The sequence below is a fragment of the Corynebacterium sp. HMSC073H12 genome, assembly GCF_001837775.1.
Taxonomy (GTDB): Bacteria; Actinomycetota; Actinomycetes; order Mycobacteriales; family Mycobacteriaceae; genus Corynebacterium; species Corynebacterium amycolatum.
The window spans coordinates 322820-363903 of sequence record NZ_KV834023.1 but is presented as its reverse complement, the minus strand read 5'-3'; the positions used below and the strand labels follow the sequence as shown (position 1 = coordinate 363903).

At 60.5% G+C, this 41084-nt stretch carries 29 protein-coding genes and 1 tRNA gene; 16 read left to right on the top strand and 14 right to left on the bottom strand.

Annotation, left to right across the window (positions count from 1 at the left end; genetic code table 11):
- Positions 1–219 precede the first annotated feature (219 nt).
- From HMPREF2708_RS01620 to HMPREF2708_RS01590, 7 genes are all read left to right on the top strand, one after another.
- The gene (locus HMPREF2708_RS01620) at positions 220–1623 is read left to right on the top strand and encodes a CpaE-like family protein (RefSeq protein ID WP_246840292.1); all 1404 of its coding nucleotides are present in this window, start codon (positions 220–222) and stop codon (positions 1621–1623) included.
- Complete coding sequence (locus HMPREF2708_RS01615; protein ID WP_083321832.1) at positions 1616–2773, top strand: TadA family conjugal transfer-associated ATPase; 1158 nt, start codon at positions 1616–1618, stop codon at positions 2771–2773. The genes HMPREF2708_RS01620 and HMPREF2708_RS01615 overlap by 8 nt, the downstream gene beginning before the upstream one ends.
- A gap of 61 nt (positions 2774–2834) precedes the next feature.
- Entirely contained in the window at positions 2835–3707 is an 873-nt protein-coding gene (locus HMPREF2708_RS01610; RefSeq protein WP_246840291.1) for a type II secretion system F family protein, read from the top strand.
- On the top strand, positions 3704–4357 hold the full coding sequence (locus HMPREF2708_RS01605; protein WP_005511368.1) for a type II secretion system F family protein: 654 nt from the start codon (positions 3704–3706) through the stop codon (positions 4355–4357). Before HMPREF2708_RS01610 ends, HMPREF2708_RS01605 begins: the two co-directional genes overlap by 4 nt.
- A 206-nt stretch (positions 4358–4563) precedes the next feature.
- Positions 4564–4836, top strand: a complete 273-nt coding sequence (locus HMPREF2708_RS01600; protein WP_005511372.1) for a DUF4244 domain-containing protein — start codon at positions 4564–4566, stop codon at positions 4834–4836.
- Complete coding sequence (locus HMPREF2708_RS01595; protein ID WP_050773635.1) at positions 4829–5182, top strand: TadE family type IV pilus minor pilin; 354 nt, start codon at positions 4829–4831, stop codon at positions 5180–5182. Before HMPREF2708_RS01600 ends, HMPREF2708_RS01595 begins: the two co-directional genes overlap by 8 nt.
- Complete coding sequence (locus HMPREF2708_RS01590; protein WP_070831389.1) at positions 5179–5544, top strand: Rv3654c family TadE-like protein; 366 nt, start codon at positions 5179–5181, stop codon at positions 5542–5544. The genes HMPREF2708_RS01595 and HMPREF2708_RS01590 overlap by 4 nt, the downstream gene beginning before the upstream one ends.
- On the opposite strand, the gene HMPREF2708_RS01585 is transcribed toward HMPREF2708_RS01590, so the two are convergent.
- Positions 5528–7864, bottom strand: coding sequence for a DEAD/DEAH box helicase (locus HMPREF2708_RS01585; protein ID WP_070831477.1), 2337 nt, complete (start codon positions 7862–7864; stop codon positions 5528–5530). The two genes, HMPREF2708_RS01590 and HMPREF2708_RS01585, sit on opposite strands and share 17 nt — an antisense overlap.
- A 316-nt stretch (positions 7865–8180) precedes the next feature.
- On the opposite strand from HMPREF2708_RS01585, the gene HMPREF2708_RS01580 reads away from it, so the two are divergent.
- Together HMPREF2708_RS01580 and topA are read left to right on the top strand one after the other, a co-directional pair.
- On the top strand, positions 8181–8384 hold the full coding sequence (locus HMPREF2708_RS01580; RefSeq protein ID WP_005511370.1) for a cold-shock protein: 204 nt from the start codon (positions 8181–8183) through the stop codon (positions 8382–8384).
- Between the two features lie 798 nt (positions 8385–9182).
- On the top strand, positions 9183–12155 hold the full coding sequence (topA, locus tag HMPREF2708_RS01575) for a type I DNA topoisomerase (protein WP_070831384.1): 2973 nt from the start codon (positions 9183–9185) through the stop codon (positions 12153–12155).
- A 64-nt stretch (positions 12156–12219) separates the two neighbouring features.
- On the opposite strand, the gene HMPREF2708_RS01570 is transcribed toward topA, so the two are convergent.
- A complete protein-coding gene (locus HMPREF2708_RS01570; protein WP_246840290.1) occupies positions 12220–13542 on the bottom strand; it encodes a DUF418 domain-containing protein in 1323 nt (440 codons plus the stop codon).
- A gap of 65 nt (positions 13543–13607) precedes the next feature.
- Positions 13608–15134, bottom strand: coding sequence for an adenylate/guanylate cyclase domain-containing protein (locus HMPREF2708_RS01565; RefSeq protein ID WP_180950665.1), 1527 nt, complete (start codon positions 15132–15134; stop codon positions 13608–13610).
- Between the two features lie 82 nt (positions 15135–15216).
- Between HMPREF2708_RS01565 and HMPREF2708_RS01560 the strand changes: the two genes are divergently transcribed.
- From HMPREF2708_RS01560 to HMPREF2708_RS01550, 3 genes are all read left to right on the top strand, one after another.
- Positions 15217–16572, top strand: coding sequence for a DNA polymerase III subunit delta' (locus tag HMPREF2708_RS01560; RefSeq protein ID WP_070831381.1), 1356 nt, complete (start codon positions 15217–15219; stop codon positions 16570–16572).
- Between the two features lie 134 nt (positions 16573–16706).
- A tRNA-Thr gene (locus HMPREF2708_RS01555) sits at positions 16707–16779 on the top strand.
- 212 nt (positions 16780–16991) lie between these two features.
- Entirely contained in the window at positions 16992–17963 is a 972-nt protein-coding gene (locus tag HMPREF2708_RS01550; protein ID WP_070831378.1) for an N-acetylmuramoyl-L-alanine amidase, read from the top strand.
- Between the two features lie 93 nt (positions 17964–18056).
- Here the strand turns inward: HMPREF2708_RS01550 and HMPREF2708_RS01545 are convergent, their stop codons facing one another.
- On the bottom strand, positions 18057–20108 hold the full coding sequence (locus HMPREF2708_RS01545) for an acyl-CoA dehydrogenase family protein (RefSeq protein WP_070831374.1): 2052 nt from the start codon (positions 20106–20108) through the stop codon (positions 18057–18059).
- 216 nt (positions 20109–20324) lie between these two features.
- Positions 20325–21668 (bottom strand): MFS transporter, encoded by a 1344-nt coding sequence (locus HMPREF2708_RS01540; protein WP_049192966.1) that lies wholly within the window; start codon positions 21666–21668, stop codon positions 20325–20327.
- An 813-nt stretch (positions 21669–22481) separates the two neighbouring features.
- On the opposite strand from HMPREF2708_RS01540, the gene HMPREF2708_RS01535 reads away from it, so the two are divergent.
- Both HMPREF2708_RS01535 and HMPREF2708_RS01530 read left to right on the top strand, forming a co-directional pair.
- Positions 22482–23771, top strand: coding sequence for an MFS transporter (locus tag HMPREF2708_RS01535; protein ID WP_070831371.1), 1290 nt, complete (start codon positions 22482–22484; stop codon positions 23769–23771).
- A gap of 129 nt (positions 23772–23900) precedes the next feature.
- Entirely contained in the window at positions 23901–24866 is a 966-nt protein-coding gene (locus HMPREF2708_RS01530) for a GDP-mannose 4,6-dehydratase (protein ID WP_070831470.1), read from the top strand.
- A gap of 62 nt (positions 24867–24928) precedes the next feature.
- Here the strand turns inward: HMPREF2708_RS01530 and HMPREF2708_RS01525 are convergent, their stop codons facing one another.
- The 7 genes from HMPREF2708_RS01525 to HMPREF2708_RS01495 all read right to left on the bottom strand — a co-directional run bounded on the left by HMPREF2708_RS01525 (position 24929) and on the right by HMPREF2708_RS01495 (position 33020).
- Positions 24929–25924 (bottom strand): DsbA family protein, encoded by a 996-nt coding sequence (locus HMPREF2708_RS01525; protein WP_070831368.1) that lies wholly within the window; start codon positions 25922–25924, stop codon positions 24929–24931.
- A 49-nt stretch (positions 25925–25973) separates the two neighbouring features.
- Complete coding sequence (locus HMPREF2708_RS01520) at positions 25974–26396, bottom strand: DUF2304 domain-containing protein (RefSeq protein ID WP_049192968.1); 423 nt, start codon at positions 26394–26396, stop codon at positions 25974–25976.
- Complete coding sequence (locus HMPREF2708_RS01515; protein WP_048732520.1) at positions 26393–27085, bottom strand: glycosyltransferase family 2 protein; 693 nt, start codon at positions 27083–27085, stop codon at positions 26393–26395. The genes HMPREF2708_RS01520 and HMPREF2708_RS01515 overlap by 4 nt, the downstream gene beginning before the upstream one ends.
- Before the next feature lie 23 nt (positions 27086–27108).
- On the bottom strand, positions 27109–27930 hold the full coding sequence (locus HMPREF2708_RS01510) for a glycosyltransferase (RefSeq protein ID WP_070831365.1): 822 nt from the start codon (positions 27928–27930) through the stop codon (positions 27109–27111).
- A gap of 76 nt (positions 27931–28006) precedes the next feature.
- Complete coding sequence (locus HMPREF2708_RS01505) at positions 28007–29356, bottom strand: lipopolysaccharide biosynthesis protein (RefSeq protein ID WP_070831362.1); 1350 nt, start codon at positions 29354–29356, stop codon at positions 28007–28009.
- A gap of 18 nt (positions 29357–29374) precedes the next feature.
- Positions 29375–30835 (bottom strand): M1 family metallopeptidase, encoded by a 1461-nt coding sequence (locus tag HMPREF2708_RS01500; protein WP_070831359.1) that lies wholly within the window; start codon positions 30833–30835, stop codon positions 29375–29377.
- Positions 30836–30845: 10 nt separating this feature from the next.
- A complete protein-coding gene (locus HMPREF2708_RS01495) occupies positions 30846–33020 on the bottom strand; it encodes a prolyl oligopeptidase family serine peptidase (protein WP_083321829.1) in 2175 nt (724 codons plus the stop codon).
- An 82-nt stretch (positions 33021–33102) separates the two neighbouring features.
- On the opposite strand from HMPREF2708_RS01495, the gene lpdA reads away from it, so the two are divergent.
- The gene (lpdA, locus tag HMPREF2708_RS01490; RefSeq protein WP_070831356.1) at positions 33103–34518 is read left to right on the top strand and encodes a dihydrolipoyl dehydrogenase; all 1416 of its coding nucleotides are present in this window, start codon (positions 33103–33105) and stop codon (positions 34516–34518) included.
- Between the two features lie 213 nt (positions 34519–34731).
- Here the strand turns inward: lpdA and ramB are convergent, their stop codons facing one another.
- Both ramB and aceA read right to left on the bottom strand, forming a co-directional pair.
- Entirely contained in the window at positions 34732–36156 is a 1425-nt protein-coding gene (gene ramB, locus HMPREF2708_RS01485; RefSeq protein WP_070831464.1) for an acetate metabolism transcriptional regulator RamB, read from the bottom strand.
- Between the two features lie 214 nt (positions 36157–36370).
- The gene (aceA, locus tag HMPREF2708_RS01480) at positions 36371–37663 is read right to left on the bottom strand and encodes an isocitrate lyase (RefSeq protein ID WP_005511364.1); all 1293 of its coding nucleotides are present in this window, start codon (positions 37661–37663) and stop codon (positions 36371–36373) included.
- A 1016-nt stretch (positions 37664–38679) separates the two neighbouring features.
- Between aceA and HMPREF2708_RS01475 the strand changes: the two genes are divergently transcribed.
- Positions 38680–40890 (top strand): malate synthase G, encoded by a 2211-nt coding sequence (locus HMPREF2708_RS01475; protein WP_070831353.1) that lies wholly within the window; start codon positions 38680–38682, stop codon positions 40888–40890.
- The last annotated feature ends 194 nt before the right edge of the window (positions 40891–41084 follow it).

Below are 41084 nucleotides of genomic sequence, written 5' to 3'. Positions count from 1 at the left end.
GTGGTGATGCATTCACCGCATGAACCTACCGGCTTTTTTCGTGCCATTTTTGACATAAACGCAGTCACTAACTTGCATTGGCCAGGCCGCGCAGCAGTCATAAGACTAGGGCAACGTAGCGTTCGGCAGTTATCCACAGTCTGAAAATTATCCACAGACAGCGAGGTTTTGGCCCCTTGCGAGCCTCATTGAATCCGCCTTTTAGTGCACGCTATGGCCATGGCAATCAAGAAACTGTCCATGGCTCCGCGAACCGAGGCTTCAGCAAATCCAGTAGTCAACGCTGTCGATGATGAAGCGCTGCGTGAAGAGGTTGCACTCATAGTCGCTGCTACCGGTCGTGACTGTGTGCAAGAGACCGTGCCACCTGTGGCTGCAGCGCCAGTGGCCGCACAAGCATTGGCATCGTCGCTAGCATCACCACCAGTATCAGCCACAGCGTCAGTGTCCGCGTCGACCGGAGCGGGAGTTTCATCGGCCCTGTGGCGTCGGGCACCAGCGGTGTTCGTTGATGCGTCGGCAGCCCGAAGATTAGCCGGGCGGCCTCATTGTGAGGGAGCAATCTTTCTGGTCCGCAGTGATACTGAGGCGGAAGATACGCAGGTGGAGAAGGTTTTAGCTCCTGTTTACAGCGCTAGTTTGCCCGCGGATAACGTCGATATTGTCGAACTGCTCGGCCGAGCCGAGGTACGTCCGGATGGTCCGAGGCTCTCCGATTTCCAACACGGCTCGAGCCTCCTGAACCACCAACACACCCCAGCGTCACCTGCGAGCGCAGACGTGATTACAGCACCAGGTACAGAACCCGTACTGAACGTGCCAGCAACTACAACCGATTCCACGGCAACGTGCCTGATGTTGGTTCCTGCGGTCGGCGGTGCCGGTGCTTCCATTACGGCGGCAGCGAGTGCATTGGTTCTTTCCCGTGAAAAGCCCATCTGCTTGGTGGACGCAGATGCGCTGGCGGGAGGTATTGATCTGGTGCTCGGGATGGAAACGGAACCGGGACTGAGGTGGCAAGACTTCTCGGCTGCTGATGGCCGTCTCGACGGGGCGGCACTCTACGAAGCACTGCCATCCTGCCCGCGATCACCCGCGCTGAAAGTGTTGACGTGGACCCGCAGTCGCACGCCCGAGACGGCTTACAACCACGCCTCGGCGGCCACCAAATTCGACAGTGCCGACAGACCCGGCAGAACCGACAGACCCGACGATGTTCGACACATTGCCAGCACCATTAGTTGCCTTATTCATGCCGGAATTACGGTCATCGTGGACTGCCCGAAGCAAGTGGAGTACGTCACCACTCTCGGCGCGCTTGCCGATGACACCGTCATCATCCTGCCCACCTCTGTCCGAGCTATCGCAGCCGGTGGACACCTGGCCAGCATCTGTGCACAGGCAGGATTCACGCCAAGTCTTGCGGTTCGGCACCAGCAGCACCGTGATATCAGTGTCGAAGAGGTTGAGTACGCGCTCGATCTGCCCATTGTTGGTGAGATTGAGTACTGCAAGAAAGTAGCTCACGAGATAGATGTGGGCGGGCTCGCTGGGGCCGTCGGCAAGCTGACGCGGGGATTGGAAGCGATGTTTGCCCTTGTCGGCGGTGGTGGCGATGGATGATGTCAGGCTGTTGGCGGCGGTGCGGACGGCGCTTGCGGAGCGGCCTGGGGTGGCATCGCATAGCGAGGTCGCCGACATCATTCGCGCGGAGACCGCGGGGGTTGTCTCCGATGTGAAGGTGTTGGAGATTCTGCGCACAATTCGTGAGGAAACAGTGGGCGCGGGCGTGTTGGATGCGCTGTTGCGCCGCCCGGGTGTCAGCGATGTGCTGGTCACCGCGCCCGGCGAGGTCTGGGTCGATGCCGGCAACGGACTGGAGCAGGCCGAGATTTCCTTCGCGGACGAGGGCGAGGTGCGCGCGTATGCGGTGCGGCTCGCGTCGCGGTGCGGACGAAGGCTTGACGACGCGCAACCTTGGGCCGACGGCCATATTCCTGGTGGTGTCGGCGGCTGTGGTGTGCGAGTTCATGCGGTGCTTTCACCACCGTCAGCGACCGGCACTCAGATTAGCCTGCGGGTGCTGCGTCCGGCTCGTCGCGGGCTTGCGGAGTTGTGCGATGTCGGGCTGTTTCCACCGGAGATTCTGCCGGCGTTGCGGGGAATCGTGGCGGGACAGCTGTCGTTTATTGTCGCCGGAGGTACGGGTGCGGGAAAGACGACGCTATTGGCGGCGATGCTCTCAGAAGTTAATCCTGATCAGCGCATTGTGTGCATCGAGGACACTCCGGAGTTGCAACCGCAGCATCCGCATGTGGTGAAGCTGGTGACCAGAGCCGCCAACTTGGAGGGGGCCGGTGCGATTGGGCAGCAGGAGTTGCTGAAACAGGCGTTGCGCATGCGTCCCGACCGCATTGTCGTCGGTGAGATTCGTGGTGCCGAGGTGGTGGATCTGCTGGCTGCGTTGAACACGGGGCATCGCGGTGGGGCGGGGACAATTCACGCCAACCGGATTGGGGATGTCGTCGCGCGCTTTGAGGCTTTGGGGCTGATCGGTGGCCTTGGTCGCGCCGGGCTGCACGCGCAGTTGGTCTCTGCGGTGCAGGTGGTGTTGGTGGTCGAACGCGCTGATGTTCGCCGGCTGGCGCAGATCGGGCTGCTGCGCGGTAACCCACCGGAGGTGGTGGAGGTTTGGACTGCTCGGGACGGGCCGGGGCCGGGGTGGGAAACGTTGCAGAAGTTGCTGGTCGGCAGGGAACAGTCGGTGGAATAACCCGGGGGAAAAGTCAGGGGATTAGACGGGGAGATTAACAGCTATGGGGGAGGGATTTAGCGTGACCGTACTCATTGGGGGCGCGGCTGCGGCAGTCGCTATCTGGCCGGACAGCTCGGCGGCGGTGCGCTCGCGAGCGCTGGCAGGCCGTGCCCGTGAGGTGTCCTGTGGACTGAAGTGGTTGCAGCGCATGATTGGACTTGGGGCTGGTTCCACGGGGTCGAGCGCCGCAAGCACTGGCAGTGCGAATAGAGCTGCAGGGCTATCGATTCTCATCGTTGCAGGCCCGGCACTCGTGTTGCTGTGGCTCGCCGGGATTCCAGGTGTCATAGCCGGGCTATTGCTGGGCCGCACCGCAGGAGCCGTAGTGCGAGCTGTGGGGGAGAGGCGCTGTGAACGTCGGGAAGCGGACAGCGCTGCGGTAGCGCTGGAAACCTTGACCGCGCAGTTGCGCGCAGGTGCGGCGGCCTCAAGAGCGCTCAACGCGGCAGCAGCGGAATTGCGCAGGGCAGAGGACATGACTGTGTTGGCCGATCATCTTGCGCACGCGGCGCACCGCGCGAACTTCGCCGACCCGTGGGAGACCGAAGAGTCTTCGGAGCAACTGCGTCGGATTGGGCGTATGTGGACGGTGGCGCAGCAACATGGTCTAAGCTTGGCCGGGTTACTGGACTGTGCGCGGGGTGATCTGCAGGCTCGTCAGGCACATCGCTCACAGACGTCGGCCGCGCTGGCGGGACCACGCATGACGATTGCCATTTTGGCTTCGCTCCCAGTCTTCGGGCTGATTATGGGGCAAGCTTTCGGAGCGTCCCCCTTCGAGTTCCTCAGTCGCGGTATCGGAGGAATTGTGCTGGTCATCGGTGTCGGGCTGGTGTGCGCGGGCATCGAATGGGCTGTCGCCATCATCAATCGTGCGGAGGCCGGACAATGATTGCCGCCGCACTTCTCATCGCCGCCTACCTCTGCTTGCCGACATTCAATCCCGTCCGCAGCCGACTGCCCGAATTGGTAGCCGAGTCGGATGCTCGTACGCGAGGAAGCGTGCGCCGGCAGGTGACCAGTCGGGTGGCGCAGATTGCCGCACAGGTGAGGGAACGTGTGCGAACTGTCATTGGCGGTGAGCGCATCAGCCCAGCTGTGCTGCTCGATGCCGCGGCGGCCCTCGACATCATTGGTGCTTGTTTGAGCTCCGGTATGCCATTGTCCCAGGCCATGGAAGCAGCCGCCGATGGCGCAAACCCTGAGCTGGCCGAGCCACTTCGACAGTGTTCCGCCAGGTTAGCTGTGGGCGCGCACTCCGCTTGGGACAGCCTTGCTGCCACGCCCGCGCTCGAGCCTCTGGCGACGGCTGGGCGCCGCGCAAGCGAATCCGGCACCGTTCTGGCGCAGGCATTGGAAGACACCGCTGCCACGTACCGCAGTCAAGCGCACGATGCGGCGCAAGCCGTCGCTGAAAAGGCTGGTGTCCTCATTGCCGGGCCGCTGGCGTTGTGCTTTCTACCCGCGTTTGTGGTGCTGGGATTGGTGCCCACAATCGCCGGGCTTGCCGACGAAATGTTTGCAGGACTGATGCCGTCATGAAGCTCGGACAGTTCTGCGCCCAGCTTCGCGCGCTGGCACGCGCCGGATGCAGTGCTGGTTGCGCTTTCGGTTGCGTTCTCGCTTGTGCACGCGGGCCACCTGCCACGCTGCAATCCACCATGCGTCAGCGCGGGGCAACGCGCGTCAATGCACATCACACTTCACAACTGACCTGTCACTCGACATCCACATAGGGGGAAACATTCATGACCACTCAAAACTCCAACCGTCCAACCAATGTTCCAACCAATCTTCCAACCAATCCGCTGACCGCTGCACAGTCCCAGCTGCGCTCGTATTTGCACAAGCGTCTGCACGCTCTGGCAACTGAGGAAAACGGCATGTCAACCGTGGAATATGCTTTGGGAACGATCGCGGCCGCCGCTTTCGGGGCCCTGCTTTACACCGTCGTGACCGGCGGGGATATCACCCAGGCGCTCACCGACATCATCGAAAGGGCGCTCAACACCGATGTCTAGCCGCATCCGCTCTACGCTTCATCGCCTGTGCGTCGGCGACGAAGGCCAAACCACGGTAGAAACCGCTTTCGGTCTCGCGGCACTGGTCACGGTCATGGTCACGGCCCTGTCAGGGCTGGTCACCATCGCAATGTACCTAGGGCTTACCGACGCAGCCGGAGCCATCGCACGGGCTGAGGCGCGGGGCGATGCGGAGACAGTAGCCGAGCTCCGCGCCGACGCGGATGGACAGGTCGCGATATCGGAAACCTCCGGTACCGTGCGCGTGACCATTCGGCGCTCAGCGGGGCCATTTTCGCTGGAAGCGCGCGCGGTCGCACTGCGGGAAAGAGTGGCATCGTCATGAGAAACGTGACAGCCCGCCTTCTTCGCGAAGAAGAAGGTTCCACCACAGTCGCAGCCGCACTGTTCATCGCCGCTTTCGTCGTTCTGACTTTGGTTGGAGTTACAACCGGGGTGAGGGTGGTGCAGGCTCGGCAGGCAGCGGTAGCAGCGGATCTGGCCGCGGTGGCCGGCGCCGTGGCTGCGCAAGAGAGCGACGACGCCTGCAAAGCTGCGGGGTCAATCGCAAAAGCTAACCACGCACGCCTTGTGGCTTGCGAGATTGATGGGGAGGACGTGCAGGTCAGCGTCCAACGAAAGGAGAGAAAAGCAACGTCCAGAGCAGGGCCGGAAGCGGTGGAGGATGCTGCTACTGGCCGTCGTTAAGTGCGCGAGAGACCCCACTGAGCACCTTGATTGCGCCGGCCTTGTCCAACGGATCGTTGCCATTGCCGCACTTGGGCGACTGGATGCACGATGGGCAGCCAGATTCGCACTCGCAGGCGGCGACGGCATCGCGGGTCGCGCGAACCCACTGAGCGAAGGCCTCGTAGCCGCGGTCGGCAAACCCCGCACCACCAGGGTGCCCGTCGTAAACAAAAACGGTGGGCTGCTGGGTATCGGCGTGCATGACCGTGGAAACACCGCCGATATCCCAGCGGTCGCAGGTGGCAATCAGCGGCAGCATGCCGATAGCCGCGTGCTCGGCTGCGTGGAGAGCCCCCGGCGCGATGTCGGAGCCCACACCCCACGAGCGCAGGGTGGACTCGGGCATTGTGTAAGCCACGGCGCGCGTGACCAAACGCTGCGGAGGGTAGTCAAGTTCAACACTGTCGAGAATCTCGCCGGTATCCAGACGACGAAGATAGGAGGTGACCTGGTGAAAGACCTCGACCTGGCAGGAAGCGACCTGTAAGCCCTGGTAGTGGCGCATATCGTCAACGTCCAGAATGCGGATGGTGGTGTCCATGCGCGAGCTGGTGGAATAGCGCGGCTGCTCGGGGTGGACCAGGGCGACGAGGCTGTCGAAGTCCAGCTGGTCGACAAGATAGGACTCACCGCGGTGCAAGTAGACGGCACCGTCGTGGACCTGCTGCATCGCACGGCCTAGATCGATGGTGCCAAGCAGCCGACCATCGGTCTGGTCGACGATGGCCACTTCCTGACCATCACCGCCACGAACGTTCACGGCATCGTGGGCAGTGGCAATGCGCGGCCCCTCATCGCGGTCGGTCGGGTAGTAGACGGGTTCTTGTCCTTCCCAGGTGCGCTTGCGCAACCAGCCCGCTGACACCATGTCTTCGGCTACGGGCAGGGTTCCCCACGCCTGAAGCTGGCTGGTGGTGACGGGTTTCTCCACAGCCGCGCAGTAGAGGTGTGACCACACCACATGCGGGTTACGGGGATCGAAGACGGTCTTCTCCACCGGCCGGCCCAACAGTGCCGAAGGGTTGTGGACCAAGTAAGTGTCCATGGGATCATCGCGAGCCACCAACACCACCAGCGCGCCCTGTCCACGACGGCCCGCGCGGCCGGCTTGCTGCCAGAATGAAGCGACCGTGCCCGGGAAACCGGCCTGCACCACCGCGTCAAGGCCACCGACGTCAATGCCCAGCTCCAGCGCATTGGTGGTGGCCACACCAAGCAGGGTGCCGTCATCGAGCATGCGCTCGATGTCGCGGCGTTCTTCGGCCAGGTAGCCGGCGCGGTAAGACTCGATGCGCTCGGCGATATCGCTGCGGCGGCGCTTCTCCAGGCGCTCGCGCACGCCGAGCGCTACCTTCTCGGCACTGCTCCGCGAACGGGTGAAGGTCAGGGTGCGGGCGCCCTCGACAAGCAGGTCGGCCATGATATCTGCGGCCTCGGTCGGGGCGGGGCGGCGCACGGGTGCGCCGTTCTCGCCTTGGAGATCAGGGAGCAGGCCGGGTTCCCACAGGGCGATAGTCCGCTCACCGACCGGGGCGCCGTCTTCGGTGACGGCCTCGACAGGCTCGCCGATGAGGCGACGAGCCTGGTCAGCAGGGTCGTTGGTAGTCGCAGAGGCAAAAATCACGGTCGGCGAGGCACCATATTCCCGGGATAGCCGCAGGAGGCGACGCAGAATTTGGGAGACGTTGGCGCCGAACACGCCTCGATAGGCATGGCATTCGTCGACAACGATATAGCGCAGGTTGCGCAGCATCCGCGTCCACCGAACATGATTGCCGAGGACCGAAACATGCAGCATATCGGGGTTGGTAAACACCCAACGGGCGTGGTCGCGGATGGCGCGCCGGGCGTCTTGCGGGGTGTCGCCGTCGTAAAGCGAAATCAGCGAGCTCAGCGACACCGGTGCCATCGCGCGTGCAGTGTCCAGCTGATCGGCGCCCAGCGCCTTGGTCGGGGAGAGGTACAGCGCGGTGGCCGCGGGGGTGGCGGACAGTTCTGTGAGCACGGGCAGCAGATAGCCGAGCGATTTACCCGACGCCGTGCCCGTCGCGACGACGCAGTGCACGCCCTCGCGGGCGAGGTTCGCGGTTGCTGCCTGATGGGTCCACAGGTTCTCAATTCCGCGATCTACCAGCACTTCTTTCAGCCAATCCGGCACCCACTCAGGCCAAGGTGCGGTCACGCCAGCGCGTGCAGGAAGATCCGCAATGTGCGTCACCGTCGCCCGCGGATGCGCACGAATAACCGGCCCCAGCAGCTCCCGCCCAAACGACTCCACCGACACCACCCTTTCCTGTAAACGCGCACTTCATATGCTTGACGACGCTTCCTGCCAGCCACATTTTCGCTATTCGACAACCCAGTTTCTCCGAACCCCGAACACGGGTTTACGGGGGTGGCAAGAAGCTGTTCCTAATCGGCGCTCGCGCCCCAAACGTGGCAGACTTTTTGAGTGTATCGCCCGCCAAAGGGCACCCAGCAAAAGCCCGTGCGAGGCGGAAAGGGTGTTCTGGCCGTGTTTACCCCATTGTGTGTGGCCGGATGTGCGTGGCGAATACTTGTTTTATCGAATCCTGAAGTTGGGAAGTTTTGTAATGGCACAGGGTACTGTGAAGTGGTTCAACTCGGAGAAGGGCTTCGGGTTTATCGCCCCAGCTGACGGTGGCAACGACGTGTTCGTTCACTACTCCGAGATCCAGGGCACTGGTTTCAAGACGCTGGAAGAGAACCAGGCAGTCGAGTTCGAGATTGGTGAGGGTCAGAAGGGCCCGCAGGCTCTGGACGTGAAGCCTCTGTAAGGCTTAGTAGTTCGGGGCTGAGTTCGGTTCTGAACTGGGCTTTTATTCAGTTTGGCTCGCGGAATGTTTGGCTTTTCAAGGTCCATGTTGTGTTCATGGGGTGAGCCTTGATTCTCCCACGTGGAAAGTAATTTCTGCGTGGGATTTTTGTGTTTCTGGGGCCCGGAGTGCGCGGCAATCGCGGGGTAATAGACAAAAGTGTGTCTGCTCAGCGTGTTGACCGGCGCGTCGGCGGGTGGGCGCCTTCGATACTTACCTCAATGCGAGTTACTGACCGCGTTTATGTCAGCGACGGCGGGTCGATCCGAGTTACTGACTGCGTTTATGTCAAAAATGGCCCGAAAAATGGCCTGAAAGTGTCATAGACTCGCACAGTTTCACATTTGCAGCCCGCAATCACGCGCCCGCTGCGCCCGCTGCGGTCTGTCATGGCCAGTCACTGGGATGGTCATGGCCAGCCGCAGAGCAGTCGTCGGGTCTGCCATCGGGGTCCCCCCCCACAGCAGCCCCTTCAGTCACACCCAAAATCCGCCCGATACTTGAGGATTCCACGCGACAAACTAGATTGTGTGTACGGTATTCCTTATATTCTTCATATTCTTTCCAGATAATCTTCCGGGAGAACGCGGCCGGGAACTGATTTGAACTGATTGGAACCGGTTGGAACCGATTGGAACCGATCGCGGGCTTCTCACAGCTGAAGCCCGGCCAGAGTCCGGCCAGGAACCCCAAGATTTAAACGAAAACCAGAACCTAAACAGTCAAAAACATTCAACGTTGCAGGATAGAAAAACTTCTATGGCGAATTCAGACGGCCTCAAGCGCCTTGTAATTGTCGAGTCGGCGACGAAAGCTCGCAAGATTCAGCCGTATCTCGGCGATGATTACATCGTGGAGGCGTCGGTGGGCCACATTCGCGACTTGCCCCGTGGCGCAGCCGACGTTCCGGCTCGTTACAAGAAGGAGCCCTGGGCTCGTCTGGGTGTGAACGTCGACAACGGATTCGCTCCGTTGTATGTCGTCAGCGCTGATAAGAAGAAGAAAGTCGCCGACCTGAAGGCCAAGCTCAAGGAAGTCGACGAGCTCTATCTCGCAACTGACCCTGACCGTGAGGGCGAGGCTATTGCCTGGCACTTGCTGGAGGTTCTGAAGCCCAAGGTGCCGGTGCGTCGCATGGTGTTCCATGAGATCACCAAGCAGGCCATCTTGGAAGCCGCCGCCAACACCCGTGAGCTGGACCAGAACCTGGTCGACGCCCAGGAAGGTCGCCGTATCCTCGACCGTCTCTACGGCTACGAGGTCTCCCCGGTGCTGTGGAAGAAGGTCATGCCGCGCCTGTCGGCAGGCCGTGTGCAGTCGGTGGCAACGCGTGTCATCGTCGAGCGTGAGCGCGAGCGCATGGCGTTTATCTCCGCTGAGTACTGGGATGTCGCCGCCACTCTGGACACCGGCTCGACTTCTGCTGACGCCAACCAGCCGAAGGAATTCGTTGCAACCCTGACCAGCGTTGATGGTCAGCGCGTAGCGCAGGGCCGAGACTTCGATGACCGTGGCCAGCTGAAGAAGTCCGATGGCATCCGGGTCGTCGATAAGCAGCTCGCCGAAACCCTGGCGGCGGACCTCGTGGGCTCTGAGCTCAAGGTCGCGTCGGTGGAGGAGAAGCCGTACACGCGCCGTCCGTACCCGCCGTTCATGACTTCTACGCTGCAGCAGGAGGCGGGCCGCAAGCTGCATTACACCTCTGAGCGCACGATGCGTGTGGCGCAGCGTCTGTACGAAAACGGTCACATTACCTACATGCGTACCGACTCCACGACGCTGTCCAAGGCCGGTATTGACGCCGCGCGTAAGCAGGCGCTGGAGCTCTACGGCTCGGAGTACGTCGCCGATGCGCCGCGCCAATATTCGCGCAAGGTGAAGAACTCGCAGGAAGCTCACGAGGCAATTCGTCCGGCTGGTGAGACATTCGCTACGCCGGGGCAGCTGGCGGGATCGTTGGATGCCGAGGAGTTCAAGCTCTACGAACTGATTTGGCAGCGCACGGTCGCCTCGCAGATGGCCGACGCACGCGGCACGTCCATGAAGGTCACCATCGCTGGCGCCACCGATACTCACGCCGTCGAGTTCGCCTCCACTGGACGCACGATTCGCTTCCCGGGCTTCCTCAAGGCATACGTTGAGGTCTCCGCGCTTTCCGACGGCCGCAAGGTCGCCGACAACGCTGAGAAGCGTCTGCCACAGTTGACGGAAGGCCAGGGCCTGACGGCCACGGACTTCAGTGCCGACAGCCACTCCACCAACCCGCCTGCGCGCTTCACCGAGGCCAGCTTGGTGAAGAAGATGGAGGACCTGGGAATTGGTCGTCCGTCGACATACGCGTCGATTATCAAGACCATTCAGGATCGCGGTTACGTCTACTCCCGCGGCAACGCTCTGGTGCCCTCGTGGGTGGCCTTTGCCGTGGTGGGGCTGATGGAGGAAGCGTTCTCCGATCTGGTCAACTACGACTTCACCTCCGAGCTGGAGGATGAGCTCGACGGCATTGCTGCGGGCAATAAGGATCGCACGACCTGGCTGACCGGTTTCTACTTCGGCGATGACAAGGATCACCGCCACAAGGGAGCCGACGCCATTGCGACCCATGGTGGCCTGAAGAACATCATCGACGTGAACTTGGAATCGATTGATGCTCGGAAGGTCAATTCGCTCCACCTTCTCGACGATGCCGAGGGTAACCCAATCATCGTTCGCGTTGGCCGCTATGGGCCGTACCTGGAGCGCACGCGCCCGGGTGCCGGTGAAAACGGTGCCGACGAGGTGCAGCGCGCCAACATCCCGGAGGCCATGACTCCGGACGAGCTGGATCTGGCTGCTGCCGAGAAGCTGCTGGCGATGCCGCAGGGCGGCCGTGAGCTGGGCATTAACCCGGCCAATGGTCGCATGATTGTTGCTCGCGATGGCCGCTACGGACCGTATGTCACCGAGCTGGTCACCGATGAAGAGCGCGAAGGTGTCGTAGCCAAGGCTGAGGAGATCATCGCAGCTGAGCGCGCCGAAGAGGACGCTCAGCGCGCTGCCGAGGGCAAGCGAAAGAAGAACTGGGAAACCAAGACCGCTGCCAAGCAGAAGGAAAAGCGCACCGCGGAAATCATCGAGGAAACTCTGAAGCCGAAGACGGCCTCGCTGTTTTCCTCCATGGAGCCGTCGACCGTCACGCTGGAAGAGGCTCTGAAGCTGATGAGCCTGCCGCGTGAGGTCGGTGTCGACCCGGTCGATAACGAGGTTATTACTGCTCAGAATGGCCGTTACGGTCCGTACCTGAAGAAGGGCACGGACTCGCGTTCACTGGCTAACGAAGAGCAGATTTTCACCGTGACATTAGACGAGGCGCGTCGTATCTACGCTGAGCCGAAGCGCCGCGGTCGCGCTGCTGCGAAGCCGCCGCTGAAGCAGCTGGGCGACAACGATGTCTCCGGTCGCCCGATGTCGGTGAAGGATGGCCGCTTCGGTCCGTACGTCACCGATGGCGTCACCAATGCTTCGCTGCGCAAGGGGGATACGCCTGAGACTCTGACCGATGCCCGCGCCTGCGAGCTGCTGTCTGAGCGCCGCGCGAAGGAAGCCGCAAACGGTGGTGCCAAGAAGGCGGCGAAGAAGTCGACTCGCAAGACCACGAAGAAGGCTGCGAAGAAGACCTCAAAAAAGACCGCTAAGAAGACGGTCAAGCGCACCACCAAGCGAGTGGTGAAGGCAACGCGTAAGGGCAAGTAGCGCATTGACCGTTAGCCGCGGCAGAGGCTAACTGGGTGCAGAGCACTTAAGCTGCCGCCGCGCCTTAAGCGCCCGCCGCGTCCGCCGCACCCGGCGCACCCGCTGAGACCAGTGCCCCTTGCGGAGCTGGCTTGGGGCCACCGAACCCGGCCAACTCCGCACGCATCGTCGGCCCGTACGACAGCCGGCGATGCACCTTCTCAAACGGTCCCTGCATCCCGCGTCGCTCCATTGCCCACGCGGCCAACAGGGTCACCAACCAGACGCCTACAGCGATGAGTGTTTGCACGAACGCGCCCATGTCTCGCGGGATGTCCAGCATAAACGGGTACACCAGCACAAAGAAGATCACCGACTGCATCAGGTAGCCCGTCATCGAACGCTTGCCGAGCGCCACAATCGGCACCAGCCAACCAGGCACAGCGGCGCCCTCGTTCAGGCGTCGCTGGAGCGGCTGCAGCGCCAACGCCAGCCCGGCTAGGATGCCAGGACCGGCGAACACTCCGGCAAAACTGTTGATTGTTAGGTAGATCATGTGCTGTTCGGACGGAAGAACATCAATCGCGGTCAGCCCCATAGGGATACCGACACCGAAGGCGACAATCACTGCCACCACGAGCCACCGAATAAGCAGGGGGCGGTGCGCGTCGACGTCGTCAAGCACGCCCTTGCGAGCCCACACGAAGCCGATCATCATCACCGGCAGGTAGATGAACAGCTGTAGCGGCAGAGTAGTGATGCTCATTGTCAGGGCCTCGAGATTCGCGGCGAGCATATCCGGATAGCTCGTTTCGATTGCGCCGCCGTGGACTAACTCGCTGATTTCTGCGCCGACCAAATCATCGTCGGGGACTACGAACGCGACCGCCAGAAACAGCAGGCTCAATACCGCATTAATTGTCAACGCAATCCACGCGAGGATCGTCAGCACTTTGTTGCTAAGCCCCATAAGCAGCCCCAGGATGATGCCGCAGATGCCGTAGAGAAACATGATGTCGCCAAAGAACAGAAACAGCATGTGCGCGATGCCGAACAGCCCCAGGAACGCATAACGCTTTACGACGACCACTCGCGCCCGCGACCGTGGAAAGTTTCTCCTGGCCAAACTGCGGACGATGAGTCCCACACCGAAGCCGAGCAGCGTTGCGAACATCGGCAGCCCGCGATTGTGTGCGGTCACAGCGGTAAAAAGCACGGTGGCTTTGTCGGCGATGCTGTCGTTTATGACGCCGCCGAAGAATGCTCCGGGCAGCTCGGGGCTTGCAACCAGCCAGGCAGTGGCAATGTTCGCGATAGCGATGCCGAGAAGAGCGAATCCGCGCGCAGCGTCGGGGACGAGCATGCGAGGTCTGGGGTTGGTGCTAGAGCTGGAGCGGCTGTCAGTCATTCCTCCAACGTAAAGGATTTGTGGGAGGGTACGCAGGTTGGCGAGACCGACGAGTCCGCTGCCCCCTAGGCCTCGTCGGCAAGCGTCGGGCGCACCGGGCGCGCAAGCTGCGTCATATGCGTGCGGCCGCGCAGCTCCACGGACTTCAGGGTGGTCCAGCGAGCCTGCTCGTCCTCGTTGGCCAGGCGGATAGTGGAAGCCGTGGCGAGCACGCGGCCCGGGGTGTCCTTGGCCAGCTCGGTCAGACGAGCGGCCTGGTTAACCGCGTCACCAATGACCGTGTACTCAAAACGGTCACGAGCACCGATGTGGCCCGCGACGACATGACCGGCGGAGACGCCAATGCCAGCGCTGAGTTGGAGGTCGAGCAGTTCCTCGCGCAGTTCACGGGCGGCGGTGAGGGCGTGACCAGCCGTGTCGTCGAGGGGTAGGGGAGCGCCGAAGACAGCCAGAGCTGCGTCACCCTGGAACTTGTTGATAATGCCCTTATTGCGGTGCACACAGTCGACAACGTGGTCGAAGAAGGCATTGAGTTCGCGGACGACGACCTCTGGCGAGTTCTTCTCCGCGAAGTTGGTTGAACCAATTACATCCACAAACAGCACCGCGACCAGGCGATTCTCGCCGCCCAAAGTTGGCTTTTCTTCCAGAGCCTTGCGGGCGACCTCAGATCCGACGTAACGGCCAAAGAGGTCACGGACCCGCTGACGCTCCTGCAAGCCACGCATCATTTCATTGAAGCCTGCCTGGAGAACGCCCATCTCGGAGCCGTCGTAAATAGGCACGCGCGTATCCACCTGGCCCTGGCGGACCTTGTTAATTGCGCCCGTGAGATCCCGAATCGGGTCAACGATGGACATGCTGGCCAGCATCGTGCCGAAATAGCCGGTAATCAGAGCCAGAATTGCCAGCGCGGTGATGGTGGGCAGCAAATCTGCCGCATCATCTGTGAATAGGCCACGGCGCTGACCAATCAGCACAAGCAGGATTGCCACCACTGGAACACCACTGGTCAACACCCATGTCTGGCGCAGGCGGTGACCAATCGGTGGCTCCAGCGAGGAATCCGGAGCCCGACGCGCCAGCGCCTCCACGGCGACCGGACGCACCATGCGCTCCGCAATCAGATAGGTCAACAGCGCCACCATGGCGCCACCGAGTACCGAGGTGAGCAGCACCATCATGCCAATCTTGCTGTCATAGGCGAACGCGACTCCGCTGAAGACAATCACGCCCAAAGACCAGATGACGGTACCCAAAAGTGCCTGGTAGACGGGCACGCGCATGACCAGATATCGCACCCGCCGCGGATCGTGCATATCCGGATGACGCTGCCACTTCACCAGCGGTTTGAACAGGATCCAGGTAGTGCCGATACCCGCGATAATTGCCAGAACCAGGTACCCAGCCAGGGCATAAATGACACCATTAGCCAACCGTGGCAAGTGAGTTTCTTGGTTCAGTGGCAACAGCATGCCGAGGAACAAGCCGACAATCATGGCTCCGACAAGGTTGCAGACGAAGATAAATGAGGCATAAGCAGGCCACATTGTCCCGCTTAGCCATTTCAGATTTCGCCAGAGCCGTTGCATGACTACTACCTTAGTGGCAACCCCGGATTGCAGGGAGTAGTTACCTCACAAGAGTCTTGTGGGGCGCGCTAGAGTTGTGGCCATGACAGAGCCCATGACAGAGCGCAGCGTGTTTTCTCGTATGCCCGAAACCGGTGGGGTTCGCCAGCGGCTGCAGGCTGCTGTGCGCGCTGCGCATTATCGCTTTGCCAATGGTCAACCGCTGGCAGGCGATGGGGCGGAGGTTTCGCCGGAAGGTGGGGACGCGGGGTCGTCGTTAAGCGATGTGCCACGTGACTCGGACATGACGCACGCCTGGCTGTTCACTGGCCCTGCGGGGTCGGGGCGGTCGGTGACGGCGACGGCGTTTGCGGCGGCACTGCTGTGCACGAGGCATGACAACCCCGGATGCGGCGAGTGCGAGGGCTGCCGGACGGCGCTGGCAGGAACGCATGGCGACATCAAAATCGTGCGCCCGGAGGGCACTATTATCTCGGTGGCGACGGTGAGGGACGAGCTGCGGCCCTGGGCTTACAAGATGCCCACGACGGCGGATTGCCGCGTGCTGATCATCGAAGACGCCGACCGGCTCAACGAATCCGCCTCAAATGCGCTGCTCAAGGTGGTGGAAGAGCCGCCTCTGCGCACCGTCATCATAATGTGCGCACCAACGACGAACGCGGAGGATTTCTCCGTTACGCTCCGTTCGCGCTGCCGCCATGTCTATGTGCCGACGCCGCATATCGACGACGTCACAAACCTCCTGCGCGCCGAGCGGCCAGAGCTTACCGACGAGCAAGCGGTCTGGGCCGCGACGGTGTCCAATGGTCACATTGGGCGTGCGCGTGGCTTTGTCTCCGATGAGGGCTCGCGTGCTTGGCGGGGTAAGGCCCTGGATTTCGTGGAGGCCGTGTTCGATCCGGCGAAGTCGTACGTGGCGGCGCGTGAGCTGGCCAACGAAGTAGCAGGCGAGGTCAAGCGGCGGATGGAGCCACTAGAGGCTGAGGAGCTGGAGAACCTCGAGCGCTCACTGGGCGTAGGTGCGTCCGGCAAGGGTGCGCAGGCGGCACTGCGCGGCTCTAAGGGGGTTATCAAGGAGCTGGAGGAAAATCAGAAGCGGCGGCGCAGGCGCGCGGAGTCAGATCTGATCGACCTGTCGTTGACCGACATTATGGGGCTTTACCGTGACGCCCTGGTGCTGGCGTTTGGGGCGGAACGTTCTGGGCCGGCTTCTGGCGCTGATTCCGAGTTTGGGGATGGCTCCGTCTACCTCATAAATCCAGACCGTCGTCGGACAGCCACGGAGCTAGCCCGACGCCTTCCGCCAGAGGCGATATTGGCCTCCATTGATGCTGTCACCGAGGTGCGCGGCATGCTCGTGACTGCGGTGAAGTTGACGGTCTTGATGGATGAATTGATGGCTAAATTGCAGATTGCAGGGCAGGTTGGCCGCAGGTAATCCGGGAGAAGCTCCCAATTTAGCGGCCTGTAGGCCCCATTTTGGTAGCGATGGGGGCAGTGCAGTAGTATTACCGCTTGTACATTTTGTGCAGGGTTATTTCTGCTTGCTTGAAAGCTCGGCGCAATGTGCGTGCCGCCTTAGCTCAGTCGGTAGAGCGTCTCACTCGTAATGAGAAGGTCGCGAGTTCGATTCTCGCAGGCGGCTCGGTGTGAAACGGGATCCTTTTAAAGGGGTCCCGTTTTTTTATTTTTTGGAACGATCAAACATGAGTAGAGCAAATCCAGCGGCAGGCCGAGGACTGCGGTGATTCTCCGAGACGAACGGGGGAGGAAATCTCGGAGCCGGCGACTCTCAATCGAGTGTTTGCTACTGTTACTCAGCACATAGCAGGTACGCGGAAACTAGGAGAACGCACTATGCGGCAGCCCGGACACCAGGGACTAGCAGTGCAGCGATCAGCAAGACGACTAGCTGTGGCTTTGGTGGCTGCGGCAATTTTGCCAGCCGGTCTTGTAGCTTGCACCATCGACACGGAGGCTTCCAAAGCAGGAAGCGCTCAGCAAGCTGCGTCGACAGAAACGCAAACGTCGTTGGCAGCTGAAGAAGAGGCCATGCAGATGCCGAACCCCACTCCGCCGAATGAGGAGTCTGCAATGCCTGATTCTGCTAACCCCGACGCAGTCGCTCCGGGCGATGCACAACAACAGCAAGCTAATCGCGCTACTACGCGTGCCGACGGCTCCAGCGCTGTAGCCGGCAAGGTCATCTACCTCGACCCGGGACACGCCGGCACCCCACCACCAGCGGACATGATGGTCACTGACGGCCGCGGTGGCCAGAAGCCATGTAATACCTCCGGTACCGCTTCCAACGACGGCTTCCCAGAGCACGAGTTCAACTGGCTGATGGCGCAGGAAATCAAGCAGCTGCTCGAACAGCGCGGTGCTCAGGTGCTACTCAGCCGCGTCGATGACACCGGTCGTGCAGATTGCATCGATGCCCGTGCAGAGAAGGAAAATGCCTCCAACGCCGATGCCGTGGTGAGCCTTCACGCAGATGGTGCTGGAGAGGGCAACCGCGGATTCCATGTGTCTGCAATCTCTCAGCCGCTCGCCAATAATGACGAGCAGGGATCTACCGCGCTGGCAACCGCGCTGCGCGATGCTTTTGTCGCAGCCGGTTTTGCTCCATCCAACTACCTCGGTAGCCAGGGGCTGAATCCGCGCGCTGACCTCACCGGACTCAACCTATCGACGAAGCCAAAGGCACTGGTCGAATACGGCAACATGCGCGATAGCAGCGACATTGCCCTCTTAAACTCCAACGAAGGCCGTCAGCGCTTGGCAGAGGCCACTGTGGCTGGGTTGGAAGGATTCTTGGCGCAGTAGCCAACCTGCGCATCCAGACCGTAGCTACCTCACACCAGTCACCGCCACAGCAGCCACCACAGTGTCCACCACAGCGGCCAACCGGCCAACCCGCTAACTAGCCGGGGTTGCCTTAGCTTTCGGTGTCATCGCGTCGTAAGGCTCCATCATTGGGATATCCAGCATCGTGCTGGGGGTGCCAAAGGCGTCGACAAGCACCTCAGACCAGGGGCCAAGGGAATCAACAAGATCGGCCAAGCCCGCCCGCGCGCCCTTGGTGCGAGTACCGGTGAGCAGTGACTGCTCCAAGAACCAGCCGGCGTTATCGCAGACCACCGACAGGAAGAACACATCGCGAACCTGCTCGAGCACTTCTTGAGAGCGCTCATCTGTGAGTGTGGATTCAGCTTCAAAGAACGCTTCCAAAATCATGCGATCGATATGCGCCCACGCGCAGGAAATCATGTGGTCCTGGACCTTGTCCACCAGCTTCGCGGCCTCTTCCACAGGCAGTTTCCGCGCCGGGCGCAGCCTGCGAGCAAGGGACTTGAGAAGTCGATTCTCGCGCTCGATGAGCAGTTGCATCTGGCTGGCGGGGTCAAAGAGCGAGGATTCATCAGCGTCAGTCAGCGCATCCAAGAGGTTCTGAACGACGGCGTCCGCACCAGTGCGACGGCGCAAAATGCCACTGAAATTGTCGAGGCCGAAGCGCACCATTTCCAGGTTGGAAAAACTCTGTACCTCCCGGGCAAAACCACCTAAGAGTTCCTTGGTGACCAGCTGCAACATCACCACGTTGTCGCCCTCAAAGGTAGTGAATACGTCGGAGTCCTCTTTGAGAATGGTCAACAGGTTCTCTGCCATGTAGCCAGCTCCACCGGTGGCCTCACGCATCTCCTGGATGGCATCGGTGGCATGCGCGGTGTTCGCGACCTTCAATGCGGCAGCATGCGCCTCCGCTTCACGCAGATCGCGAGCCTGCTCCGGGGTTAGATTCGCGCGATCTAGCCCTTCCGCTTCGAGGTCGTGAATCCGCTTGATCAGCAGATTGGTGGCAAATTGCAGACCGTACGAACGAGCAACGCGGGGGAGCAGCCGGATTCGGTGCTGGCGGTGCTCAATGAGCTTCTTTTCCGGCAGCGAATCGTCGGGAGCAAATTGGCGCCGCAAGTGGGCATACTTGGTGCCGATGGTCAGTGCGGTGCGGGTTGCCGCACCAGCGGCCGCACCGACTGTCACGCGGCCGCGCACGAGAGCACCGAGCATCGTGAAAAACCGTGCATTGGGGCTGTCAATATCGCTGGTGTACTCGCCAGCAGCTGACACATCTGCAAAGCGGTTAAGCAGGTTCTCCCGCGGCACGCGGTAATGGTCGAACATGAGAGTGCCGTTGTCCACGCCCAAGAGGCCACCCTTGGTGCCGTGGTCGCCAATCGCAACCCCGTCGACAGGCGAACCGTCATCATTGCGGATCCGGGCAACAATGCAGTGCACACCATGGGATTCTTCCTGCCCTGGTGTGTAGAGCTGGCAAAAAACCGCAGCCCAGCGCCCATCGCGCGCGGCGTTGCCCAAAAACCATTTCTCAGAGGAAGCTGTCGGCGAATTGAGGATGAATTCTTCCGTCTCGGGGTCGTAATGTGCCGTGGTTTCGAGTGATTGCACGTCCGAGCCGTGGCCGCGTTCGGTCATCGCAAAGCAGCCGAGAGCCCGCAGCTCAATGAGGTCACGCACCAACTCGCCGTGACGCGCAGTCCCCAGATTGCTGACAGCGCCGCCGAAAAGGCCCCACTGCACTCCGGACTTCACCATCAACGACAAGTCGGTGTGGCCGAGCATTTCAATCCCAGAGAGTGTCCCGCCGGTATCTCCTGTGCCTCCCTGGTCAGTGCGGAAAGCACCATAGGGCATGCCGGTCTTAAGCACCTTGGACAACGCCTCGGTGGTGTGCTGCCTGGCCTCCTCCACGGTCAGCCCAGAGGTGGGCCGCAGGGTGGGGTCTTCTAAAAGGGCGCGGACATCAGCGCGCGCCTCGGGGAAATAGCCGTCCAGGACCTTTTGCAGTGCGCGTGCCACTTCCGGTTCAGGACGAGAGGGGAGTGTCTTCGGGGCGTCGGTCGAGCGACGGCGGGGGATTCGCGTGGAGCTGGAAGAATTCTGTGCCATAACCCAACGTTAATGGGATATCTGGGGCTTGTCAGTCGCTTTCGACTGAGAAACTCATGAGGAAATCGGGACCGAGGAAAGAGAAAACGGGTTACCGGGAGAAAAAGAAGGTGGAAACGCAAAAGCCGTCGTCAAGCAAATGCTGCGTTGTGCAGTGCTTAACGACAGCTTGCGTAATCAGACCCTCGGTGGGGGCAGAGCCCTTAGCGGTGGGAACTAGACGCGCGACTTAACTTCGTCGAGGTTAGTTTCCGGGTGCTCGATCAGGTCTCGGTCTTCGAGACCCTTCGGCAGCAGGAACAGGGCAATCAGTGCCGGGATAGCCATGGCCATCAGGTAGACGGAGATGTAGAACGGGTTGCCGGTGGCGTCCATGATCATCTGGGCAATCATCGGAGCGAATGCGCCACCGAGGACGGCGCCGATGGCGTAAGCGATGGAAGCGCCGGAGTAGCGGACCTCAGCCGGGAACATCTCGGAGTACATGGCTGGCTGCGGGCCGAAGGTCAGGGCCAGTGGCAGGGTGAGAACTGCGACGGTCATGATGTACAGGAACGGACCCTGGTCCAGGATGCTCCACATGACGGCCTCCCAAATCATAATCACGACGTAGCCGATGATGAAGGTCTTAGCGCGGCCGATGCGGTCGGACCAAGCACCGGCGATGAACATGAAGATGGTCCAGCAAATACCAGCGACGAGAGTACCGGTCCATGCGACGGTTGCGGGGTAGCCCAGTGTCTTCTGTGCGTAAGCGCCGAAGAATGCGATCACGAGGTAACCGGTAGCCTGCTGAGCAGCGAAGATCAGAGCACCCTGGATGACCTTGCCCCAGTGGTTGCGGAAGAGCTCCGGCAGCGGAGCGGAACGCTCGGCAGACTCAGTCTGCATAGCCTGGAAGACCGGGGACTCGTCAACGGAACGGCGAATCATGTAACCGATCAGAACCAAGATGAAGGACAGCAGGAACGGCACACGCCAGCCCCAGTCCATGTAGGCTTCCTCGCCGACGATTGCCATAACAATCAGCATGGTGCCGGTCGCGAGGGTCAGACCCAGCGGAACACCGGCCTGCGGGAATGCGCCGTAGAGACCGCGCTTTTCCTTCGGTGCGTACTCCACGGACATCAGGGCTGCACCGCCCCATTCACCGCCAGCGGAAATACCCTGGAAAACTCGGAGGAGAACCAGCAGGATAGGTGCGGCGATGCCGATTGATTCATAGGTCGGTAGCAGGCCGATGCAGAAAGTAGCCGCACCCATGCCGATGAGGGTGAAGACCAGAATCATCTTGCGGCCGTAACGGTCACCGATATGGCCAGCAACAATAGCGCCAAGTGGGCGGAAGAGGAAGGAAATACCCAGGGTTGCCCAGGCGAGCACCTGAGCGACCTGTGGGTTCGACTGTGCAGCCGGCTCGATGAAGTGCGGAGCGAGCACGATAGCTGCGGCCTGAGCGTAAATCAGGAAGTCATAAAACTCGATGGTCGTACCCACGAGAGTTCCCGTGAGCACCTGGCGGCGCTGCTTGGGATCAGTCGCGATGATCGAAGTAGTCATAAATAACAAGACTTTCTTTACATACCCGTCCGCACGGCCAATCGAGGACCTTGGGGATCTCGGCGGTCTCGCAGAAATCGCCCCAGGTTTTTCTCAGCCAGCGTTTGGGGAAAGGACAGAATGTTTGACGGTGTCGAATTCTTACACAGCCTGACCGGTAGCGCCCAGCGTTTGAACTTCATTTCGTGATGGTCAAAAGTGAACGGCGGGGGTAGTGGGGGGTTGGTGAATAGCGGTAGATGTCCTTTGTTTGTGATCGATTTCTCTATTTTTGTGTCCGGAAAGGGTGGAAGCGGGGGTATGTGAAGGATATGGAAAGGGCATAGCTTGGCGACGGGCCGTTTCTGGCCTAATTCATGGAGTCTGGCGACCGTTTGCATGTGTGGTTGTTGTAAATAGGGGAAATCTGCGTTTTATGGCAGTTCTGCTACCCCCATACTGGATTGATTTGTAATTATATAATCAGAAATGATGTGAATATTGTGGCAAAAGTGACGCAAGATATGACGGAAATAACGGGGCGATAACGATGTAGTGTCGAAAAGGGCATTGCCCCTGGATGGGGCAGGGGGTTGGGGTCGGTAATATGCCACCCCGAGACGGGGGTGTAAGCCCCAGGTTTCAGGGGCACATGTGTCGATGTGCCGAAAACAACCCGAAGTGTCAAAACTGGGCACGCCGGCCCACTAGCCGACTCAGTTGCTCCGCCCCGCTTGCTCAGCTACCTGGGCTCACCTCTTGTGGTTAGCCCCGGTGGCTTAAATTTCCACCATTGGGCGTAACGCGCAGGGGAGCCGTCGTAATGTAAGCGACATGTCTTCGCACGCAGGAACTAACGGCAATGAAAATGAGGTACCTCACGGTAGGGCCGAAGCCAATAAGGGCACGCCGATGTGGTTGCTCGCCGCAATTGCAGTTTTCGCCGTCGCGTGGGGTGGCAACGAATTCACGCCGCTGATGGTGATGTACCGCGAAAATGCCGACCTGGCGCCGGTGTTCATTGACCTTCTATTGCTGGTCTACGCCCTCGGCATCGCGCCGGCACTGCTGATTTCTGGCCCAATCTCGGACCGTATCGGCCGTAAGCCGGTGATGCTCGCCGCGCCGGTGCTCTCGATTTTGGGGTCGACTCTTATCGCGTTGGGCGAGACTACCGCCCCGCTCATCCTCACCGGTCGCTTCATCTCAGGCCTAGCGGTCGGCATTGTCATGGCCGTGGGCGGCTCGTGGGTAAAGGAACTCTCCGATCCGCGCTTTGACCCCAAGGCCAAGTCCACCTCGGGAGCGAAGCGTCAGTCCATGGCACTGACCTTGGGCTTTGGTCTGGGTGCGGGAATTGCCGGCACGCTGGCGCAGTTCGCACCGCTGCCCGGGCAGCTGGCTTATATCATCCACATCCTGATTTCTATCCCGACAATCTTCGGTCTGTTGGCTGTGCCGGAGACCCGCCAGTCGCCGCACCTGGGCGGCAGTAATGCTCCGCGCGAGACCCTCTGGGAGTCCCTGCGTACCCCATCGGTAACTAACCGTCGCTTTCTGCTCGTTGCTGCAATGGGCGCACCGTGGGTCTTTGGTGCAGCCGGTGTTGCCTATGCAATCATTCCGTCACTGCTGCAGGAACATGTCTCTCAGCCAGTGTTCTACTCCGCGATAGTCACGCTGTTCGCACTGCTCTGTGGCTTCGGCATCCAGCAGATTGGTCCCCGCTTTGTGACTGATTACAACGCGCGTGGCTCGCTGATTGCCATCGGTATCGTGATTATCGGTATGGGCTTGGCCACCTGGATGTCCACCAACCCCACCGCAGTGACGGCGTTCATTGCAGCGCTGGTGTTGGGCGCCGGCTACGGTCTGTCCATGTTTACCGGCCTCAACGAGGTACAGCGCATCGCTGGCCCACGCGATATGGCTGGTCTGACCGGTATCTTCTACTGCCTGACTTACATCGGCTTCGCATTCCCGGCAATTCTGACCAAGCTCTCCGAGTCCATCTCCTGGATGACCTACCCGGTCATGCTCGGTGGCGGTATGGTCATCGCCATCTTGATGGGCTTGGTTATTCTCTTCAATTCCACTGTCAACCTGCCACAGCGCGCTGAGTAATCTCGCATTCCTCGGAAGACTAATCAACCCCGTCAATGTGAGGTTGGCACACGTATAAGCGGTTTTCCTTACTAAGCGCCTATAGTTCTTCCTATGGAGAAGCACAAGAACGAATCACCGGCCACCGCGATGACAGAATCGTCGGCAAGCGCGAAACCACGCGCGCTGGTGACGGGTGGTGCGGGATTTATCGGTTCGACGCTGGTTGACCGGCTACTGGCTGAAGGGTATGCGGTCACGGCGCTGGACGATCTCTCCCACGGAAAGCTGGAAAACCTCCAGCAGGCATCGCTTAACGACGACTTTGAGTTCGTAGCCGCCGATGTGCTGGAGGTGGACTGGGACGAGCTGCTCGAGCGTAGCCGTCCGGAAGTCATTTTTCACCTCGCAGCGCAGATTGATGTGCGGATTTCCGTGGCCGACCCGGTGCGGGATGCGACGCTGAACATCATTGGCACAATCAAACTTGCCGATGCGGCCCGAAAGCACGGTGTTCGCAAGGTTGTGTTTACATCTTCGGGCGGTTCCATCTACGGCACGCCGGAGGAGCTTCCGGTGTCGGAGAACGTGCCGGTCAATCCGCTGAGCCCCTATGCCGCCTCAAAGGCGACGGGCGAACTGTACTTGAATATGTTCCGTAATCTTTACGGGCTCGAATGCTCGCACATCGCGCCGGCGAATGTGTACGGCCCGCGGCAGGATCCACACGGCGAGGCCGGTGTGGTGGCTATTTTCGCTCAGCGACTGCTGGTGGGAGAGCCGACCAAGGTATTCGGTGACGGAGGAAATACCCGCGACTATGTCTATGTCGACGATGTGGTGGATGCTTTCTACCGCGCATCCGGCGAGGTCGGTGGTGGAATGCGCTTTAATATTGGCACCGGTGTAGAAACCTCGGATCGGCAGCTGCACTCGTTGGTGGCGCAGGCTGCGGATGCCGAGGATAATCCGGAGTTTGCACCGCCGCGCACTGGTGATGTGGCGCGGTCGGCGTTGGATCCCACGCGGGCGCGTGAGGTACTCGGCTGGGAGCCAGCTATGAGTATTCAGGAAGGTGTTGCTCGTACTGTGGAGTACTTCCGGAATCAGGGCTAGCGCAGCTTACGCGGTCGGCTTCGCGCAGTCGTCCGCGTAAGTTAGCCGTGAGTCAGCGCAGCTTACTTGCCAGCTTCTTCCATGCGCTTAGCGTGGATGAGAGCCAGCTCGATATTGTCCTCGAACACGTCGAGAGGCTGTGCGCCCGAGACGAACTGAGTACCAACGAGGAAGCCCGGAGTACCGGAAATGCCCAGCATGGAACCGAACTGGGTGGCATTCTCGACCGCCTCGGTCCACTTGCCGTCCTTAAGCTCCTTTTCAAAGCGCTTCATGTCCGGCACACCGGCCTCGCGAGCGACGGCAATCAGTTCCTTTTCAGTGAACTCCGGGTGGCCCTGGCCCTTTTCGCCGGCCTTCTTAAACAGCGCACGGGAGAACTCCCAGAACTTGCCCTGAGCTGCCGCGGCACGGCCGGCCTCAGCGTCCTTGATGGCCTTCTCACCATTGATGGCCATATCGTTCCACTCCAGGCGGACCAGTCCCTCATTGACGTACTTTTCCACGAGGGCAGACTCGGTTTCGTTTGCGAACTTCGCGCAGAACGGGCATTCGAAGTCCGAGTAGATTGAGATTACGACCGGCGCATCCACTGCACCGAGAGCAAAAGGATCATTTTCATTGCGGCGGTGGACATTGTCCATATCCTCCGGGGACTTCAGCTGCGCTCCCGCCTTTGGGCCGTAGATGCTGGCGTCGAAAGAGCCATTCGGGCCAGGTACAGGCGCAATTTCCCCCTTGCCTGGTGCAACGCCCGCCATGTTGACGGTGCTCACGCCGTTGAAGCTAGCCGAACGCGAGCCAGCGAAGAAGCCCGCTGCGCCGGCAACGATCAATGCGACGACAGCTAGCGCCCATGCGGCGTTCGGAATCGAGTACCACGACTTGGTTTTTCCATCACTGTCGGCAGACCAGGACTCCAAGTCCTGCTCAGTGGGTACCGGCTGAGAAGCCTGCTGGGGTTCCTGCAGTGTCTCCTGACGTGCTTCATCGGCCGAGGGCTGCTGCGAATCGCCGCTATGGTCAGCGGCGATGTTGTCCTTATTTTCTTCGCTCATGGCTTCTATGGAACCACAGCCTCAGATTCACATGCGCTTAGCGTGCCGATTAGTCGGACGGAGCGTTGTTCTCGACGTTTGTCGCGCTGTCTTTTTGGCTGTTGTTCTGGCTGCCCGAAATCACAATTTCTTCTTCCGGACGCACAGCGGTCTTCAAGGCCACTGCACGAGCCAGTCGTGCGTAGCGCAGCTCCTGTTCGCGGAAGCGAATGTAGGACGACACCGTGGTAAACACGAACGCCAACACCAGTACGTAGAGCAGCAAATCGGTGCCCCGGGTCACACCAATCCAGTTGGCCACCACGGTCAGATCGTCGGGACGCACGATTGCCCACAGACACGCGATGACGAAAACGACGAATCCCAGTTTCACACCCGCCTTGGCGCGCGCTTTACGACGGTTAGCGACGAAGTAAGCGACCAGGCCCACCATCGCCAGCAGCAAAATAATTTGAACGATGGATGCGGTCATGGCAGCCTCTTCGAAATCAGGGAGTCGGCAAGGATATTGACACCGTTGAACAAGGATTGTCCTTTGGACATGGAGTATTCCGTGTAGAGGATATCCACCGGCTGCTCAGCGGTACGCCAGCCTCTGTTGTCCATGACCTCGACAAATTCGGAGGCATGGCTCATGCCGTTCATGCGTAGGTTCAGTTGCTCTGCCACCGTGCGGTTGAAGGCGCGCAGGCCGTTGTGGGCGTCGGTAAGCCCGAGTCGGCGCGTGCGTGGTGACAACATGACCACCGTCTTGAGGACAATTCGCTTAATCAGCGGCACCTGGTCATCCTCGGCGCGAGGGCGGCCGAAACGGGTTCCCACAATGATGTCGATTGGTTCGGTGCGCAGTCGCTGCACCATAGCGACGACGTCCTTGACCTGGTGCTGGCCATCGGCGTCGAAGGTGACAAAGTACTTCGAGCCAGCCTGCGCGCGAGCGTATTCCACGCCGGTCTGGATAGCCGCCCCTTGACCCAAATTGACAGGGTGGTTGACCAGGTGAGCGCCAGCCCTGTGGATCTCCAGGCTGGAGTTATCCGAAGAGCCGTCGTTGACCGCGACAATGTTGGGGAAGGTCTCGCGAGCGTGCTCGAGAACCTCACGAATAACCTGGCCCTCGTTGTAGCACGGCACAATCAGCCAGGTGTCCGAGAAATCCATGTTGTCAGTCATCGCTCCGAAGCCTACCGCACAAACAATCGTCGATATGCGCGTGACATGAGCTGAGTTGGCAAAAGTCGGAAAAGTGTCCGCACCGCCAAGTTAAACACCGCCCGCGGCCGGGAAATCAGTCCCTCAGCTACCAGCGTGCGCTGGAGCTGGCGTTCACCGCGGATGATGCCGCGCGAGGTTCGTCGCTCGAACATGCCGTCGGCGCGGAAGTACACCAGCGGCTCGGGCAGATTCTCAAACTTCGCGCCGGCGGCCATGAGGCGCACCCAGAGGTCATAGTCCTCCATCAGACGGATGTCGCGATACCCGCCGACCTCACGCACCTTCGCCGTGCGCAGCATCGAGGAGGGGTTATTTACAGGCGAATTGATCTTGATATAACGCGCAATTTCGGCGTGAGTCTGCGGCAGAGTCCGCACGCGTACCACATTGTTCGGCGTGCCCTCGAACTCCGCCATTGCACTGCCCAATACATCCAACTCCGGGTCAGCGGTCAGCGCGTCCCACTGCTTTTCAAATCGGTCCGCACGCGCAATATCGTCCGCATCCAGCCGCGCCATCCATGGTGTTTCCACCAGCTGAAGACCCGCCTGCGAAGCCACTCCCGAGCCACCATTTTCCGCACACCGCAGCACTGTCATCTCCGAATGCGCCTGTTCATGCTTGACGACGACCCGGTCGAGTTCCTGCCCAATCGGGCCATCGATGACCACAATGACGTGCGCAGCCGGACGCGTTTGGTTCCACAGCGACTGCAGCGCAGCATCGAGCTGGTCGGGGACGACGCGGTGGTAGACGGTCATGAGAACCGTGAGGTTAGTGATGGTGGACATGTGAGTCTCGAGCCTTGGGAGTTACAGGGGGATAAGGACGGTGCTTTTTTTGGGGGGGCATCGGATGCGGGTGGTGTTATTCCACCGCAAAAGCCTCCGATACGGCTGACCTGGCAGCACGTGGGGAAAGTGCGCGCAGCGCAAGCAGGTGAATGGCAACACCTACTGCAGAGCCTACGGTGATAGCCGCGACCGTGCGTACCGACAGGTGCCCAGGGAGGAAAAGAATGGCAACGGCGATCGTGGTCGCAGCCAACCAACCGATCAGATACATATGGTGCTTTTCCACTGCCAAGGTGACCGAGCCGGTAATCATCAACATGGCGGTCAGCGTCGCACCGAGCGTCAGCGCCGCGAGCACCGGCCCGGACACGTGATAGCTATCGTCCAGGATGAGAGTCATGATCCACGGGCCGATGAGCCATGCCAGGCCCGCCCCGAAGGTGCCGAAAGCAGCCAGCGCCCCCAACGGCTTGGCCAGCGCTGCCAGCACGCCCTCGGAGCGGTGCCGGACAAAGCTCACAATGATGGCGTTTTGGAACTTCTCCAAGGGCATGAGCAGCGGAGCGCGGGTCAGCGTTACGGCGTAGGCGATTCCCGCAATGGTCACTGCTGCGGTGAAGTTGTTGGCATGCGGCGGGGAAAGTGACTCGGCTATCCCGGCGCCAGTGGTGACCGCTTCGCCGGCAATCTTGACGATTGTCGGAAAACCTGTGACCAGCACAGCAGATGCGCCAGATGCGCCCATGGCCGTGACCATGAGAGTGATGAAGCGGCGCACCGGGACGTCGGCACGCGCGAACATGACTGAGCGGGTTGCCGAGGAAAACAGCGCGAGAATAAGCCAACTGACTGTCCCGAACACCGTAATAATCAGCCAGGCCAGCAGACCCCAGCCGAAGTACCAGGCGACGAGTGCCAGTGCTACGCGCACGAGAATGTCGATCATGATTAGGGCGGCGTAGGGGCCCCACAGCTGGCGGCCGCTGAGCAGACCCGAGGTGGTGGCCTGCATGGAGTACAGAGCAAGGCCACAGGCCATGAGCAGAATTGCAGTGCCGGCATCATCCTGCACGACCAGTGGGGCCCACAGCGGACCCGTCACTGCCATGGTGATGAAAGTAACTGCGGCGACGCACAGGGAAACTGTGATGGGGCGAGCGCCGAGAGTTTGACCCGCTTCCGAGGCTTCCCGCTCCCGCCCCTGATCTTGCTTCCGCTCCCGTGATTCCGCAGCACCGATTGCGCGCGTGGTCTCCTGCATCAGCCCGCCGAGAACACCCGTGAGTGCGAAGAAAAGCCCCCAGAACGCCACAAACTGCAGATTTACTGCATTGGGAAGTGCGCGGGCCGAAATAATCAGTACCGCGAAGCTGCCTATCGCCGCGACAATCGTGGCCAGCGACAACCATTTGAAACCGGACATTGACGTGCCTCTAGCTCTCTAGTCCTTGGCCTTCGAGTAGCCGAGCTTTGCAAACTGAGCAGCCAGCTTCTCGTCCACGATTGGAGCACCATTATCGTCGATGCCCTGGTCAGCAGGGGAGCGCGTCGGGTCAGCGGGGAAGTTTGGCAAGGAGCTGCGTGACAGCCAGGAATCAAAGATGACATCCAGGTGCGAGGTGGTGATGCCACGCTCACGGCACACGCGGTTGGCCAGTGCGCGGAAGTCCACTGCATCGACCACACTGTGGCGGTTAGTGGTGGTCCACTTGCGCACCAGGTCAAAGAACACCTCGTCACCCAGCAGCAGACGCAGAGCGTGCACAGTCAGCGCGCCGCGCTTGTACAGACGGTCGTCGAACATCAGCTTTGGCCCTGGGTTGGCGATGACGATGTCCTGGTCTTCCTCAAGCAGGTCCAGGTAGTGCTTGCGGGCGTGCACATCCGCGCTGGCACCACCGCTGACCTCGGACCACACCCACTCGGAGTAGCAGGCAAACCCCTCGTTGAGCCAGATATCGCGCCACTGTGAAATGCCAACGCTGTTGCCGAACCACTGGTGCGACAACTCGTGGGCAATCAGTCGATTCCACGTGTCCTTGCCGTCGGCGTGGTTGGCACCGAAGATGGAAAGCCCCTGAGCCTCAATGGGGATCTCCAGGTCGTCCTCACAAATGACCACCTGGTACTCGCGGAACGGGTAGGGGCCAAAGAGCTTGGCGAACTCATCGAGCATGCGCCCCTGATCGCGGAAGTCATGGCGAGCATTGGCCACCAGCTCAGAGGGCACCCACGCCACCACAGTCGAGGTTTCACACGGCAGCTCGACCTTCTTAAACTGGCCGACATTGATGGTGGCCAGGTAGGAGGCCATGGGCTCCTCGGTGACAAACCGCCAGCGGCGGCGCGATCCGCCCACGTTTACCGGAGCGTCGGCAAGCCCTGGTGCGACGACCTCGTAGGGAGCGTCGGTGACCATCGTGAACTCGTAGAATGCCTTGACCTCGGGATCGTCATCGCAGGGGTACCACGACGCCGCGCCCACCGGCTGCGATGCCACGAGCGCACCGTTTTCCAATTCCTCCCAGCCAATTTCACCCCACTTCGAGCGCACCGGACGTGGCGTGCCCGAGTAAGTGACAATCAGCCGCAGCGTCTCGTCGGGAGCCAACTCGCGGTCGAAGGTGACGCGCAGCTTGCGTCCCGAATGGCGCCAGCGCTTCACATCGATTGAGTGTGCCTGCGAATCGGAAATCGCATCCACCGAATCGGCCCCCAGCGCATCCGCAAAGTCGAGCGTGATGTGCGAGGTCCAGGCGTTGATCTCGATGTGCAGAGTCGCCGTCGCCTTCAGACGATTTGGCCCGACCCGATAATCGAGGTCCAGCTCGTATTTGTTCACCCGGAAACCCAGGTTGAACGCAATACCGGTATAAGGATTAGTGAAATCAGCGCTACTCACGGCTGTTACCTTACTTCAGCTTGTTCCACAGCCACGTAGATATGAGCGCCTCGACGAACGCGACCTGCGAATTATCCGCCGCACCGGCGTGCCCTCCCTCGGTATTTTCGTGATAGTCCACCGGCTGTCCCGCCTCTTCCAGCAGCCACGCCAGGCTCCGCGCATGCGCCGGGTGGACACGGTCGTCCCTGGTAGAAGTCGTAATCAACGCTGGCGGGTAGGCGCGCTGCTCTCGCTTGACGACGCGCTGGACCGGCGAATACTGCGCAATCGCAGCCCGCTCGGTGGGGTCGTCCGGGTTTCCATATTCGGCCATCCAGGAGGCTCCCGCGGACAGCCTGTGATAGCGCATCATGTCCGCCAGCGGCACCTGGGACACCACTGCGCCCACCAACTCCGGGTAGGAGGTGAGGCAGACAGCGGTCAGCAGGCCGCCGTTGGAACCACCGCGCACACCCAGCTGTTCACGCGTGCAGTAGCCACGTGCAACAAGGTCGCGCAGCACGGCCTGATGATCCTCATAGACCCTCATCCGCTCAGTCTTGACCACCGAGGAGTGCCAGGTCGGCCCGAATTCGCCACCGCCACGCAGGTTGGCCTCCACGAAGTAACCGCCGCGCTCGAGCCAGGTCAGGCCACGAATCGCCGAGTACTGCGGGACCAGCGAGACCTCGAAACCGCCGTAGGCGTGCACGAGGGTTGGGGCTGGGTTCGGAGTGGGGGCGTCTGTGGTTGTCTCCGCGCCTGTGCCAGCACCTGTACCAGCGCCCGCCTCCGCGCCGAAGCGGCCGGTGATGCGATACGGAATGCGCGTGCCATCGGCCGAGGTCGCCCAGTGCTGGCGAGTCTCCATCCCCTCACTGTCGAAGAGCGCCGGAGCACGCCGCACTTCCGTGAGCGGGCTGCCGACTTGCCCGTACCAGAGAGTTGCCGGCTGTGTTGCCGAGGTCGACACCAACCAAACCTCATCATCGCGTTCAGAGGCCGTATCAATCACGCTCACAGTGGCCTGTGCAGGTAACTCGCCGAAGGCCTCCACCGGCTCCCACGAGCCCTCCCGCAAGACAACCAACTTCGTCGCGACATCCTCCAACAGTGTCAGCACCAGGAAGTTCTTCGTCCACGCGAGCTGCTGGAACGACGTGTGCGCATCCGGGGTGAAAATCACCTCCACCTCACGCGAGCCCGCCAGCCACTTTTCTAGCTCCACAACAGCCACGCCACCAGCCGGAATGCCATTGAACTCCGTGCGCGGCATCAGCACCAGCCACTGCCTATGGACACTCATCCGACAGTCCTGCGGCACCTCCAGAATCTGCAGTGAAAAGTCCCCATTCTGCTGCGTCGCCAACTTGCCCGGGCGTTCCGCTGCCACGAACCGTTGGGAATTATAAAAATCATGCGCACGCTCGACAAACAGCCGCTCGAAACCCTCCGTCGCGTCGAACCAGCCGCCCACGGCCACATCATCACTGTGGCCCGAGAAGATCACATCCGCGCTTGACGACGGCATGCCGCGCCGCCACCTACGCACCTGCCGGGGGTAGCCCGAATCCGTCAGCGACCCCGGACCAAAGTCGCTGCCAACGAGAATCTCGTCACGGCCCAACCAACAGACATCGGACTTCGCCTCCGGGAGGTAGAACGGCTCATCCTCCACAAAAGTGCAGTTGGCGAGGTCAAACTCCCGCACCACGGTGGCATCGGCGCCGCCGCGAGAGAGCAGAATTAACGCGCGGTCGTAATCCGGATAACGACACACCGTGCCCTTCCAGACCCAGTTTTCTCCCTCGGCTTTCGCCAGCTCATCGAGGTCAACCAGCACTTCCCACTCGGTCGCCTGCGGATCTTCCTGGCCAGCCAGATAGCTCTGCAACGAGGTGCGCCGCCACAGACCCCGCGGATGCTCGGCATCCCGCCAGAAGTTATAGAGGTACTCGCCGCGCCGCACAGGGTATGCGATCCGGGCATCGGTGTTGAGCGCAGTCAGGATGCGTTGTTCCAGGTTGGTGCGTTCGCTGGTGTCGTCGGCAAGCGAATCGACGCCTGCGACGCTGGCCTCCGACTGCGCGCGAGCCCACGCCAGCGCCTGGGAGCCATCGATATCGTCCAGCCAATCGGGGACAAGGTCAGTGGAGAGGAAGGAGAAATTGTTGCCCAAGTCGGTGTCCGTGTCGGTGCCCATGCCCACCACCGTAGCCGACAGCAGTAGGTAAAACCGGGACTCGCGCGTGAAGTAAAGGCAAGTCGTGCGTAGACTTGTGCACGTGGCTGAACATTTTGATCTTGTAGTACTCGGCGGCGGTCCTGGTGGATACGTCGCAGCAATCCGTGCATCCCAGCTGGGTCTGAAGACCGCTGTGGTGGAGAAGCAATACTGGGGCGGAGTCTGCCTCAACGTTGGCTGTATCCCATCCAAGTCTCTGTTGAAGAACGCCGAGGTGGCGCACATTTTCAACCATGAGGCTAAGACCTTCGGTATCTCCGGCGATGTCTCCTTTGACTTCGGTGCCGCACACGCGCGTTCGCGCAAGGTGTCCGCGGGCATTGTCAAGGGTGTTCATTTCCTGATGAAGAAGAACAAGATCACCGAAATCAACGGTTTCGGTGAATTCACTGGTCCGACCTCCATGGCCATCACTGATGGCGATGACAAGGGCAAGGAAATTACCTTCGATAAGGCGATTATTGCGACCGGCTCTGTCGTCCGTTCCCTGCCGGGCGTTGAGGTCGGCGGCAACATCGTTTCCTACGAAGAGCAGATTCTCTCCGACGAGCTGCCGGACTCCATGGTTATCGTCGGCGCTGGCGCCATCGGTATGGAGTTCGCATACGTCTTGGCTAACTACGGCGTGGATGTCACCATCGTCGAGTTCATGGACAACGTTCTGCCGAACGAGGACGCAGACGTCTCCAAGGTTATTGCCAAGGAATACAAGAAGTTGGGCGTCAAGCTCATGACCGGGCACAAGACCACCTCCATCGTGGACAATGGTGACTCGGTTGAGGTCAAGGTCGAGGCCAAGGATGGCGGCGACGAGCAGACTCTGACCGTCGACCGCGTTATGGTCTCCATCGGCTTCGCACCGCGCACCGAGGGTATCGGCCTGGACAAGGCTGGTGTTGAGTTGGGCGAGCGCGGCGAGATTGTCATCGACGAGTACATGCGCACCAACGTCGACAACATCTACGCCATCGGTGACGTCACCATGAAGCTGCAGCTGGCACACGTCGCTGAGGCACAGGGCGTTATTGCAGCTGAGCACATGGCGGGACACGAGACCGAGACCATCCCGGATTACCTCATGATGCCGCGCGCAACCTTCTGCAACCCTCAGGTCGCTTCCTTCGGTAAGACCGAGGCGCAGGCCAAGAAGTGGGCAGAGGAGAACGGTCGCGAGATTAAGGTCTCCACCTTCCCGTTCTCTGCAAACGGTAAGGCGCAGGGTCTGGCGGAGCCGGTTGGTTTCGTGAAGCTCATTGCAGATGCCGAATACGGCGAGCTGCTGGGTGGCCACATGGTGGGCGCTAACGTTTCCGAGCTCATGCCGCAGCTGGTCCTGGCTGAGAAGTACGAGCTGACCACTGAGGAAATCGGCCGCGCCGTCCACATCCACCCGACTATGTCCGAGGCTATGAAGGAAGCAGCCGAGGGCGTTATGGGCAAGATGATTAACCTGTAAGAGGTTGTGGCTTTGGCCTAGGGCCAGTTTTCGCTGGTCCCGGCTCAGGCAGATACGAGTTAGTGCTTAAGTTTATGACAGTTTGACCGTGAAAATCGGTGCGAAAGTGTCATAAACTTAAGCACTTTCTTTTTGGGGTCTTCTTCTTTGAGGCATCCTCCGCAAACCAAGCCCCCCGCAAACAGGCCGACCCTGCGCCCGTCGTAAAGCGAATTAGTACGGTGAGACGGTGGAGCGGTGCATGTTGATGTCGATATCCCGATGAATCGGCGGGAACGCGCGCTGCGGGCATGCCTCGCGGGAGCAGACCCTGCAGCCGGCACCGATCGGAGTGGCGGCGTCGAGGTCCGCGAGATCGAGACCATCGGCGTACACGGTGCGCTCAGCATGACGGGCCTCACAGCCCAAACCTATGGCAAAAACCTTACCTGGCTTGCCGAAACGTGCCGCGTGATGTTCCACGGTCCGCGAGATCCACATGTAGGGCCGACCATCCGGCATGAGTGCGACCTGTCGCATGACTTTGCCGGGATAGGAGAAGGTCTCGTAGACGTTCCACAGTGGACAGGTACCGCCCGAATGCGTGAAGTGGAAGCCCGTGGCGGATTGGCGTTTGGACATGTTGCCCGCGCGGTCGACGCGCACGAATGTCCACGGGATACCGCGCAGGCTGGGGCGTTGCATCGTGGACAGTCGGTGGCAGATGGTCTCGTAGCCGACTCCATACGTGCGCGACAACAGCTCGATGTCGTAGCGTTTCGACTCAGCCATCGCATGGAACGACTCATACGGCAGAATCAGCGCCGCCGCATAGTACGTCGCGACTCCGCGCTGCGCCAGCTTCCGCGACTCCTCCGACATGAAATGCCCGGACGCGACGGCCTCGGAAATGGTTTCGCCCTGCTCCAAAAACCCCAGCTCCGTGGCCATGCGGAAGGCCCGTTGCCCCGGCGAGAGGTGGCGCGCGAGGTAGAGCGTCTTCGTCCGCCGATCAAGGCTGTGCTGCACATCGCCTAACGACGATTCCAGCGCAATCCGAATCCCATGGTCGTTGGACAGCCTGTCGGCCAGCACAGAGACCACATCGGTGGTCTCGTCGGCGATGCGGAGCTCGCGAGCCAGCTCCTCGGCGGCGGTGTCGACCGAAGCGATGTAGTTCTGGCGGGCGTAGAAGTAGTCGCGGACTTCCTCGTGTGGCATGGTCAGCGCCTGTGAGCCGGAGGCGGTGTCGGTGCTGTTGCCGAAGTTGCGCTCCTCGGTGGCCAGGGAGAGTTTGTCGGTGACGTTGCGGTAGCGGCGGTGGATATCCACCATGATGCGGGCGATGTCGGGGTGGTCGCGGACCATCTCCGAGATTTCCTGCAGGTCCATGGGGGACTTGGCGATCTCCTTGTCCATCACCACGTCCTGAACTTCGGCGAGGAGGCGGGAGTCATCATCGCGGGAGAAGAAAGTCGCATCAACGCCGAATGTGTCCGTGATACGAAGCAGAACAGGGACTGTTAGTGGGCGGACGTCGTGCTCGATCTGGTTGACATAACTAGCCGAGAGGCCCAACGCCTGCGCGAGCGCGGCCTGGCTGAGGTCGCGCTCGCGGCGTAGCTGGCGGAGGCGAGATCCGACATAGGTTTTCGACATACTGCCCAGCATATCGCGGACTTTGCTGAATTTGTGTAGAAAGCCGTTGCAACCTTTGCTTAGGTGTGTAGGCGCTCAGGTTCTCTGGCACGCTTCACGACGGCGCGGAGCCGACACGTCGATGAACACACAAAAACACCCAGCGGTGGCTGCAAGTGCAACCCTCGCTGGGTGTTGAAGTTAGGTCCTTGACCCAAGCCCTAAGCCGAGTGACTTAGAACTGGCCCTCCTCGGTGGAGCCCTTCAGGGCGGTGGTGGAGGAGTTCGGGTCGACGGTGGTGGCGATGCGGTCGAAGTAGCCAGCGCCAACCTCGCGCTGGTGCTTGACAGCAGTGAAGCCGCGCTTCTCGGCAGCCTCGAACTCGCGGTTCTGCAGGTCGACGAATGCGGACATCTGCTCGCGAGCGTAGCCGTAAGCCAGGTCGAACATGCCGTAGTTCAGGGCGTGGAAGCCAGCCAGGGTAATGAACTGGAACTTGAAGCCCATCTTGCCCAGCTCGTTCTGGAACTTGGCGATCTCGTCCTTCTCGAGGTGAGCGGACCAGTTGAAGGACGGGGAGCAGTTGTAAGCCAGGAGCTGGTCCGGGTACTCAGCCTTGACGCCCTCAGCGAACTTCTTAGCCAGCTCGAGGTCCGGAGTACCGGTCTCCATCCAAATCATGTCAGCGTACGGAGCGTAGGACTTCGCACGATCGATGCACGGCTCCAGGCCGTTCTGGAGGTGGTAGAAGCCCTCAGAGGTGCGGTCGCCGGTGATGAACTTCTGGTCGCGCTCATCAACGTCAGAGGTGATGAGGGTGGCGGCCTCAGCGTCGGTGCGGGCGATGATGACGGTCGGGGTGTTGGAGACGTCAGCAGCCAGGCGAGCAGAGGTCAGGGTACGGATGTGCTGCTGGGTCGGAATCAGGACCTTGCCGCCCAGGTGGCCACACTTCTTCTCAGAAGCGAGCTGGTCCTCCCAGTGGGTACCAGCGGCACCAGCGTTGATCATGGCCTTCTGCAGCTCGTAGACGTTCAGAGCGCCACCGAAGCCAGCCTCACCGTCAGCGACGATCGGCAGCAGCCAGTTGTCGACGGAGTCGTCGCCCTCGATGCGAGCGATCTCGTCTGCGCGGAGCAGAGCGTTGTTGATGCGACGAACGACGTTCGGCACGGAGTTGGCCGGGTACAGGGACTGGTCCGGGTAGGTGTGGCCGGAGAGGTTAGCGTCACCAGCAACCTGCCAACCGGAGAGGTAGACGGCCTTCAGGCCAGCGCGAGCCTGCTGAACGGCCATGTTGCCGGTCAGTGCGCCCAGAGCGTTGATGTAGGAGTCGTCCTTAACGTTGACGCCTTCCCACAGGATCTCGGCGCCACGGCGAGCGAGGGTGTTCTCCTCGACGACGGTGCCCTGGAGCTCAGCAACCTGCTCAGCGGTGTAGTCGCGGGTGATACCTTCCCAGCGCGGGTTCTCGTCCCAATCCTTCTGGATTTCGGCGGCGGTACGTGCCTTACCAACGTTAGACATAAACGGAGTCACTTCCTTTTGCTTGCTTTTCGAACTCCGGGTGCTGACTTAAGAACAATTCCGACAGAACCGATCTACATGCTGACCCGATAGTGACCGCGGTGTCACTTGAATGCAGGGGACGGCAGGAAAGTGCCGCACCCCTGCACGCAAACACGTGGACAAAAACAATGTCCGCTTCCGCGTGCCATGTTTCACATTTTGGGGCATAGCCCTGAGTTCGTCAAGCAGCTTCGGGTGTGAATTCAAGTATGTAACCCGAATAACACTTGCGAAGATTGCAAACATTGCAATGTGTAGCTTGGGTTTAGTGAATTTCATCTGTGACCGGCCGGTACATTTGTACTGTTATTTCTCTGTGGTGGTCTCGCTAATAACGCTCCCCCCACTTTGGGGTGATTTATATTTTGGTAAATATCGAATTATGTCGCTAACACTGTTGGGAGTTTAGGGGGGTGGTCAGTTACCCCCGAAATTGCGACCGTGGAAGCAGAAACGGGCTTCTAAATACACCGCCAACATGCCGCCAATACCCCGACTGAATCCCCCTGGGGAGTGGCTAGAGTTCCGGCTGTCGTCTCGCATTCGTGGCGTGGCTCGAAGGCGGGTGCTGCTCCGGCGCGATTGGTCGGTGGTCCTTGAGATGCAGGTCACAACAGTAAAGCTCTGTGCGAGATAGGGTTTTCTCGTCGCGTGTGGTGTTCGGTGGTCGAGGAAAGGGCGGCAGGAGTGTCGCGGTCAACGCGGGTGGGAAGAGTGATTTGTGGCCCCAAGATGGAATGCCCGAATGGTCATTTGAGAGGGGTGGGGTTTGCTCGCGAGGGGATTCGTCGTAAAGCGAATGAAATGGCAAATGTGAGCGGCGCTATACCGGGCTGGCGGTTGGGGGTTATGAAAAAAGACGGTCCATAAGTGCGCCGAATCACATACAGTAGGGGAACAACGCATCCAGTGTGAGCCGCTGACGTGGCCGTGACTGGATGGGCAAATTGCAATCAATAGTTTTGAGGAGAGCAATGGCACAGCGTATTTCGGCAGGTGGAATGCAGGTCGCGAAGGTTCTTTACGACTTCGTTAATGACACCGCACTCCCCGCCGCCGGCATTGAGGACAAGGACGCGTTCTGGGATGGCTTTGGTGACATTGTCGCTAAGTACACTCCGCGCAACCGCGAGCTGCTGGCCAAGCGCGATGAACTGCAGGAAAAGCTCGACGCTTGGTACAAGGAGCACCCGGGTAAGCAGAACCAGGACGAGTACGTCGCATTCCTGAAGGAAATCGGCTACCTCGTTGACAACCCGGGCGACTTCCAGGTCACCACCGAGGGCGTCGACACCGAGATCACCTCCACCGCCGGTCCACAGCTGGTTGTGCCGGTCCTCAACGCCCGTTTCGCCATCAACGCTGCGAACGCACGCTGGGGCTCGCTTTACGACGCGCTGTACGGCACCAACGCTATTGCTGAAGATGGTGGTGCGGAGAAGGACACCCCGGGCTACAACAAGGTTCGCGGTGACCGCGTTATCGCATGGGGTCGTGACTTCCTGGACAAGGCTCTGCCGCTGGTCGACGGTTCCCACGCGGACGTCACCTCTTATGACATTGTCGACGGTCACCTGCAGGCAACCCTGGAAGGTGGCGCTACCTCCGGTCTGCGCGAGCCGGAGACCCTGGTCGGCTACACCGGCGACAAGGACGCACCGGAGTCCATTTACTTCAAGCACAACGGTCTGCACATCCAGCTGCTGATTGACCCGGAGTCCCCGGTCGGCAAGACCGACAAGGCTGGTGTCAAGGACATCATCCTGGAAGCCGCTGTCACCAACATCATGGACCTCGAGGACTCTGTCGCCGCAGTCGACGCTGCCGACAAGACCCTGGGTTACACCAACTGGCTGGGCCTGAACGTCGGTGACCTCGCAGTCGAGTTCACCCGCGGCGGCAAGAAGCTGTCCCGTACCATCAACGACGACCGCACCTACACCGCTCTCGACGGTTCCGAGGTCACCCTGCACGGTCGTTCCCTGAACCTGGTTCGTAACGTCGGCCACCTGATGCAGAACCCGGCCATCCTCGACCGCGATGGCGAGGAGATTTTCGAGGGCATCATGGATGCCGTCATCAGCGCTGCTTGTGCAATCCCGGGCCTGGACCAGGATAACGCACGTAAGAACTCCCGTACCGGCTCCATCTACATCGTGAAGCCGAAGCAGCACGGCCCGGACGAGGCTGCATTCACCAACGAGCTGTTCGCCGACGTTGAGAAGCTGCTGGGTCTGCCGCACAACACCCTGAAGGTCGGCCTGATGGACGAGGAGCGTCGTACCTCCGTCAACCTGGACGCCGCCATCAAGGCTGTTTCCGAGCGCGTGGTCTTCATTAACACCGGCTTCATGGACCGCACTGGTGATGAGATCCACACCTCCATCCAGGCTGGTCCGATGTTCCGCAAGGCTGTCCAGAAGACCGCTCCGTGGATGCTGGCCTACGAGGACAACAATGTTGATGCCGGTCTGGCACACGGCCTGCAGGGCAAGGCCCAGATCGGTAAGGGCATGTGGGCCATGACCGAGCAGATGGCCGAGCTGCTGGAGCAGAAGATTGGTCAGCCGAAGCAGGGTGCTTCCACCGCGTGGGTTCCGTCCCCGACTGGTGGTGTGCTGCACGCTACCCACTACCACGAGGTTGACGTCTTCGGCGTTCAGGACAAGCTGCTTACCGACGGTCGCCGCGACACCTTCGGTGACCTGCTCACCATCCCGGTAGCGGCAGCTAAGGCTGGCGAGCCGGGCGCTGACTGGTCCGATGAGGACAAGGCTAACGAGTTGGACAACAACTGCCAGTCCATCCTGGGCTACGTTATCCGCTGGGTTGAACAGGGCGTTGGCTGCTCCAAGGTGCCGGACATCAACGATGTTGACCTGATGGAGGACCGCGCTACCCTGCGTATTTCCTCCCAGACTCTGGCTAACTGGCTGCTGCACGGTGTTGTCACCGAGGAGCAGATCATCGATTCGCTTCAGCGTATGGCCGAGGTCGTTGACCGCCAGAACGAGGGCGATGAGGCATACCTGCCGATGGCCCCGGACTTCGACAAGTCCATTGGTTTCCAGGCTGCCAAGGAGCTCATCCTCGACGGTGTGAACCAGCCGTCCGGTTACACCGAGCCGATCCTGCACCGCCGTCGCCTGGAGTTCAAGAAGCGCGAGGGCATCGACCAGGACTAAATACTGGTCTGGCCAGCGCTGTGGCGATTGACCAGTGCTGTGCCGATTGGCTACTTTGCCGGTTGCCCCGAGATTGTGCGAGGCATCCCCGGTAATTGGCCAGCCGGAATAACAAAATATCCGCCCCTAGCCGCCGGTGTGTATGTATTTGTTGGTTGATTGGTAACGCCAACAATGCATACACACCGGCAGTT

Excerpts from the sequence above, each read along its gene's own strand:
- HMPREF2708_RS01620 (WP_246840292.1), top strand. The coding sequence starts at position 220 with ATGGCAATCAAGAAACTGTCCATGGCTCCGCGAACCGAGGCTTCAGCA.
- HMPREF2708_RS01615 (WP_083321832.1), top strand. The coding sequence starts at position 1,616 with ATGGATGATGTCAGGCTGTTGGCGGCGGTGCGGACGGCGCTTGCGGAG.
- HMPREF2708_RS01605 (WP_005511368.1), top strand. The coding sequence starts at position 3,704 with ATGATTGCCGCCGCACTTCTCATCGCCGCCTACCTCTGCTTGCCGACA.
- HMPREF2708_RS01600 (WP_005511372.1), top strand. The coding sequence starts at position 4,564 with ATGACCACTCAAAACTCCAACCGTCCAACCAATGTTCCAACCAATCTT.
- HMPREF2708_RS01595 (WP_050773635.1), top strand. The coding sequence starts at position 4,829 with ATGTCTAGCCGCATCCGCTCTACGCTTCATCGCCTGTGCGTCGGCGAC.
- HMPREF2708_RS01590 (WP_070831389.1), top strand. The coding sequence starts at position 5,179 with ATGAGAAACGTGACAGCCCGCCTTCTTCGCGAAGAAGAAGGTTCCACC.
- HMPREF2708_RS01580 (WP_005511370.1), top strand. The coding sequence starts at position 8,181 with ATGGCACAGGGTACTGTGAAGTGGTTCAACTCGGAGAAGGGCTTCGGG.
- topA (WP_070831384.1), top strand. The coding sequence starts at position 9,183 with ATGGCGAATTCAGACGGCCTCAAGCGCCTTGTAATTGTCGAGTCGGCG.
- HMPREF2708_RS01570 (WP_246840290.1), bottom strand. The coding sequence starts at position 13,542 with ATGACTGACAGCCGCTCCAGCTCTAGCACCAACCCCAGACCTCGCATG.
- HMPREF2708_RS01565 (WP_180950665.1), bottom strand. The coding sequence starts at position 15,134 with ATGCAACGGCTCTGGCGAAATCTGAAATGGCTAAGCGGGACAATGTGG.
- HMPREF2708_RS01560 (WP_070831381.1), top strand. The coding sequence starts at position 15,217 with ATGACAGAGCCCATGACAGAGCGCAGCGTGTTTTCTCGTATGCCCGAA.
- HMPREF2708_RS01550 (WP_070831378.1), top strand. The coding sequence starts at position 16,992 with ATGCGGCAGCCCGGACACCAGGGACTAGCAGTGCAGCGATCAGCAAGA.
- HMPREF2708_RS01545 (WP_070831374.1), bottom strand. The coding sequence starts at position 20,108 with ATGGCACAGAATTCTTCCAGCTCCACGCGAATCCCCCGCCGTCGCTCG.
- HMPREF2708_RS01540 (WP_049192966.1), bottom strand. The coding sequence starts at position 21,668 with ATGACTACTTCGATCATCGCGACTGATCCCAAGCAGCGCCGCCAGGTG.
- HMPREF2708_RS01535 (WP_070831371.1), top strand. The coding sequence starts at position 22,482 with ATGTCTTCGCACGCAGGAACTAACGGCAATGAAAATGAGGTACCTCAC.
- HMPREF2708_RS01530 (WP_070831470.1), top strand. The coding sequence starts at position 23,901 with ATGACAGAATCGTCGGCAAGCGCGAAACCACGCGCGCTGGTGACGGGT.
- HMPREF2708_RS01525 (WP_070831368.1), bottom strand. The coding sequence starts at position 25,924 with ATGAGCGAAGAAAATAAGGACAACATCGCCGCTGACCATAGCGGCGAT.
- HMPREF2708_RS01520 (WP_049192968.1), bottom strand. The coding sequence starts at position 26,396 with ATGACCGCATCCATCGTTCAAATTATTTTGCTGCTGGCGATGGTGGGC.
- HMPREF2708_RS01515 (WP_048732520.1), bottom strand. The coding sequence starts at position 27,085 with ATGGATTTCTCGGACACCTGGCTGATTGTGCCGTGCTACAACGAGGGC.
- HMPREF2708_RS01510 (WP_070831365.1), bottom strand. The coding sequence starts at position 27,930 with ATGTCCACCATCACTAACCTCACGGTTCTCATGACCGTCTACCACCGC.
- HMPREF2708_RS01505 (WP_070831362.1), bottom strand. The coding sequence starts at position 29,356 with ATGTCCGGTTTCAAATGGTTGTCGCTGGCCACGATTGTCGCGGCGATA.
- HMPREF2708_RS01495 (WP_083321829.1), bottom strand. The coding sequence starts at position 33,020 with ATGGGCACCGACACGGACACCGACTTGGGCAACAATTTCTCCTTCCTC.
- ramB (WP_070831464.1), bottom strand. The coding sequence starts at position 36,156 with ATGTCGAAAACCTATGTCGGATCTCGCCTCCGCCAGCTACGCCGCGAG.
- aceA (WP_005511364.1), bottom strand. The coding sequence starts at position 37,663 with ATGTCTAACGTTGGTAAGGCACGTACCGCCGCCGAAATCCAGAAGGAT.
- HMPREF2708_RS01475 (WP_070831353.1), top strand. The coding sequence starts at position 38,680 with ATGGCACAGCGTATTTCGGCAGGTGGAATGCAGGTCGCGAAGGTTCTT.